Annotated in this window: 55 protein-coding genes (2 of these 55 only partly in view); 25 read left to right on the top strand and 30 right to left on the bottom strand. The window is 67.1% G+C overall.

What is annotated here, in order from left to right; all coding sequences use genetic code 11:
- On the top strand, positions 1-208 hold the end of the coding sequence (locus ACYVN4_RS17890) for an acyl-CoA dehydrogenase family protein (protein WP_460722387.1). The gene continues 914 nt to the left of window position 1, outside the view; 208 of the gene's 1,122 nt are visible here — the last part of the coding sequence; the start codon falls outside the window, past its left edge; it ends in the stop codon at positions 206-208.
- Between the two features lie 102 nt (positions 209-310).
- On the opposite strand, the gene ACYVN4_RS17885 is transcribed toward ACYVN4_RS17890, so the two are convergent.
- Together ACYVN4_RS17885 and ACYVN4_RS17880 are read right to left on the bottom strand one after the other, a co-directional pair.
- Positions 311-1,006, bottom strand: coding sequence for a maleylpyruvate isomerase family mycothiol-dependent enzyme (locus tag ACYVN4_RS17885; RefSeq protein WP_460722385.1), 696 nt, complete (start codon positions 1,004-1,006; stop codon positions 311-313).
- A 75-nt stretch (positions 1,007-1,081) separates the two neighbouring features.
- A complete protein-coding gene (locus ACYVN4_RS17880) occupies positions 1,082-2,278 on the bottom strand; it encodes a glycosyltransferase (RefSeq protein WP_460722383.1) in 1,197 nt (398 codons plus the stop codon).
- A 115-nt stretch (positions 2,279-2,393) separates the two neighbouring features.
- Between ACYVN4_RS17880 and ACYVN4_RS17875 the strand changes: the two genes are divergently transcribed.
- Positions 2,394-2,807 carry a VOC family protein gene (locus ACYVN4_RS17875; RefSeq protein WP_460722381.1) on the top strand — a complete coding sequence of 138 codons (414 nt, stop codon included), beginning with the start codon at positions 2,394-2,396 and terminating at the stop codon, positions 2,805-2,807.
- Positions 2,808-2,877: 70 nt separating this feature from the next.
- Positions 2,878-3,696: a helix-turn-helix domain-containing protein gene (locus tag ACYVN4_RS17870; RefSeq protein WP_460722379.1), complete on the top strand. Its 819-nt coding sequence runs from the start codon at positions 2,878-2,880 to the stop codon at positions 3,694-3,696.
- Positions 3,697-3,990: 294 nt separating this feature from the next.
- On the opposite strand, the gene ACYVN4_RS17865 is transcribed toward ACYVN4_RS17870, so the two are convergent.
- The 3 genes from ACYVN4_RS17865 to ACYVN4_RS17855 form a co-directional block, all read right to left on the bottom strand.
- On the bottom strand, positions 3,991-4,992 hold the full coding sequence (locus ACYVN4_RS17865; protein ID WP_460722377.1) for a sigma-70 family RNA polymerase sigma factor: 1,002 nt from the start codon (positions 4,990-4,992) through the stop codon (positions 3,991-3,993).
- 90 nt (positions 4,993-5,082) lie between these two features.
- On the bottom strand, positions 5,083-6,732 hold the full coding sequence (locus ACYVN4_RS17860; protein WP_460722375.1) for an acyl-CoA synthetase: 1,650 nt from the start codon (positions 6,730-6,732) through the stop codon (positions 5,083-5,085).
- A gap of 95 nt (positions 6,733-6,827) precedes the next feature.
- The gene (locus ACYVN4_RS17855; RefSeq protein ID WP_460722373.1) at positions 6,828-7,865 is read right to left on the bottom strand and encodes an LLM class F420-dependent oxidoreductase; all 1,038 of its coding nucleotides are present in this window, start codon (positions 7,863-7,865) and stop codon (positions 6,828-6,830) included.
- A gap of 135 nt (positions 7,866-8,000) precedes the next feature.
- On the opposite strand from ACYVN4_RS17855, the gene ACYVN4_RS17850 reads away from it, so the two are divergent.
- From ACYVN4_RS17850 to ACYVN4_RS17835, 4 genes are read left to right on the top strand one after another with little or no spacing between them, the layout of a single operon-like run.
- Entirely contained in the window at positions 8,001-8,924 is a 924-nt protein-coding gene (locus ACYVN4_RS17850; RefSeq protein ID WP_460722742.1) for a Zn-ribbon domain-containing OB-fold protein, read from the top strand.
- Positions 8,925-8,941: 17 nt separating this feature from the next.
- Positions 8,942-9,976, top strand: coding sequence for a thiolase domain-containing protein (locus tag ACYVN4_RS17845; RefSeq protein ID WP_460722371.1), 1,035 nt, complete (start codon positions 8,942-8,944; stop codon positions 9,974-9,976).
- Entirely contained in the window at positions 9,973-11,139 is a 1,167-nt protein-coding gene (locus ACYVN4_RS17840; RefSeq protein ID WP_460722369.1) for a thiolase domain-containing protein, read from the top strand. Before ACYVN4_RS17845 ends, ACYVN4_RS17840 begins: the two co-directional genes overlap by 4 nt.
- On the top strand, positions 11,136-11,552 hold the full coding sequence (locus ACYVN4_RS17835) for a nuclear transport factor 2 family protein (protein WP_460722367.1): 417 nt from the start codon (positions 11,136-11,138) through the stop codon (positions 11,550-11,552). Before ACYVN4_RS17840 ends, ACYVN4_RS17835 begins: the two co-directional genes overlap by 4 nt.
- A gap of 104 nt (positions 11,553-11,656) precedes the next feature.
- Here ACYVN4_RS17835 and ACYVN4_RS17830 read toward each other — a convergent pair whose 3' ends face one another.
- Complete coding sequence (locus tag ACYVN4_RS17830) at positions 11,657-12,856, bottom strand: cytochrome P450 (protein ID WP_460722740.1); 1,200 nt, start codon at positions 12,854-12,856, stop codon at positions 11,657-11,659.
- 206 nt (positions 12,857-13,062) lie between these two features.
- Here ACYVN4_RS17830 and ACYVN4_RS17825 point away from each other — a divergent pair, with 206 nt between their 5' ends.
- Positions 13,063-14,229 carry a steroid 3-ketoacyl-CoA thiolase gene (locus ACYVN4_RS17825; RefSeq protein ID WP_460722365.1) on the top strand — a complete coding sequence of 389 codons (1,167 nt, stop codon included), beginning with the start codon at positions 13,063-13,065 and terminating at the stop codon, positions 14,227-14,229.
- Positions 14,230-14,587: 358 nt separating this feature from the next.
- On the top strand, positions 14,588-15,004 hold the full coding sequence (locus tag ACYVN4_RS17820) for a helix-turn-helix domain-containing protein (RefSeq protein ID WP_011207048.1): 417 nt from the start codon (positions 14,588-14,590) through the stop codon (positions 15,002-15,004).
- Between the two features lie 600 nt (positions 15,005-15,604).
- Here ACYVN4_RS17820 and ACYVN4_RS17815 read toward each other — a convergent pair.
- The 8 genes from ACYVN4_RS17815 to ACYVN4_RS17780 form a co-directional block, all read right to left on the bottom strand.
- Entirely contained in the window at positions 15,605-16,636 is a 1,032-nt protein-coding gene (locus ACYVN4_RS17815) for a hypothetical protein (RefSeq protein WP_460722363.1), read from the bottom strand.
- The gene (locus tag ACYVN4_RS17810; RefSeq protein WP_379354452.1) at positions 16,633-17,145 is read right to left on the bottom strand and encodes an ImmA/IrrE family metallo-endopeptidase; all 513 of its coding nucleotides are present in this window, start codon (positions 17,143-17,145) and stop codon (positions 16,633-16,635) included. Before ACYVN4_RS17810 ends, ACYVN4_RS17815 begins: the two co-directional genes overlap by 4 nt.
- A 10-nt stretch (positions 17,146-17,155) precedes the next feature.
- Positions 17,156-18,421, bottom strand: a complete 1,266-nt coding sequence (locus ACYVN4_RS17805) for a hypothetical protein (protein ID WP_460722361.1) — start codon at positions 18,419-18,421, stop codon at positions 17,156-17,158.
- Positions 18,422-18,833: 412 nt separating this feature from the next.
- Positions 18,834-18,962: a hypothetical protein gene (locus tag ACYVN4_RS17800; protein ID WP_460722359.1), complete on the bottom strand. Its 129-nt coding sequence runs from the start codon at positions 18,960-18,962 to the stop codon at positions 18,834-18,836.
- Between the two features lie 206 nt (positions 18,963-19,168).
- The gene (locus tag ACYVN4_RS17795; RefSeq protein ID WP_460722357.1) at positions 19,169-20,248 is read right to left on the bottom strand and encodes an NAD(P)H-dependent flavin oxidoreductase; all 1,080 of its coding nucleotides are present in this window, start codon (positions 20,246-20,248) and stop codon (positions 19,169-19,171) included.
- Positions 20,245-21,003 (bottom strand): CoA-transferase subunit beta, encoded by a 759-nt coding sequence (locus ACYVN4_RS17790; protein ID WP_460722355.1) that lies wholly within the window; start codon positions 21,001-21,003, stop codon positions 20,245-20,247. Before ACYVN4_RS17790 ends, ACYVN4_RS17795 begins: the two co-directional genes overlap by 4 nt.
- On the bottom strand, positions 21,003-21,878 hold the full coding sequence (locus ACYVN4_RS17785) for a CoA transferase subunit A (RefSeq protein ID WP_460722353.1): 876 nt from the start codon (positions 21,876-21,878) through the stop codon (positions 21,003-21,005). The genes ACYVN4_RS17790 and ACYVN4_RS17785 overlap by 1 nt, the downstream gene beginning before the upstream one ends.
- Before the next feature lie 4 nt (positions 21,879-21,882).
- Positions 21,883-22,647 (bottom strand): enoyl-CoA hydratase family protein, encoded by a 765-nt coding sequence (locus tag ACYVN4_RS17780; protein WP_379354457.1) that lies wholly within the window; start codon positions 22,645-22,647, stop codon positions 21,883-21,885.
- A 50-nt stretch (positions 22,648-22,697) separates the two neighbouring features.
- Here ACYVN4_RS17780 and ACYVN4_RS17775 point away from each other — a divergent pair, with 50 nt between their 5' ends.
- Both ACYVN4_RS17775 and ACYVN4_RS17770 read left to right on the top strand, forming a co-directional pair.
- Positions 22,698-23,492: an SDR family oxidoreductase gene (locus ACYVN4_RS17775; protein ID WP_460722350.1), complete on the top strand. Its 795-nt coding sequence runs from the start codon at positions 22,698-22,700 to the stop codon at positions 23,490-23,492.
- Between the two features lie 19 nt (positions 23,493-23,511).
- Positions 23,512-24,423: an SDR family oxidoreductase gene (locus ACYVN4_RS17770; RefSeq protein ID WP_379354455.1), complete on the top strand. Its 912-nt coding sequence runs from the start codon at positions 23,512-23,514 to the stop codon at positions 24,421-24,423.
- A 67-nt stretch (positions 24,424-24,490) separates the two neighbouring features.
- Here the strand turns inward: ACYVN4_RS17770 and ACYVN4_RS17765 are convergent, their stop codons facing one another.
- Positions 24,491-25,324, bottom strand: coding sequence for an SDR family oxidoreductase (locus ACYVN4_RS17765; RefSeq protein ID WP_460722348.1), 834 nt, complete (start codon positions 25,322-25,324; stop codon positions 24,491-24,493).
- Positions 25,325-25,407: 83 nt separating this feature from the next.
- Between ACYVN4_RS17765 and ACYVN4_RS17760 the strand changes: the two genes are divergently transcribed.
- Complete coding sequence (locus tag ACYVN4_RS17760) at positions 25,408-26,286, top strand: metallophosphoesterase family protein (RefSeq protein ID WP_460722346.1); 879 nt, start codon at positions 25,408-25,410, stop codon at positions 26,284-26,286.
- Here ACYVN4_RS17760 and ACYVN4_RS17755 read toward each other — a convergent pair.
- From ACYVN4_RS17755 to ACYVN4_RS17725, 7 genes are all read right to left on the bottom strand, one after another.
- A complete protein-coding gene (locus ACYVN4_RS17755; RefSeq protein WP_460722344.1) occupies positions 26,275-27,654 on the bottom strand; it encodes a uracil-xanthine permease family protein in 1,380 nt (459 codons plus the stop codon). The genes ACYVN4_RS17760 and ACYVN4_RS17755 overlap by 12 nt on opposite strands.
- Before the next feature lie 82 nt (positions 27,655-27,736).
- Positions 27,737-29,569, bottom strand: coding sequence for a multicopper oxidase family protein (locus ACYVN4_RS17750; RefSeq protein WP_460722342.1), 1,833 nt, complete (start codon positions 29,567-29,569; stop codon positions 27,737-27,739).
- Between the two features lie 131 nt (positions 29,570-29,700).
- Positions 29,701-30,852, bottom strand: coding sequence for an acetyl-CoA C-acetyltransferase (locus ACYVN4_RS17745; RefSeq protein WP_460722738.1), 1,152 nt, complete (start codon positions 30,850-30,852; stop codon positions 29,701-29,703).
- Between the two features lie 67 nt (positions 30,853-30,919).
- Positions 30,920-31,528 carry a TetR/AcrR family transcriptional regulator gene (locus ACYVN4_RS17740; protein ID WP_460722340.1) on the bottom strand — a complete coding sequence of 203 codons (609 nt, stop codon included), beginning with the start codon at positions 31,526-31,528 and terminating at the stop codon, positions 30,920-30,922.
- A gap of 84 nt (positions 31,529-31,612) precedes the next feature.
- On the bottom strand, positions 31,613-32,317 hold the full coding sequence (locus ACYVN4_RS17735) for a hypothetical protein (RefSeq protein WP_460722338.1): 705 nt from the start codon (positions 32,315-32,317) through the stop codon (positions 31,613-31,615).
- Between the two features lie 279 nt (positions 32,318-32,596).
- Entirely contained in the window at positions 32,597-33,391 is a 795-nt protein-coding gene (locus ACYVN4_RS17730; protein ID WP_460722336.1) for an SDR family oxidoreductase, read from the bottom strand.
- Positions 33,388-34,608 (bottom strand): acyl-CoA dehydrogenase family protein, encoded by a 1,221-nt coding sequence (locus tag ACYVN4_RS17725; RefSeq protein ID WP_460722736.1) that lies wholly within the window; start codon positions 34,606-34,608, stop codon positions 33,388-33,390. The genes ACYVN4_RS17730 and ACYVN4_RS17725 overlap by 4 nt, the downstream gene beginning before the upstream one ends.
- A 71-nt stretch (positions 34,609-34,679) precedes the next feature.
- Between ACYVN4_RS17725 and ACYVN4_RS17720 the strand changes: the two genes are divergently transcribed.
- From ACYVN4_RS17720 to ACYVN4_RS17700, 5 genes are read left to right on the top strand one after another with little or no spacing between them, the layout of a single operon-like run.
- Complete coding sequence (locus tag ACYVN4_RS17720) at positions 34,680-36,236, top strand: FadD3 family acyl-CoA ligase (RefSeq protein ID WP_460722334.1); 1,557 nt, start codon at positions 34,680-34,682, stop codon at positions 36,234-36,236.
- Positions 36,233-37,141 carry an enoyl-CoA hydratase gene (locus ACYVN4_RS17715; protein ID WP_460722332.1) on the top strand — a complete coding sequence of 303 codons (909 nt, stop codon included), beginning with the start codon at positions 36,233-36,235 and terminating at the stop codon, positions 37,139-37,141. The genes ACYVN4_RS17720 and ACYVN4_RS17715 overlap by 4 nt, the downstream gene beginning before the upstream one ends.
- On the top strand, positions 37,141-38,271 hold the full coding sequence (locus ACYVN4_RS17710; protein WP_460722330.1) for an acyl-CoA dehydrogenase family protein: 1,131 nt from the start codon (positions 37,141-37,143) through the stop codon (positions 38,269-38,271). Before ACYVN4_RS17715 ends, ACYVN4_RS17710 begins: the two co-directional genes overlap by 1 nt.
- A gap of 19 nt (positions 38,272-38,290) precedes the next feature.
- On the top strand, positions 38,291-39,334 hold the full coding sequence (locus ACYVN4_RS17705; RefSeq protein WP_460722328.1) for an acyl-CoA dehydrogenase family protein: 1,044 nt from the start codon (positions 38,291-38,293) through the stop codon (positions 39,332-39,334).
- A gap of 40 nt (positions 39,335-39,374) precedes the next feature.
- Positions 39,375-40,418 carry an acyl-CoA dehydrogenase family protein gene (locus tag ACYVN4_RS17700; RefSeq protein WP_460722326.1) on the top strand — a complete coding sequence of 348 codons (1,044 nt, stop codon included), beginning with the start codon at positions 39,375-39,377 and terminating at the stop codon, positions 40,416-40,418.
- A 133-nt stretch (positions 40,419-40,551) separates the two neighbouring features.
- On the opposite strand, the gene ACYVN4_RS17695 is transcribed toward ACYVN4_RS17700, so the two are convergent.
- The gene (locus ACYVN4_RS17695; protein ID WP_460722324.1) at positions 40,552-42,051 is read right to left on the bottom strand and encodes a zinc ribbon domain-containing protein; all 1,500 of its coding nucleotides are present in this window, start codon (positions 42,049-42,051) and stop codon (positions 40,552-40,554) included.
- A 338-nt stretch (positions 42,052-42,389) separates the two neighbouring features.
- On the opposite strand from ACYVN4_RS17695, the gene ACYVN4_RS17690 reads away from it, so the two are divergent.
- Complete coding sequence (locus ACYVN4_RS17690; protein WP_460722322.1) at positions 42,390-42,881, top strand: YbjQ family protein; 492 nt, start codon at positions 42,390-42,392, stop codon at positions 42,879-42,881.
- Position 42,882: 1 nt separating this feature from the next.
- Here the strand turns inward: ACYVN4_RS17690 and ACYVN4_RS17685 are convergent, their stop codons facing one another.
- A complete protein-coding gene (locus ACYVN4_RS17685) occupies positions 42,883-44,298 on the bottom strand; it encodes an amino acid permease (RefSeq protein WP_460722320.1) in 1,416 nt (471 codons plus the stop codon).
- A 164-nt stretch (positions 44,299-44,462) separates the two neighbouring features.
- Here ACYVN4_RS17685 and ACYVN4_RS17680 point away from each other — a divergent pair, with 164 nt between their 5' ends.
- Positions 44,463-45,215, top strand: coding sequence for a DUF427 domain-containing protein (locus ACYVN4_RS17680; RefSeq protein ID WP_460722318.1), 753 nt, complete (start codon positions 44,463-44,465; stop codon positions 45,213-45,215).
- Positions 45,216-45,234: 19 nt separating this feature from the next.
- On the opposite strand, the gene ACYVN4_RS17675 is transcribed toward ACYVN4_RS17680, so the two are convergent.
- Together ACYVN4_RS17675 and ACYVN4_RS17670 are read right to left on the bottom strand one after the other, a co-directional pair.
- The gene (locus ACYVN4_RS17675; RefSeq protein WP_460722316.1) at positions 45,235-45,969 is read right to left on the bottom strand and encodes an SIR2 family NAD-dependent protein deacylase; all 735 of its coding nucleotides are present in this window, start codon (positions 45,967-45,969) and stop codon (positions 45,235-45,237) included.
- Between the two features lie 37 nt (positions 45,970-46,006).
- A complete protein-coding gene (locus ACYVN4_RS17670; protein ID WP_460722314.1) occupies positions 46,007-46,918 on the bottom strand; it encodes an AraC family transcriptional regulator in 912 nt (303 codons plus the stop codon).
- Between the two features lie 95 nt (positions 46,919-47,013).
- Between ACYVN4_RS17670 and ACYVN4_RS17665 the strand changes: the two genes are divergently transcribed.
- Both ACYVN4_RS17665 and ACYVN4_RS17660 read left to right on the top strand, forming a co-directional pair.
- Positions 47,014-48,069 carry a saccharopine dehydrogenase NADP-binding domain-containing protein gene (locus ACYVN4_RS17665; RefSeq protein ID WP_460722312.1) on the top strand — a complete coding sequence of 352 codons (1,056 nt, stop codon included), beginning with the start codon at positions 47,014-47,016 and terminating at the stop codon, positions 48,067-48,069.
- Between the two features lie 298 nt (positions 48,070-48,367).
- The gene (locus tag ACYVN4_RS17660; protein WP_460722310.1) at positions 48,368-48,793 is read left to right on the top strand and encodes a cupin domain-containing protein; all 426 of its coding nucleotides are present in this window, start codon (positions 48,368-48,370) and stop codon (positions 48,791-48,793) included.
- Here the strand turns inward: ACYVN4_RS17660 and ACYVN4_RS17655 are convergent, their stop codons facing one another.
- Positions 48,794-49,123: a hypothetical protein gene (locus ACYVN4_RS17655; RefSeq protein ID WP_460722308.1), complete on the bottom strand. Its 330-nt coding sequence runs from the start codon at positions 49,121-49,123 to the stop codon at positions 48,794-48,796.
- Entirely contained in the window at positions 49,123-50,352 is a 1,230-nt protein-coding gene (locus ACYVN4_RS17650) for a Rieske 2Fe-2S domain-containing protein (RefSeq protein WP_460722306.1), read from the bottom strand. The genes ACYVN4_RS17655 and ACYVN4_RS17650 overlap by 1 nt, the downstream gene beginning before the upstream one ends.
- Before the next feature lie 188 nt (positions 50,353-50,540).
- Here ACYVN4_RS17650 and hsaA point away from each other — a divergent pair, with 188 nt between their 5' ends.
- From hsaA to hsaB, 4 genes are read left to right on the top strand one after another with little or no spacing between them, the layout of a single operon-like run.
- Positions 50,541-51,710 carry a 3-hydroxy-9,10-secoandrosta-1,3,5(10)-triene-9,17-dione monooxygenase oxygenase subunit gene (gene hsaA, locus ACYVN4_RS17645; protein ID WP_460722304.1) on the top strand — a complete coding sequence of 390 codons (1,170 nt, stop codon included), beginning with the start codon at positions 50,541-50,543 and terminating at the stop codon, positions 51,708-51,710.
- A 3-nt stretch (positions 51,711-51,713) separates the two neighbouring features.
- Positions 51,714-52,592 (top strand): 4,5:9,10-diseco-3-hydroxy-5,9,17-trioxoandrosta-1(10),2-diene-4-oate hydrolase, encoded by an 879-nt coding sequence (hsaD, locus tag ACYVN4_RS17640; protein ID WP_460722302.1) that lies wholly within the window; start codon positions 51,714-51,716, stop codon positions 52,590-52,592.
- Between the two features lie 2 nt (positions 52,593-52,594).
- Positions 52,595-53,491: an iron-dependent extradiol dioxygenase HsaC gene (gene hsaC / locus ACYVN4_RS17635; RefSeq protein ID WP_460722300.1), complete on the top strand. Its 897-nt coding sequence runs from the start codon at positions 52,595-52,597 to the stop codon at positions 53,489-53,491.
- A 17-nt stretch (positions 53,492-53,508) separates the two neighbouring features.
- The gene (gene hsaB, locus ACYVN4_RS17630; RefSeq protein WP_460722298.1) at positions 53,509-54,093 is read left to right on the top strand and encodes a 3-hydroxy-9,10-secoandrosta-1,3,5(10)-triene-9,17-dione monooxygenase reductase subunit; all 585 of its coding nucleotides are present in this window, start codon (positions 53,509-53,511) and stop codon (positions 54,091-54,093) included.
- An 83-nt stretch (positions 54,094-54,176) separates the two neighbouring features.
- On the opposite strand, the gene ACYVN4_RS17625 is transcribed toward hsaB, so the two are convergent.
- Positions 54,177-55,109, bottom strand: coding sequence for an AraC family transcriptional regulator (locus tag ACYVN4_RS17625; protein ID WP_460722296.1), 933 nt, complete (start codon positions 55,107-55,109; stop codon positions 54,177-54,179).
- Positions 55,110-55,178: 69 nt separating this feature from the next.
- Positions 55,179-55,897 carry the 3' portion of an NADP-dependent oxidoreductase gene (locus tag ACYVN4_RS17620; protein WP_460722294.1) on the bottom strand. Its footprint extends 157 nt past the window's final position, so only the last 719 of its 876 coding nucleotides appear in the window; the start codon falls outside the window, past its right edge — the gene reads right to left on this strand; the stop codon is at positions 55,179-55,181.

Genomic DNA, 55,897 nt, shown 5'->3' with positions numbered 1-55,897 from the left:
CACCGTCGAGGTGCACACCGCGAAGTTCTGGGCCGCCGACGCGGGCCACCGCATCGCCCACACCGTGGTGCACGTGCACGGCGGCGTCGGCATCGACCGCGACCACATCGTGAACCAGTACTTCACCGCCGCCAAGCACAATGAATTCGCGCTCGGCGGCGCGACCGACCACCTGCGCGCCCTCGGCTCGCTGCTGGCCGCGGAGTAAGTGAAGTAGTAAGACTCGGCCGACCCTGCAAACGCGGCCGACGGCGAGACGGCGGTTCCCATACCAGCCACCGTCTCGCCGTTTTTCTTGTCCGGGAACGGTTTACGGAACCAGTGGTCCGGTCAGCACCCGCGCGCCCGCCGCCCAGTTGCCCTGCCAGGTCAGGGCCGCGTCGTCGAGGTTCTTGCGGCCCCACAGCGCCAGCAGCAGATCCGCAGCGGTGCCGGAGATTTCGGCGACCGGCGCGCCCGGACCATAGGTCCAGCTGTCACCGGTGTCGGTGGTGTGCACGCTGACCGCGGCCTCCGGCTCCTTGGCCAGGCCACGCTTGATCATGCGGGGCGCGAACAGCTCGAACACCTCGATGATGCCGTCGGCCGCCAGGTGCGGTTCGAACTCCTCGGCCACGCCGAGCGCGTCCTGCCCGTCCCACACGTGCATGAGGGTCTCCTGGGCGCGGCGGCGCTGCCAGAACCCGACGTTGCGCGGCAGCTGGCTGGTGAACGTCCAGGCCGGGGTGGCCGGATCGACGGAGAGCGATTCGAGCATCGTCTTCGCGATCCGGTCGTACCAGTCACGCAGCGCGACCGGGTCCTTCGGCGCGGGCTCGCCCTGATAGTTGCCGTGGCCCTCCGCGATCGCGGTCACCACCCACATGTTCCCCTGCCCGACATGGTCGGCGAGGTCGTAGAAGGTCCAGTCACCACAGCTGGGAACGGGCGCGGCCAGATCGGCCTCCGGCGTGATCAGCTCCCCGAACTCACTCAGCTTCTCGCGCAAAACGGCCATGAAATCCATGCGGCCCACGCTAAGGCGCGAAAGCCCAGCGTGCCAGCCATATCCCGTCCGCGATGCGCGAAATTCGGCCAAACATCAGGATTCGAGTTCGCGCAGCGAGAAGATGCGCTCGGCGACCGGGTCCGGGCTGTCGGTCGAGGGTTCGAGTTCGTGCAGCAGCGCCGCGCCGCGGGCGTCGTGGCGGACGGCGCGGCCGAGTTCGGCGGCGGCCCGGTAGTGGGCGGGGGTGCGCAGCAGGTGGCGGATCGCGCGGGCGATGCGCGGCGGGGTCGCGGTGCGCGGCAGCGAGATTCCCGCGCGGTGCGCGCGGACCCGGGCGGCATTGTCGGCAGTGTCGCGGCCGTGCGGGAGGACCAGGACCGGTAGGTCGGCGGCGAAGGACTTCATCAGGGTGCCGTGCCCGCCGTGGGTGACGACCAGGCTGGCGTGCCGCATGATCGCACTGTGTGGAGCGCCGCGCAGCACGGTCACGTTCGCCGGTGCGTGGATCTCCTCCGGGTCGATTGCCGGGCCGGTGGTCAGCACCCCGCGCACGGGTAGCAGGGCCAGCGCGTCGGCGATCCTTTGCAGGCAATCGGTTTGGCGTTGGAAGGTGGTGGACAGCGCCACCAGGATCAACGGTTCACCGCCGTCGGACTGGATCCAGCCGGTCTCCCCGGCCCAGTCCGGTTCGTCCAGGATGGGCCCCACCCAGCGCACCCCGTCCGGGGCCTGACCGGTGAAATCGAAAGCGGCGCTGGACAAGACCAGCTGGCGGCGGGCCAGCTGCGCTTGATCCTGGTAATGCGCCAGCCGTTCCAGCCCGAAGTCCGCGCGCAGCGTATTGAGCCGGGGTAGTAGTTCCTCGTCCCAGCGCCGCTGCACCAGCGACCCCACCACCCGGTCCCGCCAACGCCCCAGCGGCCCGGTGGCCCGGCCGAATCCGGTGCCGGGCGGCGGACCGCCCTCCACGGGCAGCGGGTAGATGCCGGGCACCAGCACCGAGAACGGCACCTCGCAGGCCTGCGCGGCGACCATGGCCCCGAAGGCGAAGAAGGAGGCCAGCACCAGATCCGGTCGCTCGGCATCGATTTCGTCGGCGGTGTCGCGGGCGTATCCGGCGCCCGCGCGCGGACGCAGCCGCGCCCCCGTCGCCGCGACCGGTCCCGCGAGGGATTCCTCGGCCAGGACCGTCACCCGATGCCCACGCCGCACCAGTCGCCGCACCACACCCAGTTCCGGCGGCACGGTTCCGCCGCTACCGGTGAGAGCGACCAGGTAGCTGTAGTTCATCGGGCACCTCCACCAGCCACTCTCGCACGACCGATGACTTTTCCGCACCCGCTTCGTCCCCACCGGTACATCGATATACGTGCGACTCGAAACGCAGAGACAGGGGCGAACCGCCATGCCGACCAAGATGATCTTCCTGAACCTGCCGGTGGCCGATCTGGACCGTTCCAAGCGGTTCTACGAGGCCCTGGGCTGGAAGGTGAACCAGGACTTCACCGATGGCAATGCCGCCTGCATCGTGGTGGACGACAATATCTGCCTCATGCTGCTCACCCAGGAGTTCTTCACCACCTTCAGCACCAGGCCGATCGCCGACACCCGGACCACGGTCGGCGGCCTGTACGCACTGTCGCTGGCCTCGGTCCAGGAGGTCGACGACCTCACCGAGGCGGCCCTGCGCGCGGGCGGAACCGAGGAGGTCAATGCGGATAAACGCGCACAGGAGGCCGAGGTCGGTATGCACGGCCGCACCTTCCTCGACCCCGACGGGCACCAGTGGGAGCCCTTCTATATGGCCTACCCCGGCTGACCCGCTGGACTGGACAGCTTGTTCCGGGTGACCACAATGGAGTGCTGTCACCGGAATGGAGCGGGGGATCATGGGGGCCGATTCAGCCGAGCCCGATGTCGGCAACGGCATCACGCTCGGCGCCTATCTCAAGCGGGAACGCCTGCGCAACGACATGACCCAGCGCGCCGTCGCCGATGCGCTGCACATGTCGACGAGCGGCTACGAGAAGATCGAGAACGGCCAGCGGGTCCCGCATCTCACCACCGTCAACGCGCTTGCGCGGCTCTTCGAACTGCCGTCGGATCGCCGCCGGGTGCTGTGGTCCATCGCGACCGGAGACGATCTGGCGGTGACCGCGCAGGCGCCCGACGGGGTGTCGGAGGGCATGCTGGTCTTCATGCGGAATCTGCGCGGCCCCGCCTTTCTGCACCAGGTACCCGAGTACACCGTGATCGCGGCCAATCAGCTTGCCGTGCGGCTGTTTCCGTGGCTGGATCCCCGGCTCGGCACCGCGGACCGGCCCATCAACGTCATCGTGCAGATGATGACGGATCCACGCGCACAGCAGATTCTGGTCAACTGGGCCGCGGTGGTGCATCGCCTGGTGTTCGCACTGCAGGAGTACTCCCTGGCGAACATGCCCGCCGAGAAGGTCCGGGCCATCCGGGAGGCCTGCCGGTCCAATCCGGAGTTCGAACGCATGTGGAACACGCCGTGCCCGCCCGAGATCAGGGCCGACGACACCGCCGTGGCCCGCGATCCGGACACCGGCGAGCTCGCGGTGTACCAGTTGGATTGCCTGCGTTGGGCATTCCCCGATCGCGATATCGAACTCTTCGCCATGAGCCGACGCGACATCGACCCGGCCGCCGACGATCCGGACATCTCCACCATCGTGCTGTGGTGAAATATCGTGCCTTTGTGAAATGCAAGGGCCCGGTGCGGGTTTCGGGGCACCCAACCTGGGTGCGTGGACGATCTTGACCGTTCCCGGGGCCCCGGCAAAGGTAGGGGAACCGGCCAGTGCGCGCGGGGCCTCCGCCCGCCACCCGATCAACGGCGATCGTTCCGCGGTCACCGGATCCTCCGTCTTCCAGAGGGGCTGCGCGCCAGGTCGGTCCGCGGGCCGGATTCATCTTCAGGCGTGAGCAGGAGGGGGGAACCGGCCCGCGGATATTCCGCACCGGCTCCGGTGACCGGCCTAGTTCGGGCGTAGCTCGTCGGGCAGCCCGAACAGCGGGAAGAGCTTCTCGGTGTCGAGGAAGAAGGTCAGACCCGAGATGCGCTCGCCGTCGAGTTCCAGGGTGGTGATCGACCACGGCACCCACACGCCCGGCTCGTCGCCCGGCTTGTAGTGACCGAAGGCCGGCAGCCCGTTCGCGCCCGCCAGCGGCACCATGCGCGAATCCCGGCAGGCGTGGCCGGTGCCGAGCATGAAGGCGGCGACATTCTCCGGGCCGGAAACCCACAGCGAGAACGGCGGCATGGACAGCGCCACATCGGCTTTCAGCAGATCGGTGAGCGCGTTCATGTCGTAGGCCTCGAAGGCCTTGACGAAATCGTCGACGAGTTTGCGCTGCTGCTCGTTGTTCTCGTCGTAGGTGTCCGAGACCGTGGCGGTCTCCTGCACCTTCGACATGGTGGCGCGGGCGCGCTGCAGCGCGCTGTTCACCGATGCCGGGGACACATTGAGCATGTCGGCGGTCTCCCCCGCCGAGAACCGCAGCACCTCGCGCATGATCAGAATCGCGCGCTGGCTGGCGGGCAGATGCTGCACGGCGGCCACGAAGGCCAGGCGCAGGGTGTCTTTCGTGCTGGCGGCCTCGGCCGGGTCCGCGCCGAAGGCGAGCGCGTTCGGAATCGGTTCCACCCACACGTAATCCGGTTCCGGCGCGGGCAGCGTGGAATCGGGGGTGGACGGACCGTTCAGGTCCATCGGCCGGGCGCGCCGCTGCGGCCCGTCGAGCATGTCCAGGCAGACATTGGTCGCAATCTTGTAGAGCCACGAGCGCAGGCTGGAACGACCCTCGAACGAGTCGTAGGACTTCCACGCCCGCGTGAACGTCTCCTGGACCGCATCCTCGGCCTCGAAGGAGGACCCGAGCATTCGATACGCATAGGCGCACAATTCCCGCCGATGCCCTTCGAAAGAGCGCAACACATCATCCGAAATGGTGGTAGATCTGCCTGCCTTCTCGCTCATGCCAGACAGCCTCGCACAACCCACCGACAAAATGATGCCCGCCTGACGAAGCAGGCGGGCACCACATTGCTGTAATTCCTTGCGCTCGAATTACTTAGCGCTGGAAGCCGAAGCGTGGTTGTCGGCCTCGCGAGCCTCGGTCTGCGCCTTGGCCCACTTGTAGTCGGGCTTGCCCGCGGGCGAGCGCTTGATCTCGTCCGCGTACCACAGGCTGCGCGGCATCTTGTAGGAGGAGATCTCCTTGACCAGCGTCGGCCGCAGCTCGTCCAGCGTCGGGCGGTGTCCGTCGCGACACTGCACGACCGCGACCACGCGCTGACCCCAGCGCTCGTCGGGCACGCCGACCACCAGCGCGTCGAAGATCTCCGGGTGCGCCTTGAGCGCGCCCTCGACCTCTTCGGGGTAGATCTTCTCGCCGCCGGAGTTGATCGACACCGAGCCGCGGCCCAGCATCGTCACGGTGCCGTCCTCCTCCACCCGGGCGTAGTCGCCGGGGATGGAGTAGCGAATCCCGTTGAACACCTTGAAGGTTTCGGCGGTCTTGACCGGGTCGTTGTAGTACCCGACCGGGATGTTGCCGGTGCGGGCGAGCATGCCGACCTGACCGGAACCGGCCGCGACCTCGTTGCCCTCCTCGTCGATGACCTTGGTGGAGCCGTCGATCTTCACCCGCGGGCCACCGGTGTGGGTGGTGCCCTTGGAGGCGACCGACAGACCGCCGAAACCGGTCTCCGAGGAGCCGATGGAGTCGGTGATCAGCGCGTTCGGGAACCGCTCGATGAACTCGTCCTTGAAGGCGGGCGAGAACAGCGCCGCGCTGGAGGCCAGCACCCACAGGCTCGAATGCTGATACGGCGCACCGGTTTCCGGGTTGCCCGCCGCCACCGCGTCCAGCATCGGACGGGCCATGGCGTCACCGGTAATAAAGATCATGTTCACGCCGTGCCGCTCGATGGCCCGCCACACGCCGTGGCCGCTGAACTCCGGCAGCATGACGGCCTTGCCGCCGTCGAAGAGGCTGTGCAGGGTCGCGGTGAAGGCGCCGCCGTGGATCAGCGGCGGGATCGGGTAGCGCACCATCGGCGAGTTGCCGCTGGCACCGCCCTTGGCCTGCTCCCACTCGTCCTCGATGAAGACGCCGGTGTAGAAGTTGATGCCGCCGCCGAGCACGCGCCACCAGTCCTCCTGCCGCCACATGACGCCCTTCGGCATGCCGGTGGTGCCGCCGGTGTAGATCATCATGATGTCGTCGGAGGAGCGCTCCTCGAAGTCCCGCTCGCCGTGCGAACCGGCCAGCGCCGCTTCGTATTCGACCGCGGTGGGGGGCAGCGGCAGATCGGTGCCGTCCTCGACGGTGATGACCGTCTTGATCGCCGGGACGTTCGGCAGCACATTGGCGACCTTGTCGCTGTAGCGCCGCTCGTGCAGGAGCGCGACCATATCCGAGTTCTCGAAAATGTATTGCAACTCGTTCTCAACGTAGCGGTAGTTCACGTTGATCATGACGGCGCGCGCTTTGAAGATGGCGACCATGGCCTCGACGGCCTCGATGGTGTTGCGCGAGTACACACCGACCTTGTCGCCCGGCTTCACACCCTGTTCTTGCAGGTAGTGCGCCAGTCGGTTGGCCCGGTCCTCCAACTCGGCGTAGGTCACCGAGCGCGAGTCGTCAACCAGCGCGACACGGTCCGGCATGAGGTCGATGGTGTGCTCGACAAGGTCCGCAATGTTGTAGCTCACAGGATCAAAATAGAACGTGTTCTTGTGTGTGACAAGCCACAAATCTCACTCAGTCGACGGACCGAATGTGCCCCCCGTCACACACTACGCCCTTTCTACGATTCGATCAGCGGACGAAGGGCCTCGAACTGGGCGACATCCCGCACGCCGATCAGCATCATGGTGACGCCCGCCTTCTCCCAGACCTTCAGCTGCTCACGCACTTCGGCCTCGTTGCCGATGATGGTGGTGTCCAGGATCAGCTCGTCCGGAACCGCCGCGGCCGCTTCCTCCTTGCGCCCGGTCCGGAACAGGCGGGTGATCTCGTCGACCGCCTCGCCGTAGCCCATGCGGCGATACACCTCGGCGTGGAAGTTCAGTTCCTCCGCACCCATGCCACCGATGTAGAGCGCACTGAAGGGCCGGATGGCGTCCAGGGCGGCCTTGCGGTCGTCGGTCAGGATCACCTGTGCGGTGGCGGCGATCTCGAAGTCCTCGCGGGTGCGCCGGGCGCCGGGGCGCGAGAAGCCTTCGTCGAGCCATTCGTTGTACATGTCGGCCAGCCGCGGCGTGTAGTAGATGGCCAGCCAGCCGTCGGCGATCTCGGCGGTCAGCGCCACGTTCTTCGGACCCTCCGCGCCGAGCCAGATCGGCAGGTCCGCGCGCAGCGGGTGGGTGATCGGCTTGAGCGGCTTGCCCAATCCCGTTGCGCCCGCGCCGTTGAACGGCAGCGGGTAGGCCGGGCCCGCGCTGGTCACCTTGGCCTCGCGGGCGAGCACCTGCCGCACGATCGAGACGTATTCGCGGGTGCGCGCGAGGGGCTTGGCGAAGGACTGCCCGTACCAGCCCTCGACCACCTGCGGGCCGGAGACGCCGAGTCCGAGAATGTGCCGGCCACCGCTGAGGTGGTCGAGGGTCAGCGCGGCCATGGCGGTGGCCGTCGGTGTGCGCGCCGAGAGCTGGACGACCGAGGTGCCCAGGCGAACCCGGCTGGTGTCGGAGCCGTACCAGGCCAGCGGCGTGAAGGCGTCCGATCCCCAGGATTCCGCGGTGAACACGGCGTCGAAGCCGGACTCCTCCGCGGCCGCCACCAGCTCGCGGTGATTGGCGGGCGGCTGCGCGCCCCAATATCCGAGTTGCAAGCCAAAGCGCATTTCCGGGTTCCTTCCTAGAACATTTCGAGGCCGTCGGCGAGGGCCCAGCCCCGGCCCTTGCCACCGTCACTAGAACCTGTTCTACTCGATCTCGTGACTCTGGGGAACACCGAAGTACTGTCCGCACCGCTGCGGATGCAATTCGACTACACCCGCTCCACCGGTCCGATCATCGGTCGCTTCCTCACGGAACTGCGATCCGGCAAGGTCGTCGGGGTGCGGGGTTCCGATGGGCGCGTGATCGTGCCGCCCGCGGAATTCGATCCGAAGACCAGCGAACCGCTCTCGGAGTTCGTCGAGGTCTCCGACGTGGGCACGGTGCAGACCTGGTCCTGGGTGGCCGAGCCGCTACCGGGTCAGCCCTTCGACCGGCCCTTCGCCTTCGCGCTCATCAAGCTGGACGGCGCGGACACCGCCATCCTGCACGCCGTCGATGTGGCCTCGCCCGAGGACATCTCGACCGGCCTGCGGGTGCGGGCGCGCTGGGCCGCTGAGCGCACCGGCCGCATCCAGGACATCGCCGCGTTCGAGCCCGGCGAAACCTCCAATGCGCCCACCGATCCCGCGTCGGATGCCGAACCCATCACCGGCATCGTGACCCCGGTCGACTTCTCCATCAAGCACACCGCCGCCCCGCAGGAAGCCGTCTTCCTGAAGGGACTCATGGAGGGCAAGCTGCTGGGCGCCCGCGCCCAAATGGACGGCAAGGTGTACTTCCCGCCCCGCGGCGCCGACCCGCGTGACGGCTCGCCGACCGATGACTTCGTCGAGGTGTCCGACAGCGGCATCGTCACCACCTTCTGCATCGTGAACGTGCCGTTCATGGGTCAGTCGATCAAGCCGCCGTACGTCGCCGCCTACATCCTGTTGGACGGCACCGACATTCCGTTCCTGCACCTGGTGCTCGGCATCGAGGCGAGCGAAGTCCGGATGGGCATGAAGGTGAAGGCCGTGTGGAAGCCGCGCGAGGAGTGGGGTCTTTCCATCGGAAACATCGACCACTTCCGGCCCACCGGCGAACCGGACGCCGACTACGACTCTTTCGCGCACCACCTGTAGAGAGGCGCTGAAATACCTTGAGTAACACAGCAACCGACATCGCGGTCGTTGGGTTCGCCCATGCGCCGCACGTGCCGGAGACCTTCGGCACCACCAATGGCGTCGAAATGCTCGCGCCGTGCTTCCAGGAGCTGAAGTCCACGCTCGGCATCGGTGTTTCCGATATCGGCTTCTGGTGCTCCGGTTCCTCGGATTACCTTGCCGGACGCGCCTTCTCGTTCATCTCGGCGATCGACTCCATCGGTGCGGTGCCGCCGATCAACGAGTCGCACGTGGAGATGGACGCGGCCTGGGCGCTGTACGAAGCATGGGTGAAAATCCGCTCCGGACAAGCGGATACGGCGCTGGTGTACGGCTTCGGCAAGTCATCGGCCGGAACCCTGCGCCAGATCCTGAGCCTGCAGACCGACCCGTACCTGGTCGCGCCGCTGTGGCCGGATTCGGTGTCCATGGCCGGACTGCAGGCCCGCGCGGGCCTGGACGCGGGCCTGTGGACGGAGGCCGACATGGCCGCCGTGGCCGCCCGCAGCAATGGCATCGACGTCGAAAAGCTTTTGGCCGAAGCCAAAGTCGCGGATCCGTTCCGCGCCCATGACATCGCGCCGATCACCGACGGCGCGGCCGCCATCGTGCTGGCCCGCGGCGATCGCGCCCGCGAACTGTGCGAGCGTCCGGCCTGGCTGACCGGCATGGCCCACTACATCGACACCCCCGTCCTGGGTGCCCGCGACCTCACCGTCTCCGAGTCCGCCAAGCGCGCGGCCGACGCCGTCACCGGCGGCGACGCGAGCGGCTTCGACGTCGCCGAACTGCACGCGCAGTTCAGCCACGAGGAACTGATCCTGAAGCAGGCCATCGGCCTGAACGGGAACACCCGCATCAACCCGTCCGGCGGACCGCTCTCTGGCAATCCGATGTTCGCGGCCGGACTCGAGCGCATCGGCTTCGCCGCCACCGAAATCTTCAACGGCACCGCGAATCGTGCACTGGCCCACGCCAGTTCGGGTCCCGCGCTGCAGCAGAACCTGGTCGCCACTCTGGAGGCACGATGACCTTGCCAGCCGCTGTCCTGGGTACCGGACAGACTCATCACGTGACCAAACGGTCGGATGTCTCGATGGCCGGAATGGTCCGAGAAGCCATCGACCGTGCGCTCACGGACTCCGGCCTGACCATGGCCGATATCGACGCGGTCGTGGTCGGCAAGGCCCCTGACTTCTTCGAGGGCTCCATGATGCCGGAGCTGTTCCTCGCGGATGCGTTGGGCGCCACCGGAAAACCGCTGCTCCGCGTGCATACGGCCGGTTCGGTCGGCGGCTCCACCGCCGTCGTCGCCGCCAACCAGGTGCAGGCGGGCGTGCACGGCAAGGTGCTGGCCCTCGCATGGGAGAAGCAGTCGGAGTCCAACGCCATGTGGGCGTTGTCGAACCCGGTGCCGTTCACCAAGCCGGTGGGCGCGGGCGCGGGCGGCTACTTCGCCCCGCATGTGCGCTCCTACATTCACCGCTCCAACGCCCCGCTGCACGTGGGCGCGATGGTGGCGGTGAAGGATCGCCGCAATGGCGCGCGCAACCCGTTCGCGCACCTGCACCAGCCCGACATCACGGTGGAATCGGTGATGGCGTCCCAAATGCTGTGGGACCCTATTCGTTTCGACGAGACCTGCCCGTCCTCGGACGGCGCGTGCGCCATCGTGATCGGCGACGAGGCGTCGGCCAAGGCGGTCGAGGCGCAGGGCAAGAAGGTGGCCTGGGTGCACGGCACCGCAATGCGCACCGAGCCGCTGGCCTACGCCGGGCGCGACCAGGTCAGTCCGCAGGCCGGAAGGCAAGCCGCGCAGGCGCTCTGGAAGCAGGCCGGAATCGTCGACCCGCTCGAGGAGATCGACGCGGCCGAGATCTACGTCCCCTTCTCGTGGTTCGAGCCGATGTGGCTGGAGAACCTCGGATTCGTTCCGGAGAACGAGGGCTGGAAGCTCACCGAGGCCGGCGAGACCGCCATCGGCGGAAAGCTGCCGGTCAACCCGTCGGGCGGCGTGCTGTCCTCCAACCCGATCGGCGCATCCGGCATGATCCGCTTCGCCGAGGCCGCCAAGCAGGTCATGGGTCGCGCGGGCGACTACCAGGTGGAGAATGCCCGCAAGGCACTCGGACACGCGTACGGCGGTGGCTCCCAGTACTTCTCGATGTGGGTCGTCGGGAGCGAGCAGCCGTGACCACCACCGTCGAACATCCGGCCCGGGTGGCGGGCGCGGCCTCCCAGGCCGCGGTCCGCGCCAAGGACAAGGACGCCTGGGTGGCCCTGTTCGCCGTCGACGGGATCGTGGAGGACCCGGTCGGGCCCTCCTTCTTCGATCCCGAGGGCGTGGGGCACCGCGGCGCGGAAGCCATTGCGGCGTTCTGGGACAAGGCGATTGCCCAGACCGACTCCATCGAATTCCTCTTCGACGACTCGTTCGCGTGTGGCAGCGAGGTGGTCTTCACCGGCCGCATCCGCACCACCATGAACGGCCACATCATCGACGCGGAAGGCGTTTTCACCTACAAGGTGGACGCCGACGGGAAGATCCTGGCCCTGCGTGCGTTCTGGGAGACCGAGCGCGCGATGGCGACGATGAAGAAGATCTAGAGCGAAAAGCGAAGCGGGCGACTGGATTATCCAGTCGCCCGCTTCTTCTTTGTCTCCGCCCTGATAGGTGAGAGGGGTGCAGGGCGGATCAAATCAACGGCGGCTCAGTGCTTTACCGGGCAGCCGCCGGTGTAGTCCACCTGGAATTCCTTGATGCCATTGAGCCAACCCGACTGCAGGCGACGGGGATCTCCCAGCTTGGTGATGTCGGGCATGTGGTCCGCGATGGCATTGAAGATGATGTCGATCTCGAGCCGGGCCAGGTTCGCGCCGATGCAGAAGTGCGCGCCGGTGCCGCCGAAGGACAGGTGCGGGTTCGGATCACGCAGGATATCGAAGGTGAACGGATCCTCGAACACCTCCTCGTCGAAGTTGGCCGAGCGGTAGGACAGCACCACCCGCTGCCCCTTCTTGATCTGCACGCCACCGACTTCCACGTCCTCGAGCGCGGTGCGCTGGAAGGAGCTGACGGGGGTGGCCCAGCGGATGATCTCGTCCGCGGTGGTCTTGGGGCGTTCCTTCTTGTAGAGCTCCCACTGCTCGGGGTTCTCCATGAAGGCGATCATGCCGTGCGTGGTGGCATTACGCGTGGTCTCGTTGCCCGCGACGGCCAGCATCATGACGAAGAACCCGAATTCCTCGGGCAGCAGCGCCTCGCCGTCCATATCGGCCTCGATGAGCTGGGTGACGATATCGTCGGCCGGGCAGGCCCGGCGGGCCTCGGCCATTTGATACGAGTAGCCCAGGATCTCGGTGGAGGCGATGACCGGGTCGGCATCGCTGTCCGGATCGTCGTAGCTGGTCATGTCGTTGGACCACTTGAACAGCTTCATGCGGTCTTCCTGCGGCACCCCGATCAGCTCGGCGATGGCCTGCAGCGGCAGTTCGGCCGCGACCTGCTCGACGAAGTCGCCGGTGCCGGATTCGGCGGCGGCCTTCACGATGGCCTCGGCGCGCGCGGTCAATTCGGCCCGCAGGCCGTTGATCACGCGCGGGGTGAAGCCCTTGGAGATGATCTTGCGGAGCTTGGTGTGCTCGGGCGCGTCCTTGTTCAGCAGGACGAAACGCTGCAGATCGATCTGTTCGCGGGTGATGTCGTCCTGGAACCGCGGGATGGCAGTGTTCTCGTACGTGGAGAACACGTCGTCGCGGCGCGAGACGGTCTTGACGTCCGCGTGCTTGGACAGCACCCAGAAGCCATCGTCGGTGAAGCCGCCACGTTCGGGCGACTTGGGGTTCCACCAGATCGGAGCCGTGCGGCGCAGTTCGGCGAGTTCCTCGACCGGTACCCGTTGCGCCCACATCTCCGGGTCGGTGACATCGAATCCATCCGGCACACCGGGCCGGGCTGCAGCGTCCACCACCAGCAGTCTCCTTTGACCAACTGAAACACGTTCTACCGATATTCAAGCACAGGAGGTAAAACAAGAGAAGGGACTGGGTAATAACCCGGAACAGATCTACGTTACTGGTTGTGAACTCGTTGCAGTTCTAATCCGGAAGGACAGACATGGGTACACCCGTCATCGTCGAGGCCGCACGTACGCCCATCGGCAAGCGCAACGGCTGGCTGGCCGGCCTGCACGCCGCCGAACTGCTGGGCGCGGCCCAGAAGGGCGTGCTCGAGCGCGCGGAGCTGGACCCGGCCCTGGTCGAGCAGGTCGTCGGCGGCTGCGTCATGCAGGTCGGTGAGCAGAGCAACAATGTCACCCGCACCGCGTGGCTGCACGCGGGCCTGCCCTGGCAGACCGGCGCGGTCACCATCGACAACCAGTGCGGTTCGGCGCAGCAGGCCGCGGGCATGGTGGCCGGGCTCATCTCCGTCGGCGCGATCGAGGTCGGGCTGTCCTGCGGCATCGAGTCCATGAGCCATGTTCCGTTGGGCGCCAACGTCGGAACGCACGCGGGCCCGCGCAAGCCGGCCACCTGGAACATCGATATGCCCAACCAGTTCGAGGGCGCGGAGCGAATCGCCAAGCGGCGCGGCATCACCCGCGACGATGTCGACGCGCTGGGCGAGCGCTCACAGCGGCTGGCCGCGCAGGCGTGGGAGGAGGGCCGCTTCGATCGCGAGATCCTGACGATCAAGGGCGCCCCGCAGGTCGACAAGGAGGGCAACCTCACCGGCGAGTTCGCCGACATCAGCCGCGATCAAGGCTTGCGCGCCACCACCCGCGAGAGCCTGGCGAAGCTGAAGCCGGTGGTGGAGGGCGGAATTCACACCGCGGGCACCGCCTCGCAGATCTCCGACGGTGCGGCCGCGGTGCTGCTGATGGACGAAAAGGCCGCGCAGCGTGAGGGATTGCGTCCGCGCGCCCGCATCATCACGCAGTGTCTGGTCGGTGGTGAACCCGAATTCCAGCTCGACGGTCCGGTTCAGGCGTGTGAGCGACTGCTGGAGCGTTCCGGCATGAGCATCTCGGATATCGACTTGTTCGAGATCAATGAGGCTTTCGCGTCCGTGGTGCTGTCGTGGGCCTCGGTGCACAAGCCCGATTTCGATCGCGTGAACGTTAATGGCGGTGCGATCGCACTCGGCCACCCGGTCGGCAGCACCGGATCCCGCTTGATCACAACGGCTTTGCACGAGCTGGAGCGTTCGGACAAGAACATCGCCATGGTCCTGATGTGCTGCGGCGGCGCTCTCGCGACGGGGACGATCATCGAACGGATCTAGTCCCTCAATGATTTTCGGCCAGGTTGAACGTTCATCCGAGCTGTCGTGAAACGTGGCGTACGCCACACAAACTCCGGTACAGACAAGAAGATGAGACGTCAGCTATCTTAGGGCTACCCGAGGCCCGTCCGGGAAGACCCTCGCGACGGGCCAGAACCGGGGCTCTTAAGCCCTTGGCAAGAACCGTGGGGTTGGCCCGCAAACGCCCAAGCCACAGTGGGTGAACCGGATCACCGCCTAGAAGCTTCAAGGAAATCACGAATCAGGCGTAGGTTTTCAGTTACTGAGCCGCTAATATCAATGATACGTATCCGAGATAACGACTGTTAGTACAGCGAAGGGAATTGGGCGGCTCACAATGGCTGATTTCGCGGCGCGGCTGAACAAGCTGTTCGAAACCGTGCATCCCCCGGGGCGTAAGCCGCACACGAACGCAGAGGTGGCGGCTGCCTTGACGGCATCCGGCCATCCGATCTCGAAACCGTATCTGTCGCAGTTGCGGTCGGGACAGCGCACGAACCCGTCGGATGAGACGGTGGCAGCACTGGCAAAGTTCTTCAAGGTCAAGCCGGACTACTTCTTCAACGACATCTACGCAGCGAAGATCGATCATGATCTCGAGCTGCTGTCCCAGCTGCAGGGCTATGGACTCCGTCGTCTGTCGAGTCGGGCGTTCGACCTGTCCGAAGAATCTCAGAACCTCCTCACCTCTATGGCGGAGAAGTTGCGGGCAAGTGAAGGACTGCCCGAAATTCCTCCGGACGGTACGGAATAGGCCCTGCCACAGAGCAACACAGTGCGGCTAACTCGGAGGCCGCACTGTGTTGGTTTGTTACAGGGCTTACCCCGGACTCGACATAGGGCGGGCACGGGCGCTGCTTGCAGGGCAGCGCCGGTGTCCCGCCGGACCATTCGGTCCGAGTGAAGGATGTTGCACCGGTCTCAGCATGCTGAGGCCATGTGGCGTAGACCCCTGCGCTGGTGCATTATGCACAAACTTGGCATAACGCCGTCCGGGTGTTCCCGGTCGGTCGAGTGAGTTGTTTTGTGCACTATGTCGTTTTGTGCACTGTGAGTGTTTCGCCCCAATGCACCAGACAAGCAAGTCCCGTACCGCCACAACGGCTGGGTTCGATGAGACGAAAACCTCGGATACGAAGTCTCATCGTGAAGACCCACCGGAATGCCACGCCCTTGGCAATCAGCGCGGTGCGGGACTTGCGCATTTGCGACAAGATCGCAATTGCGTCAGTGATCTTCGCACGTGCGTCAGTGATCTTCGCGTGATCAACTTCCAACCCACCGCACAGCGCGTTCGGAGGCGTTGCACAGAGTAATGCGCAACTCTCCGAAACGGTAATGGATTAGTAAATTACTAGCGCGGCGTGGACCCCTGAATCGTCGAGGGCGCACCCGCCGCGGCCGCGTCGTAGGCGCGGGCGATGGCCTGCACCCAGCCGCGCGGACTGACACCCGCCGGCGGTGAGATCCAGCGGCCGTCGATCACCACCTCGCCGAACGGATTCCGCGCCCAATCCGCCACCCGTTGCGCGCGCTCGGCCACCGAAGTCGGCGGCGCGCCCGCCGCGGCCAGCTCCATGCCGCCGCCGGACTGCAGGTAGAGGGCGTCCATGATCTGGGCGACCTGGTCGGAAGCCTTGAGCTGGGTACCCGATCCGGTCTGATCGTGGGCCGCCACCTCGGGGAACCGGGCGATCAGTACGCGATGCAAGGTCCGAATCTGCTTGAGCAGCGCGCGCGCTCGCCACCAGAGCTCGATCACGATCCACACCGCACCGATCGCGATCAGCATGGCGGCGAGCTGCCACATCGGCCAGAACCAGCCCTCGTCACCGGGTTTCGGCATCGGTTCGTCGCGCACCTCGCGGCGAATCGACAAGGCCGCCAATGCTCCGACCCCCGCGGTACCCGTGGTGTAGAGCGCGATGCCGCGGCCCAGGGTGGTCCAATCCAGGTTGCGCACACCGGTGATCACGATGAACACGCACTCCAGCAGCACGATCACCCAACCGAAGGTGATGGACCAGGCCAGCGTCAGAATCATGGCGATCGCGCCGCCCGCGTAGATCATCATGCCGATCTGCCGCAGATTCCGGCGCGACACCACCGGCCAAGCCGCGGCCGCGACCACCGAAGTGGCGGTGGCGAACATGATCCACGCCGCGGTCACCACCCGGTCGCCGAGCCACTGACCGTGCACGCCGCCGGGGGCCAGATGATCAACGGCCAAACCGATTTCCGGCACTCCGATCGTGACGGCGAGCGCCACTGCCGCCACCGCGAGCACGATCGCCACGCGCGCTGTCGTCGCAGGTTTCACCAGCACGCGTCCGACGCGTGCACCCGAGGCCATCCAGACCAGCATGGCCACCAACCAGAAGGTCATCCCAGTGCCTCATCGAATCGAAGGACCGAGACGCCCGCGCCTCGACTGTTGAACACGCGCAACCGGGTCATGAGCATGCTCGCGAAGGTCTCCGCCTCCCACTCGCACTGCTCGTCGTCACCCAGATCGACGGCCTTCTGATGCGCGCGCTGGCTCAGCATGTAGGCGATGAGATCGTCGCTGGCCTCCAGCACCACCTCGGTCGCCGCCTCGCCCGGATGGTCGAAGACGATGTGGCCGAGCTCGTGCGCGAGGGTGTGCTCGCGGCTGGGCAGCGCCTGTGCGAGCACGATCACGTCCCGATCCGGATAGCTGCGGCGCTGACCGCAGACGCCGGGACCCAGTTGGGCACTGGCGATCTCGATGGGCCGCCGCCGCTCGGCGGAGATGGCCAGCACCACCTCGTCCAGATCGGTGGCGTCGAAATCGGCCGCCACCGCGCACACCGCGTCCACCGCGGCGGCCACCCGGCGGTAGGACCCGATGCTATGAGCCTTGCTCTCGGTCATCGCGGTCCCCTCACAGCCTCGGTCCGAAGAACGCCGCACGGGCGGCATCGACGCGCCCCTGGGCCGCGGACGCACTCTGGAAACTGACCGCGCCCGAACCGGTTCCGACCAAGGCCATGGCGATCAGGCCGCCGATCACCGACAGCACCTTGATCGGTGGCAGCGGGGTGTTGTTCGAGGTCGGCTTCACATCCGGATTCGGTTGCGCCAGTACGGGAGCGGGCGCCGGGGCCGGTGGTGGCGGCGGGGGTGGCGGTGCGGGTGCGGCTTCCGGCGCGGGCAGCGCAGCCGGTGCGACCAGCGCGGGCAGCGCCGGCACGGCGGGCGGCTGCGGAATCTCCAGCGGCACCGGCGGAACCACGACGGGCGGCGCCGGCAGCGGAATCAGCAGCAGCAAGAGCGGGGAGGCGCAGACGGCGGCGGAACCCAGCCCCGCCGAGCCCAGGGCCGCGGAACCGATTGCGGCGGAACCGAGATCGGCCGAACCGGCAGCGGAACCCGTCCCGGCCGAACCGACACCCGACCCGGTGCCCGCGGAACCCACCGCCGACCCGACGCCGGCCGAACCCGCTCCCGTGGAGCCGCCGAGCGCGGAACCCAGACCGGCGGAACCGATTCCGGCGGAACCGACGGCCGCCGAACCCGTGCACAGTCCGGCCAATCCGGCGGAACCGACGGCGGCGGAGCCCACCGCGGCCGAACCCGTTGCGGCCGAACCTGTTCCGAGCAGGAGACCCAACAGAGCGGAGCCGGTGCCGACGCCGGCGGAGCCCACGCCCGCCGAACCCAGGCCCAGCACCGAGCCGGTACCCAGCCCGGCGGAACCGACAGCGGCGGAACCCGTTCCGAGCGCGGCCGAACCGGTCGCCCCCAGGGCCGAGCCGGTGCCGACGGCGGCGGAGCCCAAACCCGCACCGGCGGAACCGGTTACCGCGGAGCCGGTACCCAGCGCGGCCGAACCGGTGCCTCCGACGGCAGAGCCGAGGCCCGCGGAACCGACTCCGGCCGAGCCGACTCCGGCGGAACCGACAGCGGCAGAGCCCGATCCGAGGGCGAGCAGCATGGACAACAGATCTTGTGGCCCGGCCACCGGGGCGGCGGCCTGGGCGTCGATGGGTTGCGGAGTAGAAACCGGCTGGCCGGGATCCTGTCCGGCGGGCACGGGATCGAGCGGGATGCCGCCCGGCTGCGCCTCGGCAGCCGCGGGCCCGAGCAGCGCCGAACCGGCGACAGCCGCGATCACTGCCACCAGGCGCATTGCACGATCGACGATCATGCGACAGCCATCCCCTCATCGATACCGCGCGCACTTGGCTTTGTCTCCGCGCCTACAGGCACGGAATCTCGATCCGCACCAGGCAGATCGAGACGGGGGTCGAGCTCACTGCCGCCCCGATTGCCGGACCTTTGCGGAACGCGGACATCGTAACGGCCACCACGATGTTTCGCACAAGTCCCGAACGCATTAGGGGTGCCCACAAACCGTACGCCTGCGCAACCCCCTACGTACTCAATATCCCCAAGCACCCCAGCAACATTGGCCCAACCAGGCAATACACCCAACCTCACAGCCACCCTCGCCCGACTGTGAGCTCCAACACTGTTGCATCACACCGAAAAATCGGACCAAACGGTCAGCAATCTTTCGCCCTTTGCTGAAAACACGATCGGGTTCGAGCCACGAAGGACTACGTGCCGTAGACCGGCAGGCTTCCGGTGTCCAGCGAGAACCCGAACGGCGCGGGCAGCGGCACATCGCCCCCATAGATCCCGTCCAGGCAACCGTGATACTCGCCGTCCCTGGGATGGATGAACAACGTCCAGCATCCGTGCGCAGGTGACCTGGACGCGTGGCGGAATTCTTTTGTGAATCAGTCGGCAGACGGCTGAAATGAGCGAAGCCGCCCCCGGGCGAGAGGTTCCGGGGGCGGCTCGGTGCGCCGCGAGGGCGCGCTTGGATCCGGCTGTGTGCGGATCCGGGGTGCGCGGTCGGGCTGTGGTGGCCGCGCACGTTTCGGGAGCGTCAGGCCGTGGTGGTGACGCGGTAGGTGTTGAGGCTGTCGATGCGGTCGACGGCCTCGGTGATGATGCGGTCGATCAGGTCGGCCACGGTGGGGAGATCGTCAATGATTCCGGCGACCTGGCCCGAGGCGAGGACGCCCGCGTGGGTATTGCCTTCCACCAGACCGGCTTTCAGCAGCATCGGGGTGTTGGCGGCCATGATGACCTGGGACCAGGTGAGGTCCTTGTGTTTGCGCATGGCCAGGCCATCCTTGACGATGGTCGACCACTTCATGCCGGTCATGGCCTTGAACTTGAAGGCATTCGACATTGCGGCGGTCAGGCCGCGCACGCCGCTGGAATGCTCCAGCTTGTCGACCAGTTCGGTGTTCAGCACGCGGTGCGGCATGCCGTCGACCTTCTTGGAGACGACGGTGTCCATGAGCCCGCGCTTGAGGTACTCCTGCTTCACCGAATCCGGCACCGCCGAGTCCTGGGTGAGCAGGAAGCGGGTGCCCATGGCGACACCGGCCGCGCCGTAGGACAGCGCGGCGGCCAGGCCGCGGCCGTCGAAGAAGCCGCCACCGGCGACCACCGGGATGTCGACGGCGTCGAGCACCGACGGGAGCAGCAGAGTCGTTGCGACGGAACCGGTGTGGCCACCGCCCTCACCGCCCTGCACGATCACCGCGTCCGCGCCCCAGGAAGCAACCTTCACCGCGTGCTTGGCCGCGCCGATGGACGGCACGACCACCACGCCGTTGTCCTTGAGCCGCGCGATGAGCTCCTTCTTGGGAGCCAGCGCGAAGGACGCCACCTTCACGCCCTCGCGGATCATGAGCTCGCAGCGCTCGGCGGCATCCGAGCCATCGGCGCGGATGTTGACGCCGAAAGGCTTGTCGGTCTTCGCCTTGGTCTTGGCGATGGCCTGCTCGAGCTCCTCGAAGGTCATCGTGGCCGAGGCCAGAATGCCGAGGCCGCCCGCGTTGGCGGTGGCCGCGACCAGACCCGGACCGGCGACCCAGCCCATGCCGGTCTGCACGATCGGGTGCTCGATGCCGACCAGTTCGGTCAGCGGCGTCTTCAAACGCTGAGCGGTCATGCTGTCACTTCCTTCTCGCGGAAACCCTTGGGGTCCAGCACGGTCCGGATGATGGTGAGCTCTTCCTCGGTCGGCAGCCGGGTTTCGCCCGCCTCCGCCAGCCCGGCGATCTCGAAGGAGGTGTTCTCCGCGACCTCGTCCGCGCTCACGCCCGGGTGCAGCGACAGCGCGCGCAGGGTGTGCTCGGGACCGTTGAAGTCGAACACGCCCAGGTTCGACACCACCCGGTGCAGGTGGTGGAACCGGTAGGCCGGGTTCTCGGAATCGATCTTGTCGTAACCGATTCCGGAGACGATATCGACCTGGTCCACGAACACCCGCTTGTTGTGCTTGGGCACGAAGTAGCTGGTGGCGTGGTTGATGGTGTTGCCCGGCGCGCCGCGCACACCGAACATCTGCCGGGTCGGCTGCTGCAGCGGACCGAACGCGGAGAGGTTCTGGTTGCCGAAGCGGTCGATCTGGTTGGCGCCCATAACCACATGGCGGCGACCCGAATTCACCACGTCGAAGACCTTCGAGAACGGAATCCAGCCCTCGATGGGGGCCTTGCCGCCGATCGGCGGAACCTCGGCGAAGAACAGCGCCTCACCGTCGGACAGCAGCAGGTCCGGCTCGAAGGTGAGTCGCGCCAGCCGCGCGCCGATGGTGGTGACGGTGGACATGGGCGAGGCCATGATCTCGCCCGCGCCCCGGAAGATTTCCGCAGCGGCGACGACGCAGATCTCGGCCCGAGTGACCGTGGTGGTGTCAGTCATTACTTCTGCTCCTCGGCGAAAGCCTTGACGGCGGCCTGGTATTCGTCCTCCGAGACATCCAGGAAGCGAGCCTTGAACTCGGCCCACGACTCGGGCGTCTTGGCGGCCTCGACGTAGTGGCGCTGGAACTTCTCGTCGCGGCCGTAGCTGCCGGAGAAGGTGTGGTGCGCGCCGCCGGGGGCCTCGACCACCCCGTCGACCATCATGCGGTTGAGGATGAGGGCCTGCGTCGGAACGGCTTTCACCAGTTCGTCGGTCTCGACCAGGCGATCCACCGACAGGTAGCGCTTCTCGGCCGCGAGGGCGTAGAGGTCGTCCATGTACGGGTCGACGCCGGTGTAGGCGGCATTGCCGTGCTTGTCGCCCAGGTCCAGGTGCACGAACGCGGCATCCAGGTTCAAAGCGGGCATGGCGACCAGGGTCTCGGTCTTGCCGTCGGTCAGGTAAGGCGACTGAACAGTCTTGAGCTCGCCCTCCCAGAAATCGATGACGGCAGAACCCAATCCGGCGCGAATCGGCAGGAACGGCAGCCGGGCCGCCGCGGCCTGCAGACCGCACTTGACCATGCCCTCGTCCATCTCGCGCACGGTGATCTCGCCGCCGGTGCGCGCCTTGGCGAACCACGGATCGTAGAAGGGCGCGGAATCCAGCGACACGAAGCCGTAGTACGCCTTCTTCACTTTGCCCGCCGAGCACAGCAGACCCAGGTCCGCGCCACCATAGGTGACGACGGTCAGATCCTTGATGTCCGAGCGCAGGATCGCGCGCACGAAGGCCATCGGCTTGCGCCGCGAACCCCAACCGCCGATGCCGATGGTCATTCCGCTGCGGAGCTCACCGACGACCTCGTCGAGGCTCATTCGCTTGTCGCGCATGGCTTTACTTCCCCTTCTTCTGCGCGGCCAGGTCATCGTCGAAGCGCGCCCGGATCTCGTCGGCCACGCCCGCGAGGTTGAGCTCCATGGTGAAGCCCTGCTCGAAGCGGTAGGAGCGGTGCACGTCCTGCACGTCGATGCCGTTGAGCGCCTTCTTGGCGGCGCGGATGACGCGGCCGTCCTTGTTGGCGATGTTCTTGGCGACTTCCATGGCGGCGGCGTCGAGTTCGGCCCGCGGCACGACCTTGAAGACCGAGCCGTAGTGGTGCAGCTGCTGCGCGGTGAGGGTGCCCGCGGTGTAGAACATGGTCCGCATCAGGTGCTGGGGGACCAGGCGAGCCAGGTGGGTGGCCGCACCGAGCGCGCCGCGGTCGACCTCGGGGAGGCCGAAGGTCGCGTCGTCGGAAGCCACGATGACATCGGAGTTGCCGACGAGGCCGATGCCGCCGCCCAGGCAGAAGCCGTTCACGGCGGTGACGACCGGGACCTCACAGTCGTAGACCGCGGCGAAGGCGGCGAAGCAGCCGTGGTTGGCGCGGATCAGTGCGGTGTGGCCGGTGTCGGCGTTCATCTCCTTGATGTCCACGCCCGCGTTGAAGCCGCGGCCCTCGGCACGCAGCACCACGACCCGGGTCTCCGGGTTCTTCCCGGCCTGGGTGATGGCGTCGGCCAGGGCGAACCAGCCGTCGGAAGGCAGTGCGTTGACCGGGGGGTAGTCGACAGTGACGACTTCCACGCCCTCGGTTTCGGTGTGACGGTTGATCCCCATCGCGAGTCCCATCGTTGGCAAAACAAGCAAGTGCTTGGTAGGTTAGCACGGTGGGAATCGAAGTAAACCTGTCCGGCTCGGTCGTCTTGGTCACCGGCGGCGTCCGCGGCGTCGGGGCCGGCATCAGCCGGGTCTTCCTGGACGCCGGTGCGACCGTGGTCGCCTGTGCCCGACGGCCCGGCGACACCCCCGTCGAGAGCAATGGACGCGGGATCGACTTCCTGCCGTGCGATGTGCGCGATGTGGATTCGGTGCGCGGGCTGATCGATCAGATCGTCGCGAAGTACGGGCGGCTCGACACCGTGGTGAACAACGCCGGTGGCGCGCCCTTCGCCCTGGCTGCCGACGCCAGCGCCAACTTCCACGCGAAGATCGTGCAGTTGAATCTGCTCGCGCCACTGTTGGTTTCGCAGATCGCCAACGAGGTGATGCAGAAGCAGGAGACCGGTGGGTCGATCGTGATGATCTCCAGCGTCTCCGGGCATCGGCCGTCCCCGGGCACCGCGGCCTATGGTGCCGCCAAAGCCGGTGTGGACAGCCTGGTCTCGTCGCTCGCCGTCGAGTGGGCTCCCAAGGTTCGGATGAACTCCGTGATCTGCGGCCTGGTCAACACCGAGTCCTCGCACCTGCACTACGGCGACGAGGACGGCATCGCGGCGGTCAGCCGCACGGTTCCCATGGGGCGCATGGCTACCCCCGAGGACATCGGCCGCACCGCCGCGTTCCTGGCTTCGCCGTTGGCCGCCTATGTCACCGGCAGTCAGCTGCTCGTCCACGGCGGCGGCGAGAAGCCCGCCTTCCTCGAAGCATCCACCGCAGACGTCCCCGCCGTCTCCGGCCACTAGAAACGAAGAGGTAATCGATATGACGGACAACAAGATCTGCGACGGCCGCGTCGTCATCGTGACCGGAGCGGGTCGCGGCATCGGCCGCGCGCACGCCCTCGCCTTCGCCGCCGCCGGTGCCAAGGTCGTGGTCAACGACATCGGCGCCGAGCTCGACGGCGCGCCCAGCCCGGATTCCCCGGCCGCGCAGGTCGTCGAGGAGATCAAGGCCCTCGGCAGCGACGCGGTCGTGAACGGTGACGACATCTCCGACTGGGAGGGTGCGCGCCGTCTGATCCAGACCGCCGTCGATACCTTCGGCCGCCTGGACGTGCTCGTCAACAATGCGGGCATCGTGCGCGACCGCATGCTGGTCAACCTCGGCGAGGACGAGTGGGACGCGGTCATCAAGGTGCACCTCAAGGGCCACTTCGCCCCCATGCGGCACGCCGCCGAGTACTGGCGCAACGAGGCCAAGGCCGGTCGCACCCCCGAGGCCCGCATTATCAACACCAGCTCGGGCGCGGGCCTGCTCGGCTCGGTCGGCCAGGGCAACTACTCCGCCGCCAAGTCCGGCATCGCGGGCCTGACGCTGACCGCCTCGGCCGAATTCGCGCGCTACGGCATCACCGTGAACGCCATCGCCCCGGCCGCGCGCACCCGCATGACCGAGACCGTCTTCGCCGACATGATGGCCGCCCCCGAGGACGGCTTCGACGCCATGGCCCCGGAAAACGTGTCCCCGCTGGTGGTCTGGCTGGGCAGCACCGATTCCGCCGGTGTCACCGGCCGCATGTTCGAGGTCGAGGGCGGCAAGGTCACCGTCGCCGACGGCTGGCGGCACGGCGTCTCCACCGACCGCGGCGCCCGCTGGGAGCCCGCCGAACTCGGCCCGGTCGTGCGCGACCTGCTCTCCAAGGCCACCACCCCGGAGCCGGTCTACGGCGCGTAAGCCCGACCGCTCGAACCGCTTTCACCGCCGGTGCCCCACCTCGGGGCACCGGCGGTCGCCGTCTCGGCTACTTCTTGCGGATGCCCGTGACCAGGGCGAAGACGGTGTCCAGGACCGGGGTGGGGGTGAGAGAGGTCGCGATCACCTGGATCTTTCCGGCCAGACCGGGGATGTAGCGGGCGTGGGGGCGCTTTGCGGTGAGGGACTTTTCGACTTCCTTGACCACCGATTCGACCGGGGCGGCGATCTTGGGGACCTGTTGGGACATTTTGCGGAGGCCCGCGAGGTGGGTGCTGTAGAGGTCGCGTTGGGCGTCGGTGAGGTGGGCGGTGGTGGTGTCGACCATGTCGGTGGCGCCGAACCAGAGGTCGGTGGCGATGGGGCCCGGCTCGATCAACGAGGTGTGGATTCCCCAGGGGCGCAGTTCTACTCGGAGGGCGTCTACCAGGCCCTCGAGGGCGAACTTGGAGGAGTTGTAGGCGCCCGTGCCCGGGGTGGAGATGCGGCCGCTCAGGGAGGAGATGAAGATGGCGCGGCCCTTGGTGGTGCGCAGGCGCGGGAGGACGGCTTGGGTGACCGCTAGGGCGCCGAAGACGTTGACCTCGAACTGGTTTCGGAGGGTGTCGAGGTCGAGGAGTTCGACGGGGCCGTCGGCGACGATGCCCGCGTTGTTGACCACGGCGGTGAGGTCGGCGGGGAGTACCTCGTCGAGGGCCGCGATGTGGTCGGGATTGGTGACATCGAGCAGGACCGGGGTGATGCGGGGGTTCCCGGCCGCCAGCTCCTCGCCGTCGGACAGCTTCCGCACGCCGGCGTAGACCTGCCAGCCCTGCTGGGCCATACGCAGGCAGATGGCCTGTCCGATGCCGCGCGCCGCGCCGGTAACCAACACAGAGTTCATGGTGGTCAGCCTAATTCGGGCGAGCCGGGCGTGGCAGGCCGTAATGGGATGCCGATACCGCCCGGGGGTGCCACCATGTGGCGATGGGGAATGTCCTATTTGCCGGAGACCTGCACGGGAACACCGCGCACGCACTCACCGTGGTGCGTACCGCGGTGCGTGAAGGGTGCTCCCGGGTATTCGTGGTGGGGGACTTCGGGGCGTGGGAGCACATGGCCTCGGGGCGGCGGTATTTCGACGTGATCGGCAAGGCCGCCAAGCGGGCCGGGGTGATCGTGTACTTCCTCGACGGGAACCACGACAAGAGCTCGCTGCTGCACGAGCTATACGGCGACAACCTCGATGACGAGGGATTCCTGGTGTGCCGCAAGCATCTGCGGTACGCGCCGCGGGGGCATCGCTGGAGCTGGGAGGGCACCACGTTCGCGGCGTTCGGCGGGGCACGGTCCACCGACAAGGGCTGGCGGCTGGCGCGAGAGGCGAAGAAGGCCGAACTGGTCGCGCAGCGGCGGCGCTACGGCTCGACCAAGATCCCGGAAACCGCGGGCACGCTGTGGTTCCCGGAGGAGGAGATGACCGACGACGAGCTGACCGCGCTGCTGGACGCGGACAGCTCACCGGTCGACGTCCTGCTCACCCACGACAAACCGCGCGCCTCGCAACCGAAGTGGAATCGCAAGGACAAACCGGAGTGCTATCCCAACCAGGACCGCATCCAACGGGTGGTGGAGGCCCTGCATCCCAGCGTCCTGTTCCACGGCCACCTGCACGTCCGCTACACCGACACCATCGCCGCCGGTGACGGCCACTGGACCCGGGTCGAGGGCCTGTCCTGCGACCCGGAAGCCTCCCAGTACCTGGAGTATTCGAACGAACACTCCTGGTACGTCCTGCAACTGCCGTATGCGCAGCAACAGGTGGACGACGCCGACGAGACCGAACCCAGTTCGCTACCTGCTTGATTCGTCGTAGGAGGAGGTGCCCTCGTCCAGCAGCGGCTCCTCCGTCTTGAAATGCGCGGGGGCGAACAAGCGCAGCACGTGATAGCCGGTGATCACGACCAGCGTGCCCAGCGCGATGCCGCTGAGGGTGAAGGTGTCGGTGAACTTCATGCTCACATTGCCGATGCCGATGATCAGGCCCGCGGCGGCGGGCACCAGGTTCAGCGGATTGCGCAGATCGACCTTCGCATTGGTCCAGATCTGCGCGCCCAGCAGGCCGATCATGCCGTAGAGGATGACGGTGATGCCGCCCAGCACGCCACCGGGAATGGCCGCCACGATCGCACCGAACTTCGGGCACAGGCCGAACAGCAACGCGAAAAAGGCGGCGGCCCAATACGCGGCGGTCGAGTACACGCGGGTGGCCGCCATGACGCCGATGTTCTCGGAGTAGGTGGTGTTGGGCGGGCCGCCGACCGCGGTGGACAGCATGGAGGCCGCGCCGTCCGCGGCGATGGCCGTGCCCAGCTTGGCGTCCAGATTGCCGCCGGTCATCTCGCCGACCGCCTTCACGTGCCCGGCGTTCTCCGCGACCAGCGCGATCACCACGGGCAGCGCCACCAGCACCGCCGACCATTGGAACGCCGGCGCGTGGAAGGTGGGCAGGCCGATCCAGTCCGCCTTGGCCACCCCCGACAGATCCAGTCGCCAATGATCGACGACCTTGCCGCTGCCGTCGGCCGAATGGATCTTGCCGAACACCCGGTCCAGCACCCACGAGAATCCGTAGCCGAACACCAGACCCAGGAAAATCGCGATGCGCGAGAAGAATCCGCGCAATCCGACCACGGCCAGACCGGTGAACAGCATGACCAGCAGGGCCGTCCACTGATCCTGCGGCCAGTAGGTGGCGGCCGTGACGGGGGCCAGATTGAACCCGATCAGCATGACCACCGCGCCGGTCACCACCGGCGGCATGGCGGCGTGAATGATGCGCGCCCCGAACCGCTGCACCGCCAGACCGATCAGAAACAGTGCCGCACCGACCACCAGACAGGCGCCGGTAACCGTCGCGCTACTTCCGCCCTGGGCCCGGATCACCGCGGCCACACCCACGAAGGACAGGGAACAGCCGAGGTAGCTGGGCACCTGACCACGGGTGGACAACAGGAAGATCGCCGTGGCCACGCCCGACATCATGATGGCGAGATTGGGGTCCAGGCCCATCAATACCGGTGCCACGAAGCTCGCCCCGAACATGGCGACGACGTGCTGCGCACCGAGTCCGAAGGTACGTGGCCACGACAGCCGCTCATCCGGTCGCACCACCGCCCCGGGTGCGGGCGTGCGCCCGTCCCCGTGCACCGTCCAGCGGACACCCAACACCATCAACCGCCCGCTTTCTGCCGAAGGTCCGAAACCAGCTCGCGCACATACTAGTGCGAGCAAACCTCCAGCTCCCGGTAGCCGGTCAGGGCTGAATGCGGATCTGCTGCATCATGTCGTGATCGGCGTGATCGAGGTTGTGGCAGTGCCAGACGTAGCCGCGGATCTCGGGCGTCATCTCCCCCATCCCGGCCGCCATGCCCGTCCCGGTCGGCGACATGCCTTCCGCGCCAGGCGGAATCGCGATGACCGTGTCCGGGTCGAAGCCGAGTTCCTCGACGGAGGGCCATGTCACCAGCACCCGGGTGACGGTGTCGGTCGGGCACTCGACGGTGTCCTTCCACCCGGCTTCCCAGGGTGGCGGGCCCTGTTCGGGGCCGATCGTGAACCCGTCGGCCGAGGGCGCCCAGCGGGTGCCGAACGGCGGCGGATAGTTGGCGACGAAGTAGGCCGAGGTGAGGATCGGCTGGCGGCCGAGCACCCGCAGCCGGGCCAGGTGCAGATGGATGGGATGGTCGAACGGGGTGGTGTTGACGATGTCCCACTGTTCGACCGTGCCCGCCTGCGCCCTATCGATATCGGCGCTGAGGAAGGCCAGGTTGTTCAGCGACATCATGGTCGGAAAGACCGCTGCCGCACGGGAATCGTCATTCAGCCCGATCAGGGTCATGGTGCGTTTGGCGCTCGGCCGGTAGACCGGTTCGAGGACATCCGGGCGACCGGGACCGCCGCGCAGGGTGGCCGGAATATCCTGTGCCGGACCGTCTCCCGCGGCGACGAAGCGCATGATGGGCCGCAGCTCGGGAACCATGAACACGGTATTGCCGAGGTCGTTCTTGGCGGTATTGATCAGATCGACCGTGTCACCGTCCGCGAGTCCGGTGAAATCGATCAGCAGATCCACCCGCTCCCCCGGGCTCACCCGGATGGACGGCGTCGGCACCGGCCCGTTCAACAGCCCCAGGTCGCCGCCGATGGCGAACATCAACCCACCGTTGGACAGCTCGAAAATGTATGGGCGCGAATTGGATCCGTTGAGCAGCCGGAACCGGTACAGCGTGCGGCGCACCTCCAGCCGCGGCCACACCACCCCGTTCACACAGCACACGTCGCCGACCTGCCCGGATTGGTTGTAGCCCTGCGGAATATAGGTGGCCACCATGGGCTGCAGGCTGCCGTCGGCATTGAAGGTGCGATCCTGCACGATGAGCGGGATCTCGAACTCGCCGCTGGGCAGCCCGAGCGGATTGCCGTCGTCACCGGTATCGAATTCATCTCGCAGGTAATACATTCCGGCCAGCCCGGCCTGGATGTTGAGCCGGGTGATGCCCATAGCGTGATCGTGGTACCAGAGGGTGGCCGCCTCCTGCCGGTTGCCGTAGGCGAAGCTGGGCCCGCCGCCGTTGCGCCAGGCGATCAATGGATGCCCGTCCGAGTCGGGGGCGTTCGCGCCGCCGTGCAGATGCACCGTGAAGCGCGGGTCGGTGCGGTCGAGTTCGGTGACGCCGTGCATGGTGAGATCCACGTGCGGGGCCAGCACGTGCGTGCCCAGCTCGTTGCGAAAACTGATGCGCGCCACTTGATCCCGCTGCGCCTCGAGATTCGGGCCGAGCACCGGCCGCCCGAATCCCCAGCTGCGCGTCTCCGGCAGATCTCGGTGATAGCGATGCACTCCCGAGGTGGCCACCAATTCACCTGCCACCGACCGTGTTTCGATGATGGGCAGCTCGTCGACGAACGGCTCCAGCGCGGGCGAATGGTAGTTGAGCGGCGTGAACGAGGGCGCGGGTATCGGCGGAATCGGCACGGGTGGTGGCGGCAGTGGTACCGGGTCGGCGGCCGCCGCTGCCATATAGCCCATTCCCGCGAGTCCGAGGGCTCCCAGGAGGAACCCCCGCCGCGGCAGGTTCTCGTTCATCCAGTTCCCACCCCGGAACTATTCCGCTGTCAACTGGTCTATCGTTCGACGATAGCGGACATTACGGGCCCACGAATGCGAAAGCCGCGCACCGGAACCCGATGCGCGGCCGACGAATTGAACGCGGTGGGCTAGCCCAGGCGCTCGATGATGGTGACATTGGCGGTGCCGCCACCCTCGCAGATGGTGAGCAGGCCGTAGCGCCCGTTCACCCGCTCCAGCTCGTTGAGCAGGGAGGCGAACAGCTTGGCGCCGGTGGCGCCCAGCGGGTGGCCCAGCGCGATGGCGCCGCCGTTGACATTGACCTTGTCCGGGTTGGCCCCGGTCTCCTTGATCCAGGCCAGCACGACCGACGCGAACGCCTCGTTGATCTCGATGACATCCATGTCGTCGATGGTCAGGCCGGTCTTCTCCAGCGCCCACTTGGTGGCCGGGATGGGCGCGGTGAGCATGTAGATCGGGTCCGCGCCGCGCGCGCTCACGTGGTGGATGCGGGCGCGCGGGGTGAGGCCGTATTCGGCGACCGCCCAGTCGGAAGCGAGCAGGGTGGCGCTGGAGCCGTCGGAGATCTGGCTGGCCAGCGCGGCGGTGATGCGGCTGCCCTCGGCGAGCGGCTGCAGCCCGGCCATCTTCTCCAGGGTGGTCTCGCGCGGGGTCTCGTCGATCCAGAAGTCGCCGACCGGCACGATCTCGCGGTCGAACTTGCCGTCCACGATGGCCTTGCGGGCGCGGTCGTTGCTGCGCAGCGCCCACTCCTCCATGTCACGCCGGGAGATGTCCCACTTCTCGGCGATCATGGTGGCCGAATTGAACTGCGACACTTCACCGGTGCCGTAGCGGTGGTCCCAGCCCTGCGCGCCGACGAACGGCGAATCGAAGCCGTACGCCTGCCCGGCCAGCATGGCCGCCGAGATCGGGATGGCCGACATGTTCTGCACGCCGCCCGCCACGATCACCTCGGAGGTGCCGGACATGATGGCCTGCGCGCCGAAGTGGATGGCCTGCTGCGAGGAGCCGCACTGGCGGTCCACGGTGACGCCCGGCACCGACTCCGGGTAACCGGCGGCCAGCCACGCGGTGCGCGCGATGTTTCCGGCCTGCGGGCCGATGGTGTCGCAGCAGCCGAACACCACATCGTCCACGGCGGCCGGGGCGAGGTTGTTGCGCTCGATGAGGCCCTTGATCGCCGCGGCGCCGAGATCGGCGGGGTGCACGGCGGCCAGCGAACCGCCCCGCTTACCGACCGGGGTACGCACGGCGTCGATCACATACGCCTCACGCATCGGCGAGTACTGGCGGCGGGACGGTGCTGACATGGGAACTCCTACTGCTTCGTACGAGAGCTGGGATCTAAACGCTGTGTTCGGGGTTGATGAGACCGTCGAGGACGATGGTCAGGTACTGCTTGGCGAGGTTGTCCACGGTGATCCGGCCGCCGGGCTGGTACCAGCGCACCGACACCCACACGGTGTCGCGCAGGAACCGGTAGGCCAGTTCGATATCCATCTCCGGGCGGAAGCTGCCGTCGGCGACGCCGTTGGTCAGCACCTGGTACCAGAGCTCGCGGAACTCCTTGTTGTATTCGGCGATGTAGTCGAATCGCGGTGTGCCGCTGAGCCGTTTGGCCTCGGCCTGGTAGATGGCCACGGCGGCGTGGAACTGGTCGAAGGACTCGTAGGACGCGACGACGAGGGCTTCCAGCGTGTCGCGCGCGGGCAGGCCCGCGGCCACGGTCTCGCGGTAGCGGCCGAAGAGGTCGTCGAGGAACCCGCGCAGGATCTCGTCCACCATGGCTTCTTTGGAATCGAAGTGGTGGTAGAGACTCCCGGATAGAATCCCCGCCGCGTCGGCAATGTCACGAACCGTGGTGGCGCGCAGCCCCCGTTCCGCGAATAGGTTCGCGGCCAGGCCGAGCAGCTCGTTGCGACGTGCTGATTTGGAGGGGTCAGGTTGGGTCACTCCGCCAATATACAACCAAGCATTTGCTTGGTCCACCTGCCATCCGCTCAGCGCGCCGGGAAGCCCGAGCTCACCGACGCGAGTTCAGCGCACCGAGTAGCGCAGGGGTGACGAGACAGACAGATCGGCGAGTAGTCGATCGCAGATGATCACCGGGGAGATACCCGCACGAGCCATCCGGGCCACGAGGGCCAGCCGACGTTCGGGACTGTCCCACTCCACGGTCATCGGTTCCTGACCGGGTCCGGCGTCGACGGTGGCCATGACGCGGCCCGGTACGCCGTCATGGGCGGGTTCCTCGATGAGTTTGAGGACCATTCCGCGCTGCCATGCCCGGTATGTCTCCATATCCGCACCCACCACCAATTTGTCTGTGGCAGCACATAATCCCTGTGCAATGCCGTCGGCGAAGGCCAGGTGGTCGTAGCGCAGGCGGCGGCAATTGCGCACCACCTCCAAGAGGTCGGCGCGCACCTCGCAAAGCAGGGCGGTCCGTTTTCGGCGGCGCTGATCCGCCTCGGAATCCTCGAATCCACTCGCCCGGGACAAACCGAGGCGGCGCGCTCGATCGCGATCGCGAATCATGTCCCGCCGCAACGCGCCGCGCGGATCCCGTGTCACATCGGATTCGTCCACGGCGTGTTGTTCGAGGATCTGCGCCGCACGCATGGCGGTGGCGCGCTCGGAGTCGTGGTCGAGCAATTCCGCGCCCAAAGTCAGTGCGGCCAGAACGACATTGTCGACCCTGCGGCGCGCCAGTACCACCTCGCGCACCAGCTCGAGTTCCATTTCCTCGGGGGCTTGTGCTGGAACTGCCTGTTGTCTGTGATCCGGACCCATGGGTCGTGCCCTTCGACTAGCGGTACCGGCCTAAACCAGGATTGCACAGGGACACCGTGTCAGCGCCAGCCATTTTTCGCCTCGAATAAAAAAGAGACTGCCGCGCCCCCTCGGGGACGCGGCAGTCAGAAAAGCTGCGACCTTACGACACAGCTTTCTGCGCCATCCGACACAGCATTTCGCGCCGATCGAACGCACTAATTCGGTTGCGTGCGGGCGTAATCCGAATTACGCGCGCTGACTGGAAATGGAAACCACTTCGCCTGTCAGGTAGGTGGTGTAGTCGCTCGCGAGCATGGCGATGGTGGCGGCCACCTCCCACGGCTCGGCCGCGCGACCGAACGCCTCACCGGCGGCCAGGCGATCGAGCAGATCCGCGGAGGTGACCTTGTCCAGGAAGGCGTGCCGGGCGATGGACGGGGCGACCGCGTTGATGCGCACCCCGAACTCGGCGGCCTCGACCGCGCTGCACCGGGTCAGCGCCATCACGCCCGCCTTGGCGGCGGCGTAGTGGGCCTGGCCGTGCTGGGCGCGCCAGCCGAGCACGGAGGCATTGTTGACGATGACGCCGCCGTGCCCGGCCTCGCGGAAGTACGCGAGCGCCGCGCGGGTCGCGCGGAAGGTCCCGTTCAGCGTGATGTCGATGACCTTGTCCCACTGCTCGTCGGTCATGTCGACCACGGGCACCTCGCCGCCGAGACCGGCATTGTTGACCATCACGTCGATGCGGCCGAACGCGGCGACGGCACCGGCAATGAGCGCGTTGACCTGCTCGGTGGAGCTGACGTCACACGGCACGGAAGCGACTCGGCGGTCCGGGAATTCGGCCTTCAGGGCCTCCTCGGTCTCCTTCAGGCGACGCTCGTGCCAGTCGGAGATCACCACGTCCGCACCCTCGGACAGCAGGCGGCGCGCGGTGGCCGAACCGATGCCGGTGCCGGCGGCCGCGGTCACGACCGCGATCTTGCCCGCGAGCAGGTTGTGGCCGGGGGTGATTTCGGGGGCGGTGGACAGATCACTCACGGTCGAGCCTCTCGGGGAAGTCCGAGCACGCGCTCGGAGATGATATTGCGCTGCACTTCGTTCGAACCGCCGTAAATGGTGTCCGCGCGAGTGAAGAGGAACATGCGCTGCCAGGCATTGAGATCGTCACCCGGGCCGTCGGCGATGAGGCCCGGCGCGCCGAGCACGTCCATGGCCAATTCACCCAGTCCGCGATGCCAATTGGCCCACAGCAGCTTGGTCACCGACGCCTGCCCGGCGGCGGTGCGGGCATCCACGGACGCCCCGTCGTGGCCGGATTCCAGGGTGCGCAGCACATGCGCGCGCAGCACCCGCAGGCCGACCCACGCCTTGTCGAAACGGTCGGCGAGGACGGGGTTCTCGATCGCGCCGTTTTCGCGGGCCACGGCCTCGAGGTCGGCGAGCTCCCGCGCGTAGCGGATCTGCTGCCCGACCGTGGAGATGCCGCGCTCGAAGGTGAGCGTGCCCATGGCGACCTTCCAGCCGTCGCCGGGCTGTCCGACCACCAGATCGGCGGCGGTGCGGGCGTTCTCGAAGAAGACCTCGTTGAACTCCGCGGTCCCGGTGAGCTGGACGATGGGCCGCACCTCGACGCCCGGCTGCTTCATGGGAACCAGCAGGTAGGACAGGCCGTGGTGGCGGGTCGAGCCCTTCTCGGTGCGGGCGACCACGAAGCACCAGTCCGACAGGTGCGCCAGCGAGGTCCAGACCTTCTGGCCGTTGATGATCCACTCGTCGCCGTCGAGCTGGGCGGAGGTGGAGACCGCGGCCAGGTCCGAGCCCGCGCCGGGCTCCGAGTAGCCCTGGCACCACAGCTCGGTGACATTGCGGATGCCCGGCAGGAAGCGCTTCTTCTGCTCCTCGGTGCCGAAGGCGATGACCGTGGGGCCGAGCAGTTCCTCACCCAGGTGCGAGACCCGGCTGGGCGCATCGGCTTTGGCGTACTCCTCGTGGAAGATGACCTGCTGCCGCAGCGTGGCGTCGCGGCCGCCCCATTCCTTGGGCCAGCCCAGGCAGGTCAGCCCGGCGGCGGCGAGGGCGCGATCCCACTCCAGCCGTTCCTCGAAGGCTTCGTGCTCGCGGCCCGGTCCACCCAGCCCGCGCAGCTCGCGGAACTGGCCGTTCAGGTTCTCGGCCAGCCATTCCCGCACCTCGGTACGGAATGCGGCGTCCTCGGGTGGCTCAATCCCGCTGGCCGGTTCGGGGGTCTGGATCATGCTCACGTCGGTAGAGTAACCTACCAAGCACTTGCTTTGTTAGACCCATTCCCGGACAGCGAGGACGCCCCGTGACTTCTCCTCCGCAGACCACACCGCTCGCTCTGCACGAGGCCGCACACCGCTACGGTGACGCGCCCGCCGTGGGCGACGGTGCCGTGCGACTGAGCTGGTCGCAACTGCTGGACTCGGTGCGTGAGACCGCGCGTGCGCTGCTGGCGCGGGGCATCCAGCGCGGCGACCGCATCGGCATCTGGGCCCCGAACACCCATCACTGGGTGACCGCGGTGCTGGCCACCCACTATGTGGGCGCGGTCATCGTGCCGCTCAATACCCGCTACGTGGCCGCCGAGTCGGTGGATGTGCTGGCACGGGTGGAGGCCAAGGCGCTGTTCGTCGCGGGCACCTTCCTGGGCCGCGACCGGCTGGCCGAATTGCGGGCCGCCGCACCCGATCTGGGCATCACGACGACCATCGTGATTCCGGTGGAAGGGGAGACGCCCGTCGAAGACGCCGACGGTGTCATCGCGTGGTCGGACCTGGGCAAGGTGGCCGCGGCCGTGAGCCTCGAGGACGCCGTCACACGTGCGGAATCGGTGTCGCCGGACGATCTTTCGGACATCCTGTTCACCTCCGGCACCACCGGGCGCAGCAAGGGCGTGCTGATCGCGCATCACCAGGTGCTGGCCAGCGCCCGCGCCTGGGCCGACTGCGCGACGCTGAACGACACCGACCGCTACCTGGTGGTGCCGCCGTTCTTCCACAGCTTCGGCTACAAGGCGGGCATCCTGACCTCGCTGGTGACCGGGGCGACCATCGTGCCGCAGGCCGTGTTCGACGTGCGCGAGACCATGCGGCTCATCCACGACGAGCGCATCACCGTGCTGACCGGTCCGCCGACCATCCACCAGACCATCCTCGACCACCCGGAGCGCGCTGCCGCGGATCTGTCGAGCCTGCGCGTCGCGGTCACCGGCGCGGCCACCGTGCCGGTCGTGCTGATCGAAAGACTGCGCGGCGAACTGGATTTCGAGGTGGTGCTGACCGCCTACGGGCAGACCGAGTCCGGCGGCTTCGGCACCATGTGCCGACCGGAGGACTCCGCCGAGACCATCGCCAACACCTGCGGTCGCGTCATCGACGGCTTCGAGATGAAGCTGGCCGACAATGGCGAACTGCTGCTGCGCAGCGATCAGGTGATGCGCGGCTACCTCGATGATCCGCAGGCCACCGCCGCCACCATCGACCGCGACGGCTGGCTGCACACCGGCGATGTCGCCGTCATCGATGAGCGCGGCTACATGAAGGTCACCGACCGGCTCAAGGACATGTACATCTCCGGCGGCTTCAATGTGTATCCCGCCGAGATCGAACAGACCATGGCCCGGCTCGAGGGGGTCGCCGAGACCGCGGTCATCGGCGTCCCGGACGAGCGCATGGGCGAGGTCGGCAAGGTTTACGTGGTGCGTCGCGCGGGTGCGGATCTGAACGAGGACGCCGTGCGTGACTACGCCAAGACGCAGCTGGCCAACTTCAAGGTCCCCCGGTACATCGAGTTCCGGGACGAACTGCCCTACAACGCCGCCGGGAAGGTTCTCAAGCGGCAACTACGTGAGGAGAAGGCGTGAGCGCCCACGAGAGTGGAGATTCAGCCCGGGAACCGGGAGCCATTCCCGATGAGGGCGAGGTCGTCCTCTACGAGAAGCGCGGGCCGATCGCGGTTGTCACGCTGAACCGGCCGGACTACCGCAATGCGCAGAACTCGGTCATGACCTACGCGCTCGACGCCGCCTTCGTGCGGGCCGTCGAGGATCCCGAGGTCAAGGTCATCGTCTTGGCCGGTGCCGGAAAGCATTTCAGCGCGGGCCACGACATCGGCACGCCGGGACGCGATCACCACATCAAGTACGAGAACCAGGCCGCGCTGTGGTGGGACCACACCGACCGGCTCGGCGGCGATCAGCGTTTCGCCCGCGAGTCCGAGGTGTACCTCGGCATGTGCCGCCGGTGGCGGGAGATCCCCAAGCCGACCATCGCCATGGTGCAGGGCGCGTGCATCGCGGGCGCGCTGATGCTGGCCTGGTCGTGCGACATGATCGTGGCTTCCGAGGACGCGTTCTTCTCCGATCCGGTTGTCCGCATGGGTATTCCGGGCGTCGAGTACTTCGCGCACCCGTGGGTACTGGGCCCGCGCCGGGCCAAGGAGATCCTGTTCACCGGTGAACGCTTCACCGCCGCACAGGCTTACGAGTGGGGCATGCTCAATCGGGTGGTGCCGCGCGAGGAGCTGGAGACCCAGACCTTCGCGCTGGCCGAGAAGATCGCGGAGATGCCGCAGTTCGGGTTGGCGCTGACCAAGAAGGCCGTCAACCAGTGCGAGGACCTGATGGGGATGCGCGCGGGCATGGATTCCGTGTTCGGGCTGCATCACTTCGCGCACGCCCACAATGCCGAGGTGGGCGCGGACTCGCTGGGCGGGATGACCGCCAAATCCATGAAGGCTGCGGCCACAGACAAGAACGGGGCCGAGTAGTGGATCTCGAATTCGACGCCAAGACAGAGGAATTCCGCGCCGAGGTGCGGGCGTTCCTGGCGGCCAATGTGCCCGCCGAACCGCTGCCCTCTATGGACACCAAGGAAGGGTTCGAGGCGCATCGGGCGTGGGAGGGCAAGCTGGCCGAGGCCCGGCTGTCCTGTGTCGCCTGGCCCGCCGAGTACGGCGGCCGCGACGCCTCGCTGACCGAATGGGTCATCTTCGAGGAGGAGTACTACGCCGCGGGCGCGCCCGGGCGGGTCTCGCAGAACGGCATCTTCCTGCTCGCGCCCACCCTGTTCGAGCACGGCTCCCCCGAGCAGCTCGCGCGCATCCTGCCGAGAATGGCACGCGCGGACGACATCTGGGCGCAGGCGTGGTCCGAGCCGGAGGCCGGTTCCGATCTGGCGGGCATTCGCTCCACCGCCAAGCGCACCGAGGGCGGCTGGCTGCTCAACGGTCAGAAGACCTGGAGTTCGCGGGCCTCGTTCGCGGACTGGGGTTTCGGCCTGTTCCGCAGCGACCCGGAGGCCGAGCGGCACCGCGGCCTCACCTATCTGATGTTCCCGCTCACCGCGGAAGGCATTACGGTGCGACCGATTCCGCAGCTGGACGGCGAGCCGGGCTTCGCGGAGATCTTCCTGGACAACGTGTTCGTGCCGGACGCCGACGTGATCGGCGAGGCCAACAACGGCTGGAAGGTCGCCATGGCGACCTCGAGCAACGAGCGCGGCCTGTCGCTGCGCGCGCCGGGCCGGTTCACCGCCACCGCCGCCAAGCTGATCGAGCTGTGGCGGGGCGCGGCCGACGAGTCCGACACCGCTGCCGCCGACCGCGTGGTCGATGCGTGGGTGGGCGCGGAGGCGTACCGCCTCAACACCTGGGCCACCGTGACCCGTCTGGCCGACGGCGGTCAGCTGGGCGCGGAATCCTCGGTGAACAAGGTGTTCTGGTCGGATCTGGACATCGCCATGCACGAGACCGCCCTGGATCTGCACGGTGCGGCCGCGGAGCAGGAGTCGGCCTGGACCGACGGTTACCTGTTCTCGCTGGCGGGCCCGATCTACGCCGGTACCAACGAGATTCAGCGCAATATCATCGCCGAACGCCTGCTCGGCCTGCCGCGATAGCCACAGGGAGGACGACGACATGCGATTCGCATTGACCGCAGAACAGAACGATTTCGCCGCCAGCCTGCGCAAGATGAGCGAGGCCGCCAAGACGCCCGGTGTCGTCCGGGCCTGGGGCACCGGCGATTCCGCCGCGGGGCGCGCACTGATCGGCCAGCTGGCCGAGGCGGGCGCACTGGGGCTGACCGTCACCGAGGAGAACGGCGGGTTCGGTGCGGGCCCGGTCGAGATGATCGTGGCCTTCACCGAGATCGGCCGGGCCGCCGTGCCGGGTCCGCTGGTGGAGACCGCCGCCGCGATTCCCGCACTGCTGCAGGCGCTTCCGGATTCGGCGCTCGCCGCCGAGCGGCTGCCGGAGCTGGCCGAGGGCGCGAAGCTGGGCACGCTGGCCGTGACCGCTGCCGCCGGGGCCAACGCGGGCCGGTCCGCGGGTGCGGCCACCGCGTTGGACGCCGACATCGCCGACCTGGTGCTGATCGCCGAGGGCGACCGGGTCGCGCTCGGCACCGCGGGTGACCTGGTGACCTCGGTGGACGCGGCCCGCCGCCTGTTCACCGTGACCGCGGGCGAGACCCTGGCCGAAGGCGAAGGTGTCGCCGCGGCCATCGATCTGGCCTTCGACACCGCCGCCCTGGCCGCGGCAGCGCAGCTGCTCGGCGCAGGCCGGGCGCTGGTGGACACCAGCGTCGAGTACGTCAAGCAGCGCCAGCAGTTCGGCACCCCGATCGGCCGCAACCAGGCCATCAAGCACCACCTCGCCAACGCTCACATCGGCCTGGAAATGGCGCTGCCCCTGCTCTACCGGGCCGCGCTCACCCTGGAGTCGAACGCGGACAGCGAGACTCGCGGCCGCGACATCTCCGCCGCCAAGCTGGCCTGCGGCGAGGCCGCCTACCAGGCCGCCCGCATCGCCCTGCAGGTGCACGGCGCGATCGGCTACACCGCCGAATGCGACCTGTCGCTGTGGCTGACCAAGGTCACCGCGCTGCGCTCGGCCTGGGGCACCCCCGCCCAGCACCGCGCCCGCATCGCCACCGCTCTGCGCGCCGGAAACGTCGCATGAGTGGCGACTCGAATCACTTCTACGACAGGGGAGCGAAGGCATGAGCCTCACTGCCGAACAGCAGGAACTCGTCACGACCGTGCGCGCGGTGCTGACCAAGCACGGCGACAGTGCGGCCATGCGGCGCGGGCTGGAGAGCGCGCGCGGGTACGACGAACAGCTCTGGTCGCTGCTGTGCGAGCAGGTCGGCGTTGCGGCGCTGGCGATTCCGGAGGAGTTCGGCGGGGTCGGGGTCGGCCTGGTCGAATCCCTGCTCGTGGTCGAGGAACTCGGGCGCACGCTGTCGGCGCCGCCCATGCTCGGGTCGGCCGTGCTGGGTGTGCAGGCGCTGCTGCTGGCCGGGAACACCGAGGCCAACGAGCGGCTGCTGCCCGAGGTCGCCGAGGGCACGCGGACGCTGGCGCTGTGCTGGGCCGGGGCGCGCGGCTGGGACTCCTTCGGGGTCATCCCTTCGGGCGAAACCATCTCCGGCTCTGCGCATTACGTCCTCGACGGCGTGCATGCAGACACCCTGCTGGTGCTGACCGAGGCGGGCCTGTTCGAGGTGGACGGCGATGCCGCGGGCGTCACCCGCACCGCGGTCGTCACCCAGGATCCGACCCGCAAGCTGGCGCGGATCGACTTCGACGCGGTCGCGGCGCGGTCGCTCGGTACGCTCGATGTCACCCGGTTGCGTGAAATCGCCTGGGCGGCAGTGGTCGCCGAGCAGCTCGGCGCGGCCGAGCAGTGCCTCGACATGACCGTCGAGTACTCCAAGTCGCGCGTGCAGTTCGGTCGGCCGATCGGCAGCTTCCAGGCGCTCAAGCACCGCATGGCCGACATGTACGTGCTGGTGGAGTCGACCCGTTCGATCGCCTACCTGGCCATCGCCGGCCTCGCCGACGGTGCGATCGACCCGATCGACATCCAGGCCGCCCGCCTGCACGCCATCGACACCTTCAACTCGGTGGTGTCGGAAACCGTCCAGATGCACGGCGGCATCGCCATCACCTGGGAACACGACGCCCACCTGTTCTTCAAGCGCGCCCACGCCGATGCCCAGCTCTTCGGCACGCCCGCACGACCCCTGGCCCGCCCGGCTTAGCTCCGGTCCCGTTCGCCGCAGGATCCCAACAACGCCCGGGCTGGGATCGGAGCCGCAGCCCCGATCCTGGCCTGAGTCGTTACCTTCAGGCTGGCAGACTTGATCGCGGCATTCGTGGCTGCGGCAATCCGGATCACTTCAGCTGGAACACAGGGCTTTTCGGTGCGCCGCCCGCCGAATAACCTGATCCACTCGTTGTTGGTCGTACAACTACGGCTTCTGCAGTATTCGAAGTCATGGAGCGGTCACTCCGCCTCCTCGATTGACGCCGTTGTTCGGACGGCGTAGCGGTACTGCGACCGCGTCGGGGTCGCTCGCGAAGAGAGATCGGCTCGATTCGCCAACGATCGCGAAAAGACCGATCCATCTCAGCAAGGACTTGCTCCTTGGAGAGATCACGCATACCGCCCAGATCCCGGGAACGTCCAAGGATATTGCGAGCGGCATTGATATCAGCAAGGACCTTCTTACCGCAAAAGCGGCACAAGAACCGCTCCTGGGAGACCCTGTTCTTCTGGTCGACGTAGCGGCAACCAGAGCAGCAACGCGACGTGTGAGCCGAATTGACCTTGGTGACTACGATCCCGCTAGTCTCGACCAGCGACTCCAACTTCGCACGTACGGCCGCTCGGCCTGCTCTGCTCATGATCCGGTTGAGCCGCCTCGAGAGCCCGCCCATCCGAAAGTCCAACTCCTCCACAACCATTTCCTTGATGTCCTGGCCTGCCAAACGGTTGAGGATTCGGCCGACCTCATTACGGACATGCTCGCGGATGCGGCGGTTCAGCCGCACATATCGTTTGGAGTGACGGAGTCGAACGCCCTGGCTCTGCAACGCGGCCGCCAGGCTGTTGAGTTCTTCGTCCCGCAGGCAGAGCCAGCGATAGAGCCCCTGCCCGAGACGATCACCCTCGCTGGTAGTGAAGGTGTTCCTCAATCCCCAGTCCAGACCTACGGATTCGCCCTCGACACGTAGCCGGACGGTCGGAAACTTCTTCGCCAGGGTGAAGGAGACCTCACCGTTCTCGCTCACCGCGATCTGGCAGAAGTTGCGCACCTGCCCCGGGGCGTCGTTGAAGTAGTCGTAACCCTGCAGTGGGATCCATACTGGTTTGCGCCTCTCGAGTGTAGTTACTTTCACCCAGTAGTCCGCATGGGGCTTATTCGATACGGAGACTGCTGCGACCGTCCCGTCCATCGCCATGGTGCGGACCTTGGAGAGGTTGGGGAACGGATGCTTTCGCAGCCAATCGTCCGCCAACCGAGTGGATATGCGAAGCGCCTCCTCGGAGACCGTCACTCCATGCTTGGCATCGAGCACGCATACAGCCGACCACCAAGCCTTGCGTGCGTTGATGCGGTACAGCTGCTCTCGAAGTTCGTTGTCCTCCAACTGAAGAGCGTGAATCACCTTTCGCAGACCGGATTTTGCCATCTCTTGCCAGGCCAACAGCACAGCGTTGACCTGACTGACGATCGATCTCCATTGCCGCTGAGACAAATAGGACGGCAACGACTTGGTCTCCTGGGGATCGAGCCAACCAAGTTTGGCCATGCCTGCCTTCATTTTGCGAACCTGGATGTATTGCAGGTGCACCAACCCTCGCTGCCACCAAGGCAGTACAGCCGCCACCGCGTCGAGCTTCCCGCGATTCGCGGTTGTCGGAAGCCGATACGTACGCACTGAGTTAGCGATGGCCACAAGACAGAACACTAGCCATCGGATCGAATGCTTGTTCGAAACTGCTGATATCCGCCGAGAATCGCCCGTTTCGTCGTGAATCTCGGTGTGCCGCAATGCGTTGCTCAGACGACTAGCGCCTTTGGCCTCATACGTGAACCTGTGGCAGCACTCGAGTCACCGCCGTCGACGGCGACTGCTTCGGCAGCGTCAACCGATTCGCCCGCCGTTCGCGGACCACACCCGTCGGGTGCGGTCCGCGTTCCATTTCGACCCGTACGATCCCGCTCATGAACCAACCCATGCCGCCACAAGGGCAGTACCCCCACCCGCAGCAAGGCCAGTCGCAGCCCGGATACCCGCAGCAGGCCCAGCAGCCCTATCCCCCACAGGGCCAAGCCCCTTATCCGCAGCAGGGGCAGCCCCAACAGCAGGCCCCGGGCCCCCAATTCCCGATCCTGGTCTCCACCATGAACGACGTCCCCGGCTACGAAATCACCCAGGTCATCAGCGAAGTCGCCGGCCTCACCGTCCGCAGCCGCGGCCTGGGCGCAAACTTCGCCGCCGGATTCCGCGCGCTGGGCGGCGGCGAGATCCACGAGTACACGCAGCTGCTCTACCAGTCCCGCCACGAAGCCGTCACACGGATGTGCCAGCACGCCATGGCTTACGGCGCGAACGCGGTCATCGCCATGCGCTTCGACTGCAACGAGATCGCCAACACCATGAGCGAGGTCGCCGCCTACGGCACCGCCGTCATCATCAAGCCCCTCGACAAGTAGGTCAGTGGTGTAGGACCTCGACTTCGCGGACCGGTGCCTTGCGGCCGAGTTTGGCGCGGAGGGGGTAGATGGCCATGACCACCAGGAGGCTGATGGTGGAGGCGATCAACTGGTTGCGCTGGTCGGGGTTTCGGGCCATGGCCACGAAGACGGCGAAGAGGGCGATGATGACGGCCCAGCTGATGTAGGGGTAGCCCCACATGCGGTAGGTGAGGGCGGAGGGGTCTTCGCGACGGAGGCGGGCTCGAAGTCGGAGCTGGGAGAACATGATTGCCACGTAGACGAAGGCCAGGACTACGCCGATGGAGTTCACCAGGAAGGTGAAGACCTTGTCGGGGGAGACGTAGGAGGCGATGACGGCGGCCCAGGCTGCCACGGTGCCGAGCAGGACGGCTCGGGCGGGGACGCCGCGCTTGTTGAGTTTCACCAGGGAGGCGGGGGCGTCGCCGTCGCGGGTGAGGACGTAGAGCATGCGGGAGGAGACGTAGATGGCCGAGTTCAGCACCGACAGCACCGCGGTCAGGATGACGACCTGCATGATGGTGCCCGCGGCCGGGATGCCGACGTGGTCGAGCGCGCTGACGAACGGGCTCTTCAGGACCTTGGCGTCGTTCCAAGGCAGGATGGTCACCACCAGGAAGATCGAGGCCACGTAGAACAGGCCGACCCGCCACAGCACATTGTTGGTGGCGCGGGCCACGGTCGGGCCCGGCTCCTTGGATTCGGCGGCGGCCACGGTCACGATCTCGGTGCCGCCGAAGGCGAACATCACCACCACGATCGCGGAGAAGATGCCGCCGACACCGTTGGGCGCGAAGCCGCCGTGCTGGGTGAGATTCGCGAAGCCCGCGTCCGCGCCCGGCCACAGCCCGAACACCCAGGCCAGTCCGATGACCAGGAACAGCACGATGGCCACGACTTTGATGGACGCGAACCAGAATTCGAACTCGCCGAAGGATTTGACCGACACCAGATTGACCGCGGTCATGAGAACGAGCAGTCCGGCGGAGAGCGTCCACTGGGGCAGGTCGATCCAGCTGCCGAGGATGGCCGCACCCGCCACCGCCTCGGCTCCGACCAGGATCACGTAGAGGTACCAGTACAGCCAGCCGACGGTGAATCCGGCGAACGGTCCCATGGCCATGCGCGCGTACTCGCCCATGGATCCGGCGACCGGTCGGGCCACCACCATTTCGCCGAGCGCTCGCAGCACGCACAGCACGACGAGCCCGGCGGCGGCGTAGGACAGGATGGCGGCGGGTCCGGCGGTCTTGATGACCGAGCCGCTGCCGACGAACAGGCCCGCGCCGATCGCGCCGCCGATGGCGATCATGGTCATGTGCCGTCGGCGGAGTCCGGTCCGCAGCCCCTGCTGCTCGCCCGTTTCCGTCAGTTGGGCACTGTCGGGTTCCGACATCTGACCGCCACCTTCTTGAGTTGCTCCAGTGTTGCCAGAACACCATATCGAGGCAGGTCAGCCGGGGAAAATCGCCTCCGGCGCCGCTCCCGCCCGGTATGCCACGAATACGCGAAACCCACTCGCCGCCAGCCGTTTCCATCCCGGGGGTACCGTCGGGAGGTATGACCGAGACACAGCGTGGCCGGGTACGCGTCGAACCGAGCGCCAAGCGGGTGCGCGCCTACCTGGGCGGCCACCTGGCCGCCGACAGCACCCACCCGACGCTGGTATGGGAATCCCCGCACTACCCCACCTACTACCTGCCGGTCGCCGACCTGCGCGCGAAGCTCGAACCCAACGGCAATCTCCGTCACTCCCCCAGCCGCGGCGACGGCACCGAGTTCGATGTGGTGGCCGACGGCATCACCGCCGCGGGCGCGGCCGTCCGCCACCTCGACTCCCCGATCGAGGAACTGCGCGACCTGGTGAAGCTGGACTTCGCCGCCATGGACGAATGGTTCGAGGAAGACGAGCCGATCTACGTCCACCCGCGCGACCCCTACACCCGGGTGGATATTCTGGGCAGCTCCCGGCACGTCCGGGTCGAGCTGGACGGCGTGACGCTGGCCGACTCGCGGTCCCCGCGCATCCTGTTCGAGACCGGTCTGCCCGCGCGCTACTACCTGCCGCTCACCGATGTCCACATGGAGCTGCTGCGGCCATCGACCACGCAGACCTCATGCCCGTACAAGGGGCACGCGGAGTACTGGAACGTGCAACTGGCCGAAACCGCCTACCCGGACCTGGTCTGGATCTACCGCATGCCGCTGCCCGAGAGCCAGAAGATCGCCGGAATGGCCTGCTTCTACAACGAGCAGGTCGACATCTGGATCGACGGCGAACTGCAGCCGCGACCCAAGACGCCGTTCAGCTGAGCCTCGGTCACCGAAACCCTCAGTCCCCCAGGATCTCCGACACCAGGCGGGGCAGCGCCTCGCCGATCGGGTCGCGCACGATCTCGGCGGCGTATTCGTCGTAGGGGGTCGGCTCGTTGTTCACCACGACGAGGTCGGCCCCCGCGTCCACCGCCACCGCGCACATCGACGCGGCGGGCTCGACCTGCAGTGAACTTCCCACGGCCAGAAAGACTTCCGCGCTCTCGGCGATCTGCACGGCGGCGCGGATGGCGGTCGTGTCGAGCTGCTGGCCGAACATGATGACGGCCGCCTTCAGGATGCCGCCGCACTGCGGGCAGATCGGATCCGGCTCGCCCGCGGCGACCCGCTGCAGGGTCGCGGCCATGGAATCGGTGAAATCGCAGTCGATGCAGACGACTTCGAACATATTGCCGTGGATCTCCACCACGTCATCGGATCCGGCACGCTGGTGCAACCGGTCGATGTTCTGCGTGATGATCCCGACCTGCCGCTGCCCGGCCAGCCGCACCAGCGCCTCGTGCGCCGAATTGGGAGTCGCCTGCCAGGCCGGATTGTCCCGGCGCGCCAACCAGGCCCGCACCCGCAGCTCCGGATCGGCCACATAGTTCTGATAGGTCGACAGCAGCTCCGCGATCGGATCCTTGGTCCAAGTCCCGCGCGGCCCACGGAAATCCGGGATCCCGGAGTCCGTCGAGATTCCCGCTCCCGTCAAAACCCCGATCGGTCCCTTGCGTGCACGCCAGTCCGTCACTCTGCCCACCCTATGCCGATTCCGGCGGCGGGGCCGGTCACACCGCGAGGACCTCGGGCTGCTCGTCGGCGCGCCGGTAATGGCCGGGGGCGAGCCCGTATTCGCGTTTGAACGCCTTCGCGAAGGCGAATTCGCTCTGGTAGCCGACCTTTCGGGCGATCGATGCGAGCGCGGCGTCGGTCTCGCGCAGCAGGCGGGCGGCGGTCAGCATGCGCCACCGGGTCAGATAGGACAGCGGCGGTTCACCGACCGTGCCGAGGAAGCGGCGCGCCAGCGTGGCCCGGCTGACGCCCGCGACTGCGCTCAGTTCGGCGACGGTCCAGGCCCGTTGCGGCTCAGCATGAATCGCGCGCAGGGCATCCGTCACCACCGGATCACCGAAGACGCCCGCCCAGCCGGTCGGGGACGGCTGCTCGTCGAACCAGGCGCGCAGCATGAACAGCAGCAGGGTGTCGAGGAGAGCCGGGATGGCGGCGTCGGTGCCCGGACGAGGTTCGGCGATCTCGCACGCGAGCAGATCGACCGCGGAGCGCAGCGCCGGATGCCGTCCGGGTCGTGCGGGCAGGTGAATGAATTCGGGCAGCTCGTCCAGCAGCGGATGGCTGCGCTGGCCGCCGAGTCCGTAAGCCCCGCACACCAATACCGCGCGCACCCCCGGCCCGGGAAGTTCCCGGGGCTCACCGGGAATCGCCAGCTCGGTGACCGGGGTGTCGAGCGCATCCATGATGTCGTGCACCTCGCCGCGTGGCATGAACAGCACATCTCCGGCTCCGAGCGCGATCGGTTCCCCGTCCGGCGGCCGCACCCAGCACGAACCCTGCAGCACCACATGGAATCCCGCGCCGGGCACCTTCGGATAGCGCCGCCCCCAGGGCGCGTGCCGGATGAACAGCCCGGAGGCGGGGCTGCCGGTTCGAATGGCGGCGATGGTCTCGCTGAGGATGTCCACCTGTTCACCATACCGATCAGACGATGAGCGTTTCAGACATCAGAGTGAGCAATTCAGCCATTCAAATGCTCATGACCAGCCCATAACTTTGAATCATGACGAACAGCGAAGCACAGCGGAAGCAGCCGGTCATCGCGGTCTACGGCGCGAACGGCCACACCGGCGGCTACCTCCTCACCGACCTCCACCGCCGCGGCCTGACCCCGATCCTGGTGGGCCGCAACACCGATCGCCTGCGCGCCGCGGCGGACGCCGCCGGGCTGCCCGACGCCGAGATCCGGATCGCCGCCACCGATGACGCCGCCGCCCTGACCGCCGCATTCACCGGCGCGGACGTGGTCGTGAGCAGCCTGCCCGGATACGTGGACATCGGCGAACAGGTCCTGTCCGCCGCCATCGAGGCGGGCGCGCACTACGTCGACATCTCGGGTGAGCAGCTATTCACCCGCCGCGCCTTCGACGAGTACGGCCCGCGCGCCGAAACAGCCGGGGTGACAATCCTTTCCGGCGTCACCGACAGCAACGTCCCCGCCGACCTGTTGGCCGGTCTCATCGCCCGCCGCCTCGGCCCGGCGGAATTCGTGATCAGCCATCACAGCCGCGCCGCCGGGGAGGGTTCCCGCGGCAGCGCGAAAACCCTGCTGGCCAGCCTGGATTGGTTCCGGTCCGGTGGCTGGCACTATGCCGACGGCGAATTCCGCACCGGCCCGGTCGAACTCGCGCCCGTCCCGCGGCCCGGCGCGAGCGAACCGACGGAGGTGGCCAAGTTCGCCTTCGCGGCGGTCCTGACCATTCCGCGCCACACCGCCGCCGTGGCGGTCACGGGTGCGGTCGACAAGTCCTTCCGCACCATGGTCACCGGCCTGAACCCCGAACTGGTCGCGAGCCTGCCCGTAGCGCCCGGTCCCGACGCGGATCTGCGCTACGACACGGTGGTCGATGCTCGCGGCGCGGACGGCCGGACCCTGCGCGGAGTGCTCAGCGGCGTGGATTCCTACCGCGACTCCGGTCTGATCGCGGTCGAGGCAGCGGTACGCCTGGCCGACGGCACCGCCAAGCCGGGCGCACTGGCCCCGGCCGAGGCTTTCGACGCCGCGGAGTTCTTGGATTCGCTCGCGCCCCACGGCATCACCTGGCAGATCACGTCGTAGCGGAACCGGCTGCCTGGCAACCGCGAGCCGACACCGACCGGCTCGCGCAAACGGCGACAATCTCGAGGCGGCCGGGCCGATGGCGGCCGAAGCGTCGTGCGGCTGGCAGACGGCACCGCCATCTACCGAGTTCCGGTGTGCCCCGGCATTTTTACTGTGCAGGCGCGGCGAGATGCCAGGGTTGTCTCGCGGTACGGCCGAGAGTGGGCTCCGTGGAGCCGCGCGGCGGGCGGCAGGTCGGTGTGCCTGACGACCGTGCTGAGCGGTGTGCCCGCGCGGCGGGCAATACAGTGGGTGTATGAGCGCCTCTGAGCCGCGTGACGATCGTCCGAAGTTGGCCGTGGAGTTGGATCTGGAGCCGCATCCCGAGGGTGGGTGGTTTCGGGAAACCTGGCGTAGCGGAGTGGAATTCGAGCCGGAGGGGTATGCGGGACCGAGGAGCAGTGGGACGGCTATCTATTACCTGCTGCTGGCGGGTGAGAAGTCTGCGCCGCATACCGTGGCGTCGGATGAGATCTGGTTCTGGCATCGAGGTGGGCCGCTGCTGCTGAACATCGGGGGTGAGGAGATCGTCCTCGGTCCCGATGTCGAGCAGGGGCAGCGCCCCTCGGCGGTGGTCCCCGGTGGGGTGAGCCAGGCCGCCAAACCGGCGGGAGACCACTACAGCCTGGTGAGCTGCGTGGTCTCCCCCGGTTTCGATTTCGCCGATTTCCGGCTGGATTAGCTACTGGTCGACTTCGAGGAGACCTTCGGCCACGGCGTGCTCGATGGTCTTCTCGAGGTTCGGGCACGAGTCGGGTTTGCCCATAATGGGCCCGTTCTCGGCCAGTTTCTGGAACACCGGGCAGCGGGCGGCCGGATCCGACTGCCACTGCACGGTTTTCTGGTTGCTGGAGTGCTTGCGCACGAGCACTTGGTTCCCGCAGGTCTGACACGCGATCGGTGTCATGCCGGCTTCCATGTAGTGCTCTTTGTCCAGGACCGTCTGGGCGCGCACCTGGTCACGCTGTTCCGGACGGTCCGCGAAATCCGGTGCCTTCGCCCAGCTGGTCATCAGACTCCCGCCTCCTCCGAGGACGCCGCGTCGGCCACGGCCGCTTCGGCTTCCTTGGCTTCACGCTTCTTGCGCAGGTTCTCCTCGACCTCGGCGGTCCAGGATTCGACGGCCTTGGTGGTGTCGATCTCGAATTCGAAGCGCTGCACCGACTTCGGGTCGATATCGGCGACGTCCACGTAGAACTGGTCATACCAGCGACGCAGCTGGTAGACCGGCCCGTCTTCCTCGGTCAGCAGCGGGTTGTCGATCTTGGACTTGTGCTTCCAGATCTCGACGTCCTGCAGGAAGCCCTCGGACACGCCCTCGGTCATCTTGGCGGCGAAGGCCTGGGCCTGCTCTTCGGGCAGCCCCTTCGGCTTCTCCAGCGCGACACCCCACTGCAGCATGAAGGAGTTCTGCGTGACCGGGTAGTGGCAGTTGATCAGGACCGTCTTGACCTGGAAGCCGCTGTAGATATTGAGCAGCGGGTTGATCATGTACGACGGCCCGAAGTACGACGCCTCGGATTCGAGCGTCACATCGATGCCCGCCTCGGCGGCCTGCCCGATATCGGGGCGGCCCGCGGTCTTGAGGTACTGCGTCGCGACGTGGCCCTCGAGGACGTTCTTGAAGTACGTCGGGAAGGCGTAGTGGATATAGAAGAAGTGCGCCATATCCACGACGTTGTCGATGATCTCGCGGCAGTTGGCGCCCTCGATCAGCAGCGAGTGCCAGGTCCATTCGGTCCAGCCGTCGTTCAGCGCCTCCGAGGGAGTGCCGTCGGCATTGGTGAAGGGCCCCTCGATGTAAGGGATCGTCACCTCGTCCGGCGGCGGGTTGCCCTCGTGGTCGTGCCAGACGAACAGCTGTCCGTTGCGCTCGAGCGTGGTCCAGGCGCGGGTGCGGGCCAGCGGGGGCACGCGCTTCGCGTAGGGAATGCCGGTGCACTTGCCGTCGCCGCCCCAGCGCCAGTCGTGGAACGGGCACGCGATGGAATCGCCCTTGACCTCACCCATGGAGAGGTCGCCACCCAGATGGCGGCAGTAGGAGTCCAGCACCTTCAGCTCGTCCTGGCTGTTCATGAAAACAACCAGCTTGGTGCCGAATACATTGACCGCGTGCGGCTTGCCGTCGCGGAAGTCCTTGGCAAGGCCCAGGCAGTGCCAGCCCCTCGCGAACCGGGTGGGCATCGAGCCCACGTCGATCTCGCGGACCTTCCCGCGGGGCCCCTGGGGGGATGTCGCCATCGTTGATCCTCCTATGGATGTACTAGAACACGTTACAAAATTGGCTGGCAGTTATCCAGCGATAGGACCAACTACCTGGATAGGGTCGTCCAAAGCCGCCTCAGCACCACGTTCTCGACAGGAATAAGAACGTGTTCTACTCTCAGGGGCACACGAAGACCGCTTACCAGGCAGGAGCAACTGGCGAGATGACGCAAGAAGTAGTTGAGCGGGTCGAGGCGCTGCTGCCCACCCTGCGTGAACGCGCCCAGCAGGCCGAGGATCTGCGCCAGATCCCCGAGGAGTCCATCAAGGAACTCGAGGCCGCCGGATTCTTCAAGCTGCTTCAGCCCAAGCAGTGGGGCGGCTACGCGGCCGATCCCGTCGTCTTCTACGACACCGTCCGCAAGATCGCCAGCGCGTGTGGTTCCACCGGCTGGGTCGCGGGCATCATCGGCGTCCACAACTGGCACCTGGCGCTGTTCGATCAGCGCGCGCAGGAAGAGGTCTGGGGCGAGAACACCGACGTCCGGATCTCCTCCTCCTACGCGCCCATGGGCGCGGGCGTGGTGACCGAGGACGGCGAGGGCTACACCGTGAACGGTTCCTGGGCTTGGTCTTCGGGCTCGGGCCACGCGGACTGGGTGGTCGTCGGCGGACCGGTGATCAAGAACGGCAAGCCGGTGGACTTCGGCTCGTTCCTGATCCCGCGCAGCGAGTACACCATCAACGATGTGTGGAACGTGGTCGGCCTCAAGGGCACCGGCTCCAACACCATCGTGGTCGAGAACGTCTACGTGCCCCGGCACCGCTTCCTCAGCTTCCGCGCCATGAGCGAGCTGACGGCTCCGGGCCTGGAGCAGAACACCGATCCGGTGTACAAGATGCCGTGGGGCACCATCCACCCCACCACCATCTCGACCCCGATCGTCGGAATGGCCTACGGCGCTTACGAAGCCCACGTCGAGCACCAGGGCAAGCGCGTGCGCGCCGCGTACGCGGGCGAGAAGGCCAAGGACGACCCGTTCGGCAAGGTGCGTATCGCCGAGGCCGCCAGTGACATCGACGCCGCCTGGCGTCAGCTCTCGGGCAATGTCGCCGACGAGTACGCCTACCTGCTGCGCGGCGAGGACGTGCCGTTCGACGTGCGCGCCCGCGCCCGTCGTGACCAGGTGCGCGCCACCGGCCGCGCCGTCGCGTCGATCGACAAGCTGTTCGAGGCGTCGGGCGCCACCGCCCTGGCCAACGGCACTCCGCTGCAGCGCTTCTGGCGTGACGCGCACGCCGGTCGGGTGCACGCGGCCAATGACGCCGAGCGCGCCTACGTCATGTACGGCACGCACGCGTTCGGGCTCCCGATCACCGACACGATGGTGTAATCCATGACTGCTGTGGAAGAAATCACCTTCGAATCCACCTCGCGCTACGCGCAGGTGCGACCGGACCTCAAGCTGCACTACCACGAGGCGGGCGTCGGCAACGGCCCCACCATCGTGCTGCTGCACGGCGGCGGCCCGGGCGCATCATCCTGGTCCAACTTCGCCAAGAACATTCCGGTGCTGGCCAAGGACTTTCACGTCCTGGCCGTGGACCAGCCCGGCTTCGGGCAGTCGGACAAGCCGACCGAGCACCCGCAGTACTTCGTGCACTCGGCCTCGGCGCTGAAGGATCTGCTCGATCACCTCGAGATCACCGATCGCGTGCACCTGCTGGGCAATTCGCTCGGCGGCGGCGCGGCCACCCGCTTCGCGCTGGACTACCCGGACCGCGCGGGCAAGCTGGTGCTGATGGGCCCCGGCGGCCTGTCCACCAACCTGTTCGCGCCGGACCCCACCGAGGGCGTGAAGCTGCTGTCCAAGTTCAACTTCGAACCCACGAAGGAGAACCTGGAGGCGTTCCTGCGGATCATGGTCTTCGACCAGAAGCTGATCACGCCGGAACTCGTCGAGGAGCGTTTCGCCTCGGCCAGCCAGCCGGAGTCGCTGGCCGCGACCCGTGCCATGGGCAAGTCGTTCGCCGGACCGGATTTCGCCAAGGGCATGATCTGGCGCGACGCGTTCAAGCTGCGCCAGCCGGTCCTCATGATCTGGGGCCGCGAAGACCGGGTGAACCCGATCGACGGCGCGCTCGTGGCCTTGAAGATGGTCCCGCGCGTGCAGTTGCATGTCTTCGGCGGCTGTGGACACTGGGCACAGCTGGAGAAGTTCGACGAATTCAACCGCCTGGCAACCGACTTCCTGCTCGGCGTCAAGGAGAAGTAAGCATGATCAAGGCGCTCGGGTATATGCGCATCGAGGCCACCGATATGGCGGCCTGGCGCGAATACGGGCTCAAGGTGCTCGGCATGATGGAGGGCTCCGGACTCAACCCGGACGCGCTCTACCTGCGCATGGACGATTACGCCGCGCGACTGGTCATCGTCCCGGGTGAGCACGACCGCCTGCAGGCTTCGGGCTGGGAGGTCACCGACGCCCGCAGCATGCAGTCGCTGCGCGAGACCCTGGCCAAGGCCGGGGTCGCCTTCACCGAGGGCAGCAAGGAAGAGCTCGCCGAGCGTCGCGTCGAGGGCATGATCCGGTTCCAGGATCCGGGCGGCAACACCCTCGAGGCGTACTACGGCGCGCAGTACCTGGGCCGCCGCTTCGTGAGCCCGTACGGCCACAAGTTCGTGACCGCCGAGCAGGGTCTGGGCCATGTCGTCCTCACCTGCACGGATGATGCTGCGGCGCAGGCGTTCTACCAGGACGTGCTGGGCTTCCGGCTGCGTGACTCCATGCGTCTGCCCCCGCAGATGGTGGGCCGTCCCGCCGACGGCGACCCGGCCTGGCTGCGCTTCTACGGCTGCAACCCGCGCCACCACGCGCTGGCGTTCCTGCCGCTGCCCAACCCGACCGGCATCGTGCACCTGATGGTCGAGGTGGAGAACTCCGACGATGTCGGCCTCTGCCTGGATCGCGCCAATCGCAAGAAGGTCAAGATGTCGGCCACGCTGGGTCGACACATCAATGACAAGATGCTCTCCTTCTACATGAAGACACCGGGCGGATTCGATATCGAATTCGGCTGCGAGGGACTGGAAGTCGACGACCACACCTATGTGCCGCGGGAATCCACCGCGGTCAGCCTGTGGGGTCACGACTTCACCGTCGGATTCAAGTAGCGAGAACGGACAGGGGTATGACCACCGACGCACAACCCGTCATCGACGGGCGGCAGTTCCGGAATGTGCTGGGGCAGTTCTGCACCGGCATCACCGTCATCACCACCTTCGACGGCGAGGGTGACGCGCGTGAGCCGATCGGCTTCGCGTGCCAGTCCTTCGCGGCCCTGTCCCTCGATCCGCCGCTGGTGCTGTTCTGCCCCACCAAGGAGTCCCGCTCCTGGGCGGCGATCGAACGCAACGGCTCTTTCGCCGTGAACATGCTCGCCGAGGAACAACAGCCGGTGTGCGCCCGCTTCGGCTCCCGCGAACCCGACAAGTTCGCCGGAATCGACTGGCACACCTCGGAACTGGGGCTCCCGGTGCTCGACGGCGCGTTGGCCACGATCCAGTGCACTGTGGACAACGTGCTCGACGGCGGCGATCACTACATCGTGATCGGTCGTGTCCAGGCCCTGTCGGAGTCCACCGACTCCGGCAGGCCGCTGCTCTTCTATCGAGGCCAATACACGGCCATCGAACCGGAGAAGACCACGCCCGCGCCCTGGCGCGCGGACCTCGAACACTTCCTCACGACCACGACGCTCGATACGTGGCTGTGAGGCGGGTTCCTCCAGAACCCAGGCGATAAGCGAAAGGCCCCTGTGGAATTCATCCACAGGGGCCTTTCCGCCTGTGTACAAAGTCAGGCGGCGGCTTTGGCCTGCCGCCGGTATTGGCCAGGGGCCAGGCCGTATTCGCGCTTGAACGCCTTGCCGAAGGCGAACTCGGAGCTGTAACCCGCTCGCGCGGCCACCTTTTCGATGGCCAGATCGTCCTCGCGGAGCAGCTGCGCGGCGGTGGTCAACCGCCAGCGAGTCAAGTAGGCCAGGGGCGGTTCGCCGACCATGGCATTGAACTTGCGGGCGAACGCAGCCCGCGACAGGCCGGAATGGTCGGCCAGCGATTGCACGGTCCAGGGTGCGGCCGGGTCGTCGTGCATGGCGGCCAGGGCCGGGGCGACCGCCGGATCACGCAGGGCCGCAGCCCATCCCACGGCTTCCGACTGCGGCTGCTCCTCGATCCAGGCGCGCAGGATGTAGAGCAGCAACGAATCGATCAGCGCGGGCACGATGCCGTGCGAGCCGATGCGCGGATTGTCGAGCTCCGCTCCGAGCAGGTGGATCGCGGCGGCCAGTTCCGGGTGACGGCCGTGCCGGGCGGGCAGGTAGATCACGTCGGGCAGTTGCCGCAGCAGTGGATGCGGGCGCTGCCCGTCGAGGTGATAGTTCCCGCACAGCAGGCTGGTGGCGGGACCGTCCCCGCCGAGTTGCAGCACCCCCACCGGCGGGAGATGAACGTACTGCTCGGGCCGCGGGATCTCCGGCGTGGTGTCCGGGTGGTCGGCGAGGATGTGGCCCGACCCGTCCCGCACGAACACCACGTCACCGGGGCTCATGGCGATTGCCTGGGCCGGATCCTCGGAGGGATAGAACCAGCAGGTGCCGTGCAGCACCACATGGAATCCGGCACCCGCGGTCGACGGCAGCTGCAGTCCCCAGGGTGCCCGGCCATCGGTGCGCACCGAATTCGGCGCACCCGTCCGCATCGAGGCCAACGCCTCACTCAGCACATCCATGCCCGCTCTCCTTCAACCGCCGACCCGCGCGATACAACCCGGATCCCGCCCCGATTATTCGCCCGCACCTCACGCGACGGTGAGCACAACCTTGCCCACGGTCTGCCCCGAAGCCACGATCTCGTGCGCCTTCCCCGCCTCCTCCAACGGCAGCGTCTCGGCAATGGTCGGCCGAATCTTCCCGGCGTCCACCAATTCCGCGATCTGCTCGAGCGCCCAGTAATCCGGCTCCACCGAGACACCGGCGAACCGGCGACCCGACTCCTTCACGGTCTTCTCCAGCTCAGCGCTCGGGTGCTCGAGAATCGTCACCAACACCCCACCGGGCTTCAACACCGAAAGCGACCGCGCCCCATCGGCAACGGAGTCGAACACGATGTCGACATCCTTGACGGCCTCGGTGAAATCGGTTGTCCGATAATCGATCACCTCATCGGCACCGAGGCTCTTCACGTAGTCATGCTTGCCCGCACTGGCCAGCGCGATCACATACGCACCCTTGGCCTTTGCGATCTGGACGGCCAGATGCCCGACCCCACCGGCAGCCCGGTGAATCAGCACCCGATCCCCTTGCTTGACCCCGGCCTTGTCGACCAGCCCCTGCCACGCGGTCAGCACCGCCAGCGGCAACGCCGCCGCCTCAACGTGGTTCAGCGACTTCGGCTTCCGTGCCAGCTGCCGCGACGGCACCGCCACATACTCGGCGTAACCCGTTGCGGCTCGCGGGAAGAACGGCATCCCGTAAACCTCTTCCCCCACCTCGTACCGCGCCCCGGGCCCGGTCTCCT

Source organism: Nocardia heshunensis (genome assembly GCF_054782115.1).
Note: the sequence above shows the minus strand (reverse complement) of the source record. Positions and strands in the feature narration are given on the sequence as shown.

Bases quoted from the DNA above. Each gene is read 5' to 3' on its own strand.
- ACYVN4_RS17885 (WP_460722385.1), bottom strand. From the start codon at position 1,006: ATGGATTTCATGGCCGTTTTGCGCGAGAAGCTGAGTGAGTTCGGGGAG.
- ACYVN4_RS17880 (WP_460722383.1), bottom strand. From the start codon at position 2,278: ATGAACTACAGCTACCTGGTCGCTCTCACCGGTAGCGGCGGAACCGTG.
- ACYVN4_RS17875 (WP_460722381.1), top strand. From the start codon at position 2,394: ATGCCGACCAAGATGATCTTCCTGAACCTGCCGGTGGCCGATCTGGAC.
- ACYVN4_RS17870 (WP_460722379.1), top strand. From the start codon at position 2,878: ATGGGGGCCGATTCAGCCGAGCCCGATGTCGGCAACGGCATCACGCTC.
- ACYVN4_RS17865 (WP_460722377.1), bottom strand. From the start codon at position 4,992: ATGAGCGAGAAGGCAGGCAGATCTACCACCATTTCGGATGATGTGTTG.
- ACYVN4_RS17855 (WP_460722373.1), bottom strand. From the start codon at position 7,865: ATGCGCTTTGGCTTGCAACTCGGATATTGGGGCGCGCAGCCGCCCGCC.
- ACYVN4_RS17850 (WP_460722742.1), top strand. From the start codon at position 8,001: ATGCAATTCGACTACACCCGCTCCACCGGTCCGATCATCGGTCGCTTC.
- ACYVN4_RS17840 (WP_460722369.1), top strand. From the start codon at position 9,973: ATGACCTTGCCAGCCGCTGTCCTGGGTACCGGACAGACTCATCACGTG.
- ACYVN4_RS17830 (WP_460722740.1), bottom strand. From the start codon at position 12,856: ATGTGGGCGCAACGGGTACCGGTCGAGGAACTCGCCGAACTGCGCCGC.
- ACYVN4_RS17825 (WP_460722365.1), top strand. From the start codon at position 13,063: ATGGGTACACCCGTCATCGTCGAGGCCGCACGTACGCCCATCGGCAAG.
- ACYVN4_RS17820 (WP_011207048.1), top strand. From the start codon at position 14,588: ATGGCTGATTTCGCGGCGCGGCTGAACAAGCTGTTCGAAACCGTGCAT.
- ACYVN4_RS17815 (WP_460722363.1), bottom strand. From the start codon at position 16,636: ATGACCTTCTGGTTGGTGGCCATGCTGGTCTGGATGGCCTCGGGTGCA.
- ACYVN4_RS17810 (WP_379354452.1), bottom strand. From the start codon at position 17,145: ATGACCGAGAGCAAGGCTCATAGCATCGGGTCCTACCGCCGGGTGGCC.
- ACYVN4_RS17805 (WP_460722361.1), bottom strand. From the start codon at position 18,421: ATGATCGTCGATCGTGCAATGCGCCTGGTGGCAGTGATCGCGGCTGTC.
- ACYVN4_RS17795 (WP_460722357.1), bottom strand. From the start codon at position 20,248: ATGACCGCTCAGCGTTTGAAGACGCCGCTGACCGAACTGGTCGGCATC.
- ACYVN4_RS17790 (WP_460722355.1), bottom strand. From the start codon at position 21,003: ATGACTGACACCACCACGGTCACTCGGGCCGAGATCTGCGTCGTCGCC.
- ACYVN4_RS17785 (WP_460722353.1), bottom strand. From the start codon at position 21,878: ATGCGCGACAAGCGAATGAGCCTCGACGAGGTCGTCGGTGAGCTCCGC.
- ACYVN4_RS17780 (WP_379354457.1), bottom strand. From the start codon at position 22,647: ATGGGGATCAACCGTCACACCGAAACCGAGGGCGTGGAAGTCGTCACT.
- ACYVN4_RS17770 (WP_379354455.1), top strand. From the start codon at position 23,512: ATGACGGACAACAAGATCTGCGACGGCCGCGTCGTCATCGTGACCGGA.
- ACYVN4_RS17765 (WP_460722348.1), bottom strand. From the start codon at position 25,324: ATGAACTCTGTGTTGGTTACCGGCGCGGCGCGCGGCATCGGACAGGCC.
- ACYVN4_RS17760 (WP_460722346.1), top strand. From the start codon at position 25,408: ATGGGGAATGTCCTATTTGCCGGAGACCTGCACGGGAACACCGCGCAC.
- ACYVN4_RS17755 (WP_460722344.1), bottom strand. From the start codon at position 27,654: ATGGTGTTGGGTGTCCGCTGGACGGTGCACGGGGACGGGCGCACGCCC.
- ACYVN4_RS17750 (WP_460722342.1), bottom strand. From the start codon at position 29,569: ATGAACGAGAACCTGCCGCGGCGGGGGTTCCTCCTGGGAGCCCTCGGA.
- ACYVN4_RS17745 (WP_460722738.1), bottom strand. From the start codon at position 30,852: ATGCGTGAGGCGTATGTGATCGACGCCGTGCGTACCCCGGTCGGTAAG.
- ACYVN4_RS17735 (WP_460722338.1), bottom strand. From the start codon at position 32,317: ATGGAACTCGAGCTGGTGCGCGAGGTGGTACTGGCGCGCCGCAGGGTC.
- ACYVN4_RS17725 (WP_460722736.1), bottom strand. From the start codon at position 34,608: ATGATCCAGACCCCCGAACCGGCCAGCGGGATTGAGCCACCCGAGGAC.
- ACYVN4_RS17705 (WP_460722328.1), top strand. From the start codon at position 38,291: ATGCGATTCGCATTGACCGCAGAACAGAACGATTTCGCCGCCAGCCTG.
- ACYVN4_RS17700 (WP_460722326.1), top strand. From the start codon at position 39,375: ATGAGCCTCACTGCCGAACAGCAGGAACTCGTCACGACCGTGCGCGCG.
- ACYVN4_RS17690 (WP_460722322.1), top strand. From the start codon at position 42,390: ATGAACCAACCCATGCCGCCACAAGGGCAGTACCCCCACCCGCAGCAA.
- ACYVN4_RS17685 (WP_460722320.1), bottom strand. From the start codon at position 44,298: ATGTCGGAACCCGACAGTGCCCAACTGACGGAAACGGGCGAGCAGCAG.
- ACYVN4_RS17680 (WP_460722318.1), top strand. From the start codon at position 44,463: ATGACCGAGACACAGCGTGGCCGGGTACGCGTCGAACCGAGCGCCAAG.
- ACYVN4_RS17665 (WP_460722312.1), top strand. From the start codon at position 47,014: ATGACGAACAGCGAAGCACAGCGGAAGCAGCCGGTCATCGCGGTCTAC.
- ACYVN4_RS17660 (WP_460722310.1), top strand. From the start codon at position 48,368: ATGAGCGCCTCTGAGCCGCGTGACGATCGTCCGAAGTTGGCCGTGGAG.
- ACYVN4_RS17655 (WP_460722308.1), bottom strand. From the start codon at position 49,123: ATGACCAGCTGGGCGAAGGCACCGGATTTCGCGGACCGTCCGGAACAG.
- ACYVN4_RS17650 (WP_460722306.1), bottom strand. From the start codon at position 50,352: ATGGCGACATCCCCCCAGGGGCCCCGCGGGAAGGTCCGCGAGATCGAC.
- hsaA (WP_460722304.1), top strand. From the start codon at position 50,541: ATGACGCAAGAAGTAGTTGAGCGGGTCGAGGCGCTGCTGCCCACCCTG.
- hsaD (WP_460722302.1), top strand. From the start codon at position 51,714: ATGACTGCTGTGGAAGAAATCACCTTCGAATCCACCTCGCGCTACGCG.
- hsaC (WP_460722300.1), top strand. From the start codon at position 52,595: ATGATCAAGGCGCTCGGGTATATGCGCATCGAGGCCACCGATATGGCG.
- hsaB (WP_460722298.1), top strand. From the start codon at position 53,509: ATGACCACCGACGCACAACCCGTCATCGACGGGCGGCAGTTCCGGAAT.
- ACYVN4_RS17625 (WP_460722296.1), bottom strand. From the start codon at position 55,109: ATGGATGTGCTGAGTGAGGCGTTGGCCTCGATGCGGACGGGTGCGCCG.